Origin of the sequence: Odoribacter laneus YIT 12061, assembly GCF_000243215.1 — a bacterium.
Taxonomy (GTDB): Bacteria; Bacteroidota; Bacteroidia; order Bacteroidales; family Marinifilaceae; genus Culturomica; species Culturomica lanea.
Map to the genome: position 1 here is coordinate 395,872 of NZ_JH594596.1, position 57,671 is coordinate 453,542.

At 41.8% G+C, this 57,671-nt stretch carries 48 protein-coding genes and 1 pseudogene (1 of these 49 running past the window's edge); 34 read left to right on the forward strand and 15 right to left on the reverse strand.

Annotated elements, in window-relative coordinates:
- Together HMPREF9449_RS01645 and HMPREF9449_RS01650 are read left to right on the forward strand one after the other, a co-directional pair.
- Positions 1-831: pseudogene (locus HMPREF9449_RS01645) on the forward strand (hypothetical protein); the annotation flags it as partial.
- A 56-nt stretch (positions 832-887) separates the two neighbouring features.
- Complete coding sequence (locus HMPREF9449_RS01650; protein ID WP_009135486.1) at positions 888-2,819, forward strand: zinc metalloprotease; 1,932 nt, start codon at positions 888-890, stop codon at positions 2,817-2,819.
- Between the two features lie 111 nt (positions 2,820-2,930).
- Here the strand turns inward: HMPREF9449_RS01650 and HMPREF9449_RS01655 are convergent, their stop codons facing one another.
- The gene (locus HMPREF9449_RS01655; protein WP_009135487.1) at positions 2,931-5,750 is read right to left on the reverse strand and encodes a PD-(D/E)XK nuclease family protein; all 2,820 of its coding nucleotides are present in this window, start codon (positions 5,748-5,750) and stop codon (positions 2,931-2,933) included.
- 150 nt (positions 5,751-5,900) lie between these two features.
- Here HMPREF9449_RS01655 and HMPREF9449_RS01660 point away from each other — a divergent pair, with 150 nt between their 5' ends.
- A complete protein-coding gene (locus HMPREF9449_RS01660; protein WP_009135488.1) occupies positions 5,901-6,464 on the forward strand; it encodes a nitroreductase family protein in 564 nt (187 codons plus the stop codon).
- Between the two features lie 15 nt (positions 6,465-6,479).
- Positions 6,480-7,046, forward strand: a complete 567-nt coding sequence (locus HMPREF9449_RS01665) for a hypothetical protein (RefSeq protein WP_009135489.1) — start codon at positions 6,480-6,482, stop codon at positions 7,044-7,046.
- A 153-nt stretch (positions 7,047-7,199) separates the two neighbouring features.
- On the opposite strand, the gene HMPREF9449_RS01670 is transcribed toward HMPREF9449_RS01665, so the two are convergent.
- From HMPREF9449_RS01670 to HMPREF9449_RS01680, 3 genes are all read right to left on the reverse strand, one after another.
- On the reverse strand, positions 7,200-8,882 hold the full coding sequence (locus tag HMPREF9449_RS01670) for an AMP-binding protein (protein WP_009135490.1): 1,683 nt from the start codon (positions 8,880-8,882) through the stop codon (positions 7,200-7,202).
- A 496-nt stretch (positions 8,883-9,378) separates the two neighbouring features.
- The gene (locus tag HMPREF9449_RS01675) at positions 9,379-10,842 is read right to left on the reverse strand and encodes an aminoacyl-histidine dipeptidase (RefSeq protein WP_009135491.1); all 1,464 of its coding nucleotides are present in this window, start codon (positions 10,840-10,842) and stop codon (positions 9,379-9,381) included.
- Positions 10,843-10,912: 70 nt separating this feature from the next.
- Positions 10,913-13,123, reverse strand: a complete 2,211-nt coding sequence (locus HMPREF9449_RS01680; RefSeq protein WP_040611162.1) for a S9 family peptidase — start codon at positions 13,121-13,123, stop codon at positions 10,913-10,915.
- Between the two features lie 213 nt (positions 13,124-13,336).
- Between HMPREF9449_RS01680 and tgt the strand changes: the two genes are divergently transcribed.
- The 10 genes from tgt to HMPREF9449_RS01730 all read left to right on the forward strand — a co-directional run bounded on the left by tgt (position 13,337) and on the right by HMPREF9449_RS01730 (position 27,016).
- Entirely contained in the window at positions 13,337-14,467 is a 1,131-nt protein-coding gene (gene tgt / locus HMPREF9449_RS01685) for a tRNA guanosine(34) transglycosylase Tgt (protein WP_009135493.1), read from the forward strand.
- 237 nt (positions 14,468-14,704) lie between these two features.
- Positions 14,705-15,784: an LptF/LptG family permease gene (locus HMPREF9449_RS01690; RefSeq protein WP_009135494.1), complete on the forward strand. Its 1,080-nt coding sequence runs from the start codon at positions 14,705-14,707 to the stop codon at positions 15,782-15,784.
- A gap of 193 nt (positions 15,785-15,977) precedes the next feature.
- Positions 15,978-17,267, forward strand: coding sequence for a pseudouridine synthase (locus HMPREF9449_RS01695; protein ID WP_009135495.1), 1,290 nt, complete (start codon positions 15,978-15,980; stop codon positions 17,265-17,267).
- Positions 17,268-17,402: 135 nt separating this feature from the next.
- Positions 17,403-18,278 carry a glucose-1-phosphate thymidylyltransferase RfbA gene (rfbA, locus tag HMPREF9449_RS01700; protein ID WP_009135496.1) on the forward strand — a complete coding sequence of 292 codons (876 nt, stop codon included), beginning with the start codon at positions 17,403-17,405 and terminating at the stop codon, positions 18,276-18,278.
- Positions 18,279-18,367: 89 nt separating this feature from the next.
- Entirely contained in the window at positions 18,368-18,913 is a 546-nt protein-coding gene (gene rfbC / locus HMPREF9449_RS01705; RefSeq protein ID WP_009135497.1) for a dTDP-4-dehydrorhamnose 3,5-epimerase, read from the forward strand.
- 73 nt (positions 18,914-18,986) lie between these two features.
- On the forward strand, positions 18,987-20,063 hold the full coding sequence (rfbB, locus tag HMPREF9449_RS01710; protein WP_009135498.1) for a dTDP-glucose 4,6-dehydratase: 1,077 nt from the start codon (positions 18,987-18,989) through the stop codon (positions 20,061-20,063).
- Positions 20,064-20,088: 25 nt separating this feature from the next.
- The gene (gene rfbD / locus HMPREF9449_RS01715) at positions 20,089-20,961 is read left to right on the forward strand and encodes a dTDP-4-dehydrorhamnose reductase (protein WP_009135499.1); all 873 of its coding nucleotides are present in this window, start codon (positions 20,089-20,091) and stop codon (positions 20,959-20,961) included.
- Between the two features lie 119 nt (positions 20,962-21,080).
- Complete coding sequence (locus HMPREF9449_RS01720; RefSeq protein WP_009135500.1) at positions 21,081-22,694, forward strand: ABC-F family ATP-binding cassette domain-containing protein; 1,614 nt, start codon at positions 21,081-21,083, stop codon at positions 22,692-22,694.
- 182 nt (positions 22,695-22,876) lie between these two features.
- Complete coding sequence (locus HMPREF9449_RS01725; protein WP_009135501.1) at positions 22,877-24,352, forward strand: putative Ig domain-containing protein; 1,476 nt, start codon at positions 22,877-22,879, stop codon at positions 24,350-24,352.
- 519 nt (positions 24,353-24,871) lie between these two features.
- The gene (locus tag HMPREF9449_RS01730) at positions 24,872-27,016 is read left to right on the forward strand and encodes an excinuclease ABC subunit UvrA (RefSeq protein WP_232211399.1); all 2,145 of its coding nucleotides are present in this window, start codon (positions 24,872-24,874) and stop codon (positions 27,014-27,016) included.
- Between the two features lie 36 nt (positions 27,017-27,052).
- Here HMPREF9449_RS01730 and HMPREF9449_RS01735 read toward each other — a convergent pair whose 3' ends face one another.
- Positions 27,053-27,622 (reverse strand): Crp/Fnr family transcriptional regulator, encoded by a 570-nt coding sequence (locus HMPREF9449_RS01735; RefSeq protein ID WP_009135504.1) that lies wholly within the window; start codon positions 27,620-27,622, stop codon positions 27,053-27,055.
- Positions 27,623-27,658: 36 nt separating this feature from the next.
- Positions 27,659-29,011, reverse strand: a complete 1,353-nt coding sequence (locus tag HMPREF9449_RS01740) for an MATE family efflux transporter (protein ID WP_009135505.1) — start codon at positions 29,009-29,011, stop codon at positions 27,659-27,661.
- Positions 29,012-29,401: 390 nt separating this feature from the next.
- Between HMPREF9449_RS01740 and HMPREF9449_RS01745 the strand changes: the two genes are divergently transcribed.
- Complete coding sequence (locus HMPREF9449_RS01745) at positions 29,402-29,695, forward strand: nitrous oxide-stimulated promoter family protein (protein ID WP_009135506.1); 294 nt, start codon at positions 29,402-29,404, stop codon at positions 29,693-29,695.
- Positions 29,696-29,828: 133 nt separating this feature from the next.
- Here HMPREF9449_RS01745 and HMPREF9449_RS01750 read toward each other — a convergent pair whose 3' ends face one another.
- Positions 29,829-30,356, reverse strand: a complete 528-nt coding sequence (locus HMPREF9449_RS01750) for a DJ-1/PfpI family protein (RefSeq protein ID WP_009135507.1) — start codon at positions 30,354-30,356, stop codon at positions 29,829-29,831.
- A 168-nt stretch (positions 30,357-30,524) separates the two neighbouring features.
- Between HMPREF9449_RS01750 and HMPREF9449_RS01755 the strand changes: the two genes are divergently transcribed.
- The 3 genes from HMPREF9449_RS01755 (at position 30,525) to HMPREF9449_RS01765 (ending at position 32,431) form a co-directional block, all read left to right on the forward strand.
- A complete protein-coding gene (locus HMPREF9449_RS01755; protein WP_009135508.1) occupies positions 30,525-30,881 on the forward strand; it encodes a winged helix-turn-helix transcriptional regulator in 357 nt (118 codons plus the stop codon).
- Between the two features lie 71 nt (positions 30,882-30,952).
- Positions 30,953-31,411 (forward strand): GNAT family N-acetyltransferase, encoded by a 459-nt coding sequence (locus HMPREF9449_RS01760; protein WP_009135509.1) that lies wholly within the window; start codon positions 30,953-30,955, stop codon positions 31,409-31,411.
- 156 nt (positions 31,412-31,567) lie between these two features.
- On the forward strand, positions 31,568-32,431 hold the full coding sequence (locus HMPREF9449_RS01765) for a nitroreductase family protein (protein ID WP_009135510.1): 864 nt from the start codon (positions 31,568-31,570) through the stop codon (positions 32,429-32,431).
- A gap of 60 nt (positions 32,432-32,491) precedes the next feature.
- Here HMPREF9449_RS01765 and HMPREF9449_RS01770 read toward each other — a convergent pair whose 3' ends face one another.
- The 5 genes from HMPREF9449_RS01770 to HMPREF9449_RS01790 are packed head-to-tail and all read right to left on the reverse strand — an operon-like array spanning position 32,492 to position 37,120.
- The gene (locus tag HMPREF9449_RS01770) at positions 32,492-33,967 is read right to left on the reverse strand and encodes a phytoene desaturase family protein (protein WP_009135511.1); all 1,476 of its coding nucleotides are present in this window, start codon (positions 33,965-33,967) and stop codon (positions 32,492-32,494) included.
- Positions 33,964-35,073 (reverse strand): glycosyltransferase, encoded by a 1,110-nt coding sequence (locus HMPREF9449_RS01775; RefSeq protein WP_009135512.1) that lies wholly within the window; start codon positions 35,071-35,073, stop codon positions 33,964-33,966. The genes HMPREF9449_RS01770 and HMPREF9449_RS01775 overlap by 4 nt, the downstream gene beginning before the upstream one ends.
- Positions 35,074-35,079: 6 nt before the next feature.
- The gene (locus tag HMPREF9449_RS15710; protein ID WP_009135513.1) at positions 35,080-35,739 is read right to left on the reverse strand and encodes a carotenoid biosynthesis protein; all 660 of its coding nucleotides are present in this window, start codon (positions 35,737-35,739) and stop codon (positions 35,080-35,082) included.
- 12 nt (positions 35,740-35,751) lie between these two features.
- Positions 35,752-36,279 (reverse strand): isopentenyl-diphosphate Delta-isomerase, encoded by a 528-nt coding sequence (gene idi, locus HMPREF9449_RS01785; protein WP_009135514.1) that lies wholly within the window; start codon positions 36,277-36,279, stop codon positions 35,752-35,754.
- Between the two features lies 1 nt (position 36,280).
- Positions 36,281-37,120 (reverse strand): phytoene/squalene synthase family protein, encoded by an 840-nt coding sequence (locus HMPREF9449_RS01790; RefSeq protein WP_009135515.1) that lies wholly within the window; start codon positions 37,118-37,120, stop codon positions 36,281-36,283.
- 571 nt (positions 37,121-37,691) lie between these two features.
- Here HMPREF9449_RS01790 and HMPREF9449_RS01795 point away from each other — a divergent pair.
- The 4 genes from HMPREF9449_RS01795 to HMPREF9449_RS01810 all read left to right on the forward strand — a co-directional run bounded on the left by HMPREF9449_RS01795 (position 37,692) and on the right by HMPREF9449_RS01810 (position 41,633).
- Positions 37,692-38,294 (forward strand): GNAT family N-acetyltransferase, encoded by a 603-nt coding sequence (locus HMPREF9449_RS01795; RefSeq protein ID WP_009135516.1) that lies wholly within the window; start codon positions 37,692-37,694, stop codon positions 38,292-38,294.
- 320 nt (positions 38,295-38,614) lie between these two features.
- Positions 38,615-39,679 carry a hypothetical protein gene (locus tag HMPREF9449_RS01800; RefSeq protein WP_009135517.1) on the forward strand — a complete coding sequence of 355 codons (1,065 nt, stop codon included), beginning with the start codon at positions 38,615-38,617 and terminating at the stop codon, positions 39,677-39,679.
- Between the two features lie 278 nt (positions 39,680-39,957).
- Positions 39,958-40,620: a uracil-DNA glycosylase gene (ung, locus tag HMPREF9449_RS01805; protein ID WP_009135518.1), complete on the forward strand. Its 663-nt coding sequence runs from the start codon at positions 39,958-39,960 to the stop codon at positions 40,618-40,620.
- Between the two features lie 404 nt (positions 40,621-41,024).
- Positions 41,025-41,633, forward strand: a complete 609-nt coding sequence (locus HMPREF9449_RS01810) for a flavodoxin family protein (protein WP_009135519.1) — start codon at positions 41,025-41,027, stop codon at positions 41,631-41,633.
- A 40-nt stretch (positions 41,634-41,673) separates the two neighbouring features.
- Here the strand turns inward: HMPREF9449_RS01810 and HMPREF9449_RS01815 are convergent, their stop codons facing one another.
- Positions 41,674-42,543: a helix-turn-helix domain-containing protein gene (locus HMPREF9449_RS01815; RefSeq protein ID WP_009135520.1), complete on the reverse strand. Its 870-nt coding sequence runs from the start codon at positions 42,541-42,543 to the stop codon at positions 41,674-41,676.
- A 302-nt stretch (positions 42,544-42,845) separates the two neighbouring features.
- Between HMPREF9449_RS01815 and HMPREF9449_RS01820 the strand changes: the two genes are divergently transcribed.
- On the forward strand, positions 42,846-43,994 hold the full coding sequence (locus HMPREF9449_RS01820; RefSeq protein WP_009135521.1) for a multidrug effflux MFS transporter: 1,149 nt from the start codon (positions 42,846-42,848) through the stop codon (positions 43,992-43,994).
- A 38-nt stretch (positions 43,995-44,032) separates the two neighbouring features.
- Here HMPREF9449_RS01820 and HMPREF9449_RS01825 read toward each other — a convergent pair whose 3' ends face one another.
- Positions 44,033-44,875, reverse strand: coding sequence for a DNA-formamidopyrimidine glycosylase family protein (locus HMPREF9449_RS01825; RefSeq protein ID WP_009135522.1), 843 nt, complete (start codon positions 44,873-44,875; stop codon positions 44,033-44,035).
- A 229-nt stretch (positions 44,876-45,104) separates the two neighbouring features.
- Here HMPREF9449_RS01825 and purL point away from each other — a divergent pair, with 229 nt between their 5' ends.
- From purL to xpt, 4 genes are all read left to right on the forward strand, one after another.
- Positions 45,105-48,815 carry a phosphoribosylformylglycinamidine synthase gene (purL, locus tag HMPREF9449_RS01830; protein ID WP_009135523.1) on the forward strand — a complete coding sequence of 1,237 codons (3,711 nt, stop codon included), beginning with the start codon at positions 45,105-45,107 and terminating at the stop codon, positions 48,813-48,815.
- 187 nt (positions 48,816-49,002) lie between these two features.
- Positions 49,003-49,530 carry a GNAT family N-acetyltransferase gene (locus HMPREF9449_RS01835; protein WP_009135524.1) on the forward strand — a complete coding sequence of 176 codons (528 nt, stop codon included), beginning with the start codon at positions 49,003-49,005 and terminating at the stop codon, positions 49,528-49,530.
- Positions 49,531-49,748: 218 nt separating this feature from the next.
- Positions 49,749-50,450, forward strand: coding sequence for an SIMPL domain-containing protein (locus tag HMPREF9449_RS01840; RefSeq protein ID WP_009135525.1), 702 nt, complete (start codon positions 49,749-49,751; stop codon positions 50,448-50,450).
- Between the two features lie 50 nt (positions 50,451-50,500).
- Positions 50,501-51,070, forward strand: a complete 570-nt coding sequence (gene xpt / locus HMPREF9449_RS01845) for a xanthine phosphoribosyltransferase (protein ID WP_009135526.1) — start codon at positions 50,501-50,503, stop codon at positions 51,068-51,070.
- Here the strand turns inward: xpt and HMPREF9449_RS01850 are convergent.
- Positions 51,060-52,106, reverse strand: coding sequence for a hypothetical protein (locus HMPREF9449_RS01850; RefSeq protein WP_009135527.1), 1,047 nt, complete (start codon positions 52,104-52,106; stop codon positions 51,060-51,062). The genes xpt and HMPREF9449_RS01850 overlap by 11 nt on opposite strands.
- A 176-nt stretch (positions 52,107-52,282) precedes the next feature.
- On the opposite strand from HMPREF9449_RS01850, the gene HMPREF9449_RS01860 reads away from it, so the two are divergent.
- The 7 genes from HMPREF9449_RS01860 to HMPREF9449_RS01890 all read left to right on the forward strand — a co-directional run.
- Positions 52,283-52,816 carry a DUF302 domain-containing protein gene (locus tag HMPREF9449_RS01860; RefSeq protein ID WP_009135528.1) on the forward strand — a complete coding sequence of 178 codons (534 nt, stop codon included), beginning with the start codon at positions 52,283-52,285 and terminating at the stop codon, positions 52,814-52,816.
- 167 nt (positions 52,817-52,983) lie between these two features.
- Positions 52,984-53,454 carry a thioredoxin gene (gene trxA / locus HMPREF9449_RS01865; protein ID WP_009135529.1) on the forward strand — a complete coding sequence of 157 codons (471 nt, stop codon included), beginning with the start codon at positions 52,984-52,986 and terminating at the stop codon, positions 53,452-53,454.
- Positions 53,455-53,511: 57 nt separating this feature from the next.
- Positions 53,512-54,351, forward strand: a complete 840-nt coding sequence (locus HMPREF9449_RS01870; RefSeq protein ID WP_009135530.1) for a helix-turn-helix domain-containing protein — start codon at positions 53,512-53,514, stop codon at positions 54,349-54,351.
- Between the two features lie 86 nt (positions 54,352-54,437).
- The gene (locus HMPREF9449_RS01875; protein WP_009135531.1) at positions 54,438-55,019 is read left to right on the forward strand and encodes a DUF417 family protein; all 582 of its coding nucleotides are present in this window, start codon (positions 54,438-54,440) and stop codon (positions 55,017-55,019) included.
- Positions 55,020-55,128: 109 nt separating this feature from the next.
- On the forward strand, positions 55,129-56,499 hold the full coding sequence (locus tag HMPREF9449_RS01880) for an FAD-dependent oxidoreductase (protein WP_009135532.1): 1,371 nt from the start codon (positions 55,129-55,131) through the stop codon (positions 56,497-56,499).
- A 225-nt stretch (positions 56,500-56,724) separates the two neighbouring features.
- Complete coding sequence (locus HMPREF9449_RS01885; RefSeq protein WP_009135533.1) at positions 56,725-57,636, forward strand: DnaJ C-terminal domain-containing protein; 912 nt, start codon at positions 56,725-56,727, stop codon at positions 57,634-57,636.
- Between the two features lie 11 nt (positions 57,637-57,647).
- Positions 57,648-57,671: the beginning of a chaperone modulator CbpM gene (locus tag HMPREF9449_RS01890; protein ID WP_009135534.1), read on the forward strand. The gene runs 288 nt beyond the window's last position; only the first 24 of its 312 coding nucleotides appear in the window; the start codon lies at positions 57,648-57,650; its stop codon lies off the right edge, out of view.

The window sequence follows — 57,671 nt, forward strand, 5'->3', positions numbered from 1 at the left end:
TCGTTCTTTTCGATCGAACCGACGAAAACCTACCGTGATTACTTTAACGTCCATATGGTTTATGCCGTTTCGCGTAGAGCTTGTATTGGGGATGACCCGAGCCAGGTAGCTCTTGGAACGGTATTGGATAAAACGAATGGTATCAGCAATCGGTTGAACCTTATACCTGATTATGTGTATACCGCTGTTCCTCGCGGGGTAATACCTTATCCTTCGATAATAATGAATAATAATAACGTAGGTCTAACTTTTTTAAAGGGATCAGGTATTATTGAGCCGAATTACTCTTTTTCCGGTTATTCTATTGGGGGTCGTGGATATCTAAAAAGTACAGTTCTTCATGAATCTGTAGGTCATGGCTTTGGTTTACTTGCTGACGAATATATAAATTATCTAAGTGATGATTGGCAAGAAATCTCTGATAGTAAGAAAAATAGGTTAAAGTTAGATCATGAGAAAGGTCTAAGTTTAAACGTTTCTTTGACAGATGATCCGACATCGGTATATTGGTCTCATTTGATTGGTCACTCTCGTTATCCTTATGTAGGAGTTTATGAAGGGGGATATTATTATGCTAGTGGCGTTTGGAGATCGGAATATGAAAGTGTGATGCGTTCATCGAGAGACTATTTATACTTTAATGCGATCAGTCGTGAATTGTTGGTAAAACGAATCCTTGAACTTTCCGGCGAAGGTTACAGTTTCGAGAAATTCCTTCAGACGGACAGTGACGAAGGACGTCCCGGCAAGGGAACCTCAGTCCGACTTCCGTTTAGTATTAAAAGAAACGGTTGGGTTCATCACCCGCCTGTGATGCTCGATGGACATTAAATGAAGAATGCGTTTGTGCAGATATAAAATCAAATTAACTATTTAAAAACAAGGTTATGAAAAAACTATTATTCTTATCAGTGGTATTATTCGTACTTTGTGGTTGTAGCAATGACGAGATGTTAAAACCGGATCAGCCAGATGACGAAAATACCCTTTTTGTGCCTCATTTTTACGGGGCGGCTTTGTTGGAAAATCCTGCTCCGGGAACGCGTGGTGTGGCGAATACCCTGAAAATTTGGAGTAAACCGATGGCAGAGGAAAATCTTACAGTTAAGTTTCTGAATGGTACGGAACGTTACCGGGAGTTTATTGAGGAAGTCGTAAAAGAATGGGAAAAGGTTGCGGGAGTGCGATTTTATTTTGTTAAAGATAATGAGAATGCCTTGATTCGTATCGGTTTTGATTATGTTCCCGGGATGATGTCGAGTTGGGCTTTAACGGGAACCGACCATTTGCAGGTATATAATCAACAGACGGAGCCGACAGTTCATTTTGCACAGTGGCGTCGTGCTTCCGACGAACTAAAACGCAGCGACGTTCTGAGGGCTTTCGGTCAGGTTTTGGGTTTGGAACTGGAATTTCGTCATCCGAATTTCACTCCGGGCTGGATTACTGATGAAAACGGTAATATAGATGAAACAAGTATACGAGATTACTGGGAAAGTGAGTTAGGCGATTATATAAGTTGGGGAGAGCTAAAGAAAATAGTACTGAATCCGCTTCAGGATCAAACTTTTTTAATATCCAAAACAGACTCTTACGATCCAGAATCGGTAATGACGTGGCCTTTCTATGAAATGATTGCCCAGAATATTCCGCTTATCGAATTTGCAGAAGATTATAAAACTGAATTATCTATTCAAGATAAAGAATTTATTCAAAAATTATACGGATCTACACTGGGAGAATTAGTGCCGGAAGATAGGTATTTGAATTTGATCGAATTCGATTATACGGGGACTACACCAAAATTTACTTTAACGACGACTAAAAATACAGCGGTTATCTGGGATAAAGAGGCTAAAGAGGCTACCAATTTCTATTTGCCTACAGATACGACGACGGTATATAAATTCACTGCAACTCATACTTTTGCAGAAAACAAAAAGCACCGAATCATTATCGCTGAAATTTTGGAACGGGGACAGCAAATTCCGACTGAAAGTACGGCCTTAACCAAATTCGACTTAACTAATGGGGAGGGAGCTGACAATTTTGATATTAAGTTACTGAATAAGGCTTTGTGGTATATTCGGATAATCGGAGGTGAGAATTTTACGAGTCATGATTTTGACTTTACGGGTTACGATAATCTGAAAGAGCTCTATCTTGTAGGCACACTCGATTCCAGAGTAACGGTAGAAAATTGTGATAACCTGGAAGTTTTGGCAACAAGCCGGTTTATTTATAAGCCGGAAGAAGTGAGCGGTCCCTTGCAGACGACAGTTTTAGGTACTTCCGTCGACAATATCTACCTGATAGAGGGTCCCATCGCCGAATGGCCTATGGAAGATATCCCTTTTGCCCAATGGCCTGTTAGTGCCGAACCGGCTTATTCGTTAAGTGATTTAAACGGAACGGGTGTTAGCATTCTTAATTGTGGTAATATCAAAGAGATCAGTTTGGAAAATACCCGGATCAATAATATTGACTTCAGCGACCTTTCCAATTTGGAATATGTATATTTATCGTCGACCAAAGATTATCTTGTAGGCGGTAGTTCTGGATATAATGCCGGAGAATACTTGAATATGGCATTCAGTACTTTAATGGACAGAACGGGTAAAAGTACCGGCATAATCGTATTACGTGGCGTTACGACTTCTACGTCTATCTATCCGCCGGATTATGTGGAAGTTCCCATAGTCATTGATGAACTTGAACAGATCAATGCTCAGCTGGAACTTAAAAACTGGACAGCAATCTGGGATTCGGGATTATGTCCTCAGGACCCGGCTGTTCCTTGGCCAGGAGGTGAGGAGTAAAAAGAACGCAGTCTGATTAATTTAAGATGCAGAATAGCTCGGTGGCGAGTCAAAAGTTTACTTTTGACGGAGGAGCAGTTTTTCCAGCCTGAAGGGCATATACGATCATTTTTATTTTCTACAAATGCCGGAATATTGACAAGTCCGGCATTTTTTTTCACTGGGAGCTTGTGTAAAGGGTTGTTCCGGAGAGAAAAGACGGCTTAGCAAATCAGACAGATGGAGGGAAAATTCCTCTTTGTAAGCGTTGAAATCAGTAATAGAAGTATTATTACATTTTAATTTGTAATCATAATCGTTTCCGAAAAGGAGTTTTATACTGTAAATTCCAGGTATAAGGACAGACGTTTCCGGATGAGAATGTTCAAACATAAGGCAGTAAAGCATCGTTTGGAAGGCTGCTTTATTGCGGAGGGGATTGGAGGAGTCGAATAGGGAACCGATGTTTTTACAATTGGTATTATCGGCTCCGGTTTTATAATCGATTACTCTTACGGTGTTGCCGATCTGGTCTACCCGGTCGATGATGCCGCCGATAAATAGGGGAAAAGTGCCCGAGGGAGTCCGGATAGGGACGGGGATACTGTATTTTTTTTCCATCGAGATGATGCGGAAAGGGCAAAGCGTTTTGTCGTATTGAAACATTCTGCGGATATATTTTTTGATAACTTCCAGAATCAGTTCATTGCTCCCGCTATCAATGAGTTTACTGGTTTGCTGAGTGTAAATACGGAGATAGGAGCGGTATATATGTTCCTCTATAAGCGCAGAGTTGGATAAAAGAGAATCGATAATAGGAGTATTGATTTCCTGTTCTCCTACCGTGGCGTATAGGGATTGTACGGATTCGTGGAAAATATTTCCCAGCAGTCGGTGGTCCAGTTCTTCGGCGATCTCTTCTTTTTCTTTGATGCCGGCTACGTATTTGAAATAAAATTTCAGCGGACAATCGATATAGGCATTCAGTGCAGAAGGTGATAAAGTTGTTTCTTCCGAGAGAGTATACCCTTTCAGCATTTGCAGTATACTTTCATTTTTCGGAATACGAATTTCTTTCTCTTCTTCCAGGGAAATACGATTCTGGAAATTTTGTTCTTTTACAGCTAGTCCGGATTCGTATTTAATCTGATGGAGATATCGGCTCATCTCTCCTCCGTTCAGGTTTTGAATGACCGAGGTATAGAGAATTTTGACATTTTGTGCCCGTTGTAAAAGCCGATAAAAATTATAGGCAAAAAGAGCTTCCCGGTGTTCGGGAGTGGGCAGACGGAAACCGACCCGCAGATTATACGGAATAAAAGAGGAGGGAATATTCGTTTTGGGAAGTGTCCCTTCGTTGGCAGAAAAAATAATCAGATTTTTAAAATCGAGCATACGGGTTTCGAGTAATCCCATGATCTGTAAGCCCTCTAAAGGTTCCCCGGAAAAAGGAATGCTGACGGATCCCAGTAGTTTGTATAAGATCTGCAGATAGAGCTTATTTTCAGGTTCGATTTGTTCTTCCTCGAAAGTATTTTTCAGATTTTGAATACAGAGATAAAGCGTAAAAATAAATTCTTTTTCGATCGCCTGACTTTTTTCGTTTTCCGTATCGAAAGTATGGGCCAATAAGTTCAGGATGCGGAGTAAATAATCCGGTATTTTTTCGTTTTGTTCTTGAAATATAGCTTGGGTAACGGCATTAAAATACAACGATTTGGCAGGGATATAAATAATATTCTTTTGGCGGAAGTCGTCGAGGATTGTATCTATATCTTCGGGACAACTGCTTCGGAGTAATTTGTGATTCAGCAGGGCGATAACCGGTTTATAATAATAATAGGTTTCTTCTCCTTCTGTTTTCGTATAGTTTTTCAGTTCTCCCAGCATATAAATAAGGGCGCCGACAGAGGTATTACGGGCGGGATAACCCATAGTAATATTTATTTTCCGGATGTCTTCCGGGATAGAGTGCATCACCGGTATGAGCAAGCGTTCGTCGCATAAAACCAGGGCAGTACGAATACTGTCTTTTTCGGGCAAATTTTCCAGTAATTGGGGAATCAATTTGGCTTGTCCGATAGCGGAAGGAACAGAAATATATTCAATTTGTTTATTGCTGTATTTAAAATTGTTGAAATGTTCTTTTCCCAGTTCATTGGGAAAAAGTTTCAGGTCTTCCCGGATATACCGGCCGGCTTCGTGGTATTCCTCGGTAGAATAATAGATATCGTAATCCCAGTAGAAACGGGCTTTTTGATTCAGGTGATAAAAAGTGAAAATCTGTTTTTCACAGGGACTCAGTGCATTGAAACCGGCAAAAATAATCGGTTGTTCCTGGGAGTAATCTTCGATATGTTCGTAAAAATGACGTTCACCCATTCCTTCGTAGCATATTCCTTCTGCAGTAAGATGCCTTTTAAAATGAACATAAGTAGCGTACAGGTTATTCCATATTTTTAGGAATTCTTCCTGTTCTTTGCTGTATTTTTCGGGATTAAAATTATTCCAAAAACTTTGGATGACAGCGATTTGCTCGGATGTCAGGTAAGAGAATCCGGATTCCAGTTCTTTGAGGGAAACGATATTGGAAAAGAGTATTTTGGGGTCTACCAGATATTTGTCGATATCGTCGAAATCTTCCAACAACAAATTCCCCCAAAAATAGAAATCCTCAAATTTTTCGTTTGTTCCGGAAGCTTGGAGATAAGCTTTGTAAAGTTTGATCGTAAGGGTGATATTTTCTGCTTTTTTGATTCCGGTCTGGTATTCTATAAATTCATTAAGTGTAAAAATTTCGGGCATCCAGGTGGGCTTATCCACCAATTCCGACAAGGCTTCCGCCAGGAAGAGCCCTGCTCTTTTATTGGGAAAAATGACTGTCAGGTCTTTGAGGTTACACTGATATTTTGTAATAAGGTCCTTAGCAACCAGTTGAATAAATGATGTCATACGAGTTTATACCTGATAGATGATTTGAATTTATGCCTTCCGATCTGATCTTTTCGGATAAAAAACCGTTTCTTGTGAGTAAACTGTTTTTTTTGTTATTAATTTTGCTCAGCAAAGCTACGATTTAAAATTTATAATTGAAATTCATTTATGTTAAAGGATTTATTGCAAAAAAACAGAAGTTATCGCCGTTTTGATCACAGTGTAAGATTATCCCGGGCAGATTTGGCGGAATGGGTGGAACTGACCCGTTATTGTGCTTCTGCCCGGAATGCTCAGGGATTAAAGTACAGGTTGGTGACGGAAGAGGCCGAAGGAGCAAAGGTATTTGAAACGTTGGCCTGGGCTGGTTATTTGAAGGAATGGGCGGGACCGGCAGAGGAGGAAAGACCGGTTGCTTATCTGATTCAGTTGCTGGATACCCGTATCGAAGAGAATTGTCTGTGCGATGACGGTATTCAGGCACAAACCATTTTGCTAGGGGCTGTGGAAAAAGGATTTGGCGGATGTATCATAAAGGCCTTTAAAAATGAAGTCCTACGTACCATTTTGGAATTACCCGATTATATGAAAATTATGTATGTGATTGCTTTGGGGAAACCGGTAGAGAAAATAGTACTGGAAGAGATCGGGGATGGGGATTACAAATACTGGCGGGATGCAGCAGGAACGCATCATGTGCCCAAGCGTACCTTAGAAGAATTGATCTTTTAATTTTTAAGTCGGATTATGAAGCTTCTTTGTGCAGAATATAATTCTGAAGGGAGGATGACGGTAGGAGTCGTCGGAGACAATGCCTTGTTGAGAAATAACAATGATTTTTATTTCCCTGCTTTTACACAGGAACTCAGTTGTGTGCCTCAGCTTGTTTTCCGGGCTTGTAAATTGGGGAAAGGGATTTCGGAGCGTTTCTCCCGTCGGTACTATGATGCGGTAGGAGTGGGACTGAGATTTTATGCAGATACCCTGGAACAGGATTTACAAAAGTTAAAATTGCCTTCCGGCTTATCTGCTTCTTTTGACGATTCGGCTGCGATAAGTGAGTTATCTGAGTATGCAGGTGAAACGACAAGGTATGCATTGCAAATCGATGAACAGTTGGTTTTTGAAGGAAATTCAACGGAATTGCCTGTTTCTGTAGACCGTTTTGTTGCAAAAGCTTCCGAGTATTACATGATCAAAATCGGAGATTTCTTTTTTTGCGGAAATCCGTTTCGTCATAGAGGATTGCAAATAAATACCCGGATCCGGATGTATATGAACGACGTTTGCCGGATGGATTTTTATGTGAGATGAGGAAATAGGTGAGTGCTTCTTTCGGAAGCGATTAACATTTTGCTGATGAACGGCACTCTATACCTGATTAACCTTCCTCTGACCACTCGCTGATGGATAAATCTGCGGTTCGGGTTCGGATCATAAGCGGGTGTACAGCGCCGTTCATCCCTTTTACACCTGAATATTATTGTACAAAAACCGTTTAATTTTTTGAGTAGGCGTTTTTTCAAACGGTTCGCTTTGAATCATCACCAACTGTAATTTCGAGAAATTATTTACCCGGCTGTTTACGTATTCAAAGAGCTCTTTTTTCTGTTCTTCGATCATTTCGTTCAAATGAGCTTTGTAATTTCCGGCCTGGGTTTTTAGTTTTTGGTATTGTTTTTCCAGTTCTTCCATATTGAAATGAACCATAGCGACCAATTTTCCTTTACTTTCTACCACTAAAGACTCGTTTACGAAACGGAAATTATTGATGATCGATTCAATTTCTTCCGGATAAATATTTTCTCCCGAAGCTCCTAAAATCATCGTTTTAATCCTTCCCCGTATAGAAAGGCGGCCTTTGGTGTCGAAAAATCCTAAATCTCCTGTTTTAAACCATCCGTCTGGGGTCATCACTTCCTGGGTTAATTCCGGTTTCTTGTAATATCCCTTCATGACGTGCGGTCCTTTGATCCAGATTTCTCCTTCTCCTTTGTGGTCCGGTTCGTTAATTTTCATACTTACGCCTTCCATCACGGGCCCTACGCCCTGCAGAAAAGTAGCAGAAGGATTACTGCCGGCGCTCATGGGGGCTGTTTCCGTCAGTCCATAACCGATTGCGTAAGGAAATTTCGCTTCGTGCAAAAACCGTTCTACAATAGGGTCCAGTTTAGAGCCTCCGATTCCGAAAAATACCAGTTCTCCTCCGAAGGTTTTCATCAGTTTTTTCCCGGCTAAACGGTTCAGTATTTTCCGGGTCGGTGCGAACTTATGAAGAGTACGCATCATTGCCGAGGAGTTAAAGCGGGGAACGATCTGGGTTTTGTATATTTTTTCAATTACCAGCGGTACGGAAAGAATGACCGTCGGCCGGATTTTTTGCATAGCCGGCACCAGTAATTTGGGAGTCGGTACCCGGTCCAGATAAAAGATTTGTGCTCCGAACAAGAGAGGAAGCAATAAACCTAACGTATTTTCGTAAGTATGGGCCAATGGCAATATACTTAGAAAACGGTCTTTTTCTCCTACAGGCTGTATCGTACTGCATTGGCGTGCATTCCATACCAGATTTTTATGAGTAAGTTCTACCCCTTTTGAAAATCCTGTTGTTCCAGAAGTATAAATAATAGAAGCGGTATCTTCTTCTTCGATCGTTATTTCCGGAAGCGGTGTCTGGTTATTTAAAGCAATTGCGGGTTCCAGCTTTTCGATGGCTTCCGCTTCGTATCCTTCCGGAATAGAAGCGAAGTTATTCATCAGGATTTTATGTTCCAGAAAATCCGTTTTTATCGGAGCAACCAGTTTATAAAGCAGCTTCGAAACGAAAATAACTTTCACTTCTGCATGTTCCAATATATTCTGAATTTCTGTGCTGCTGAAACCGGGGAGTATGGGTACGGATATCGCTCCGATCTGAGCAATGGCGAACTGCGTGATTCCCCAGTTGGGCATATTCGCACTTAAAATAGCTACTTTATCGCCCTTTTGAATCCCTAATGTTAAAAGATGATTGGCTAAAGAAAGGACGTCCTTGTATAAATCCTGGTAAGTTCTGTTTCCTGACTGAACAAAGTTTAAAGATAAATTATTTTTAAACTGGGAACAACTGTTCTTCAGCAGTTCCGGTAAAGTCAATTTTTTCAAGATCATTGTAAAATTATTCACTAATACACCACAAAGATACGATGATTTTTTAATATAGTGGTTAAAGAAGCCTAAAAAGAAAAGAGAAAATGGTTAAATCCTTGAGATAAAGTTAAAAAATTTTTGACATTTGTTTTTTTAACTGTATCCTCCTCAAAAGGCTGGATTCCTTTTCGGAAAGTGTAGATTCAAGCTGCTTTTTATTTTGCCGGGTTCTCCTCCGCCTTATTTTGGGAGAGAGCTGAGAACTCCGTTTGCTATTTTGTAAAGTCGGTCTTCCCTAAACCGCCGATACGGAGGGTTGACCGATTTAAATTTACAGGGTCTCTCTTTTGTAACGTCGCTTTGGCTGGCAAGGTACTGGCCCTATACTTATTGATGAGGGCATTTTGAAAGCAGTACAAAGGCTGATTATCCCTTACTGTTTTGTCGGGGGATTTTAGAGCAGATGACTCCTGAAAACGTATGGTTTTCAGGAGTCATTATTTGTTGTGAAGTTCTTTTATTTTACAGGAACTTCTTTCAGGACTTCTTTCAGATAATCCCAGAATTTCCCGACGGAAGCGATGTTTACTTTTTCGTCAGGAGAATGGGGATGGCAAATGGTCGGTCCAAAGGAGATCATATCCCAGTTGGGGTATTTAGCTCCCAGAATACCGCATTCCAAACCGGCATGTACCGCCATGATTTCCGGTGCTTTGTGATACATTTTCTGGTAAATTTCCTGCATCAATTTCAGAATTGCCGAATGGGGATTCGGTTTCCAGCCCGGATAAGCGCCGTCGAAAATAATCCGGTCGGCTTTTGCCAGCTCGAAAACGGCTTGCAGAGAATCAGCCAGATAATCCTTAGCTGTTTCTACAGAGGAACGCATCAGGGTATTGATGACAATTTTATCTTCTGTCGTTTTTACGATGGCCAGATTGTTGGAGGTTTCCACAGTTCCCGGCATAGAATCGATCATACGCACTGTTCCGTTGGGGCAACCCATAATAGCGTCGATCAGGCGTTCCTGTAAATCTGCATCCATCACCCGAGCCGGAAGTTCTGCTTCTTCTACCAGCAGTTTTACGTCCGGATCTTTTTCTATTAATTCGGCTTTATAAATAGCAGAAGCTTCGGCTACTTTTGCTTGCAGCTGGCCGGCATTTTCGCTGGGAACTGTTACCAGTGCAAAGGATTCTCTCGGGATCGCGTTGCGCAAACTACCTCCATTTACAGCTGCCATTCTCAAGTCTAACGCTTTAGCATTGGCTTTTAAAAAGCGGAATAATAGTTTATTGGAATTTCCGCGTCCCAAATTGATATCCATACCGGAATGTCCGCCTTTGAGGCCTTTTAATGACAGTTTGAAAGCTTTGCTATCGGCAGGTACAGCGGCTTCTTTGTAATCGAATTCTATCGTAGAATCTAATCCACCGGCGCAACCTACATACAATTCTCCTTCTGTTTCAGAATCCAGGTTTAATAAAATATCTCCTTTCAGTACTCCGGGTTTTAAGCCGTTAGCACCGTCCATACCGGTTTCTTCCGTAGCGGTGATCAGAACTTCGATCGGTCCGTGGGGAATATCGGTAGCTGTTAATACAGCCATTCCTGCAGATACGCCCATTCCGTTATCGGCTCCCAGGGTTGTGCCTTTAGCCCGTACCCATTCTCCGTCTACATAGGCATCAATGGGATCTTTAGTAAAATCGTGAACCTTATCTTCATTTTTCTGCGGAACCATATCCAGATGTCCCTGAAGAATAATTCCTTTGCGGTTTTCCATACCCGGAGTAGCCGGTTTTCTCATGATGATATTGCCTACTTCATCTATAGTCGCGTCGATTTGGTTTTCTTTGGCCCAGTTCATCATAAATTCCCTGGCTTTTTCTTCGTGATTGGACGGTCTCGGTACTTGGGTCAATTTGTAAAAATTCTCCCAGATTGCTTTTGGTTGAAGATCTCTAATTGTTTCGCTCATATTGTTTGATTTTAATTGAATGTTTAAATGTAAAAACGTGAAAAGGTAAAGACGTTTAAGCGTCTTTACATCATTTCAAATTTTTATTTAAAAAGTTTACGAATTTCGTATACAATTGCAGACTCGTATTGCCTCCGTAGATGCTGTGATTGCGATTGGTGTAAATGCCCATGTCGAATTGCTTGCCGGCTTGTACCAGGCGTTCGGCTAATTCATAGGTGTTTTGCACGTGTACATTGTCGTCGGCTGTCCCGTGGCAGAGCAGAAGGTTACCTTTTAATTGACCGGCCCAGTTGAGGGGGGCATTTTCATTATAACCTTTTTCGTTTTCCTGCGGAGTACGCATATATCTTTCCGTATAAATGGAATCGTAGAATTTGTAATGGGTGACGGGGGCTATTGCAATAGCTGTACTGAAAACGTCATTTCCTTTCATAATGCAGAGAGAAGACATGAATCCTCCGTAACTCCATCCCCAGATACCGACTTTTTTACTGTCGATGTAAGGTTTTTCTGCCAGCCACTTAGCCGCGGCAATCATGTCGTCACTTTCCAGTTTTCCCAATTGCATATACGTACATTTCCGGAATTCTTCCCCTCTGGCGGCTGTCCCCCGGGGATCAATACAGGCTACGATATAACCTTCCTGAGTAAGATAGTGCAACCAGTTGATACCCCCCCAGCTGTTCTTGACCTGTTGGGAATTCGGACCGCTATACTGGGTAATGAGCAAAGGGTAGGCTTTATTCGGATCAAAATTTACCGGTTTCATGATCCAGGCGTTTAACATCGTTTTGCCATCGGCAGCCGGGATTTGTATAAATTCTTTCGGAGAAATCGCATAATTTTGGATGACTTCCTGGAGTTGTTGATTGTCCTCCAATACCCTTACCGGTTTTACTTTGGCATTGTACAACCGAATGACGGGCGGATTTTCTGCATCAGAAACCGTATTGATGTAATAATTGTAATTTTTACTGAAGTTTACTTCATTCCATCCTTTTTCCGGAGTCAGTTTTTTCTTTTTACCTTTACTGTCTATAGCGTAGACGTACTTTTCCAGGGGAGACTCCTCGTAAGAAGAGTAATAGTAGGTTTTCCGGACCGGATCGTAGCCGTAAAAATCAGCAATGTCGTAAGGTCCGGAAGTAATCGCTTTTTTCTCGTGTCCCGTCATGTCGTACAAATACAGGTGCATATACCCGCTTTTTTCACTGGTGATAATAAAATGTTGCCCGTCCGCTGTAAAGAATAAATTGTCGAAATTACTTTCGTCTATATAGTATTTATTTTCTTCCCGGTATAGAACATTGGAAACGCCGGTACGGGCGTTGGTCAGCAACACTTCCATCTTATTTTGCAACCGGTTGAGCCGGATAATCGCCAACTTTTTCGGATCTTGGGTCCAACGGATACGGGGAATATAAAGGTCGGTTTCTTCACCGATATCCATTTTTAAGGTGGTCTTGTCCTGAATGTCGTATACATGAACCGATACGGTCGAATTGGCTTCTCCGGCTTTCGGGTATTTGTAACTGTAAACGGAGGGGTAGACTTCGTTTTCTTTTATAGCCGGTGCTTGTCCTTCGAACATATTCATCGGAAATTCTTTTACCTGACTTTCATCAAACCGGATAAAAGCGATGGCAGAACCGTCGGGAGCCCATTCAAAAGCCCGGTTAAAAGCAAATTCTTCTTCGTATACCCAGTCAGGAGCCCCATTAATGATATGATTGTATTTCCCGTCGAAAGTAATCTGACGTTCGGTTTTAAAACGGATATCGTAGATAAACAGATTATTGTCCCGCATAAAGGCAATTCTCAGTCCATCCGGAGAAAAAGTAGCTAAACGTTGTTTGCCGTTTTCAGAAAGCGGATTTAACTCTTTGTTTTTAAAATCGAATATATAATAATCGGCAGTAAAAGAACGGCGATAAATAGGAGTGATGTTCGTACTGATCAGGAGTCGACTTTCATCAGCATTGAATTGATAATCTGATATATACTTTACTTTGTCGTTTCCTTCAATCGTTTCCAGGTCCAACAAGGTGGCGACCGCTTGTCCGGTTTTGTAACTGTATTTGACTATTTTTTTACCTCTGTTTTCCAGCACGGTATAGTGTTCTCCGTCGTTCATGGAACGTATGCCATATACTCCTTTGCTTCGGAATGTACCGTCTTTAAAAAAATCGTTCAGACTTAATTGTTTGGTTTGGGCCATAGTTTGGTTCCCTGCACTCACCAGCATCAATAAAATTAAAATGTGATATATTCTTTTCATCGTTTAAAATTGTTTGGTAATTCAATCGTGCCTCAAAGGTTTAAAAAAAAACTTTGTTTTCAAAGGATTTTTCCTGTCAAAGTTAACATTCCTTTCTTTTCCTGCTTCTTTTATCTGCTTTTGTTAATCCTTCAAATAATCGGTAATCTCTAAAAAATATATATCTTTGCAGTTCATTAATTAGCAAAATTAAAGTTTGTTCGGTTGCCGGTCATGCAATATACCCTATTAGCAAAAGATAAAAACAGTGAGGCGCGTTGTGGCGTATTGACAACAGCCCATGGGGATATCCATACTCCTATTTTTATGCCGGTGGGGACAGTGGGAACGGTGAAAGCGGTACATGCGCGGGAATTAAAAGAGGATATCCGGGCAGAAATTATTCTGGGGAATACCTATCATTTGTATCTGAGACCCGGTACTGAGGTTTTGCAAGCTGCCGGCGGTTTACATCGGTTTAATGCCTGGGACAGACCGATTCTGACAGATAGTGGAGGATTTCAGGTATTTTCCCTTACAGAAAATCGAAAGATCACGGAAGAGGGAGTAATCTTTCGCTCCCATATCGACGGTTCGAAACATATATTTACTCCGGAGAAAGTGATGGATATTCAGCGGAAGATTGGATCGGATATTATTATGGCTTTCGATGAATGTCCTCCCGGTACGAGTGAATATGGATATGCGAAAAAGTCTTTGGAATTGACCCAGAGATGGTTGGAACGTTGTATAGCCCGTATCGATGCTACCGAGCCTTTGTATGGTTATGAACAAAATTTGTTCCCGATCGTACAGGGATGCGTATACAAAGATTTGAGGGAGAAATCGGCGGAACATGCCGTTGCTTTAAACCGGGCCGGTTATGCTATCGGCGGATTGGCTGTGGGAGAGCCTGCAGAGGATATGTATGCCATGATTGAGGTGGTCAACCGGATTTTGCCTCAGGATAAACCCCGTTATCTGATGGGAGTCGGGACGCCTGAGAATATCCTGGAAGCCATTGCTTTGGGCGTAGATATGTTTGATTGTGTGATGCCGACACGGAACGGGCGGAATGGAATGTTGTTTACCACGGAGGGGATTATCAATATAAAAAACCAGAAATGGGAAAGGGATTTTTCTCCGCTCGACCCGGCAGAAATATGTTATGTAGATGCGGATTATTCGAAAGCTTATCTGCGTCATCTCATTAAAGCGAATGAGATTTTAGGATTGCAGATCTGCTCTATCCATAATCTGGCTTTTTATTTGTGGCTCGTACGGGAAGCCCGTAAACATATAATGGAAGGCGATTTTCTGGAGTGGAAAAACCGGATGATCAGAAAAGTAACGACACGCTTGTAAAGAGATGGAAAGGGGGTTGGATGTTTAGAGGCGTATGGAGAATTAATGCTTCACTCGTTAACGGAACTTTCGTTCCGGATTAACCTTTAGTAGAATCCGAAGGTTTAGGAATGAGACATGAAAATCCTTCCGCTTTTGAACTCTTGAACTTAAACGAATAGTATTCTAGATAAGAACAGAAAGATAAAAGGCAGCAACCAGAGGGTTCGATATGGATAAACTGCTGTGAGAGGTATTATGAAAAGACTCGATTTATATATTATCCGGAAATTTTTAGGGACATTCTTTTTTTCCCTGGCGCTGATTCTGTGCATTGTGGTCGTGTTCGATGTATCGGAACGTCTGGAAAAATTTATCGAATACGAAGCTCCTTTGCGGGCTATTATATTTGATTATTATATGAATTTCATTCCTTATTTTGCGAATGTTTTTTCTGCATTGTTCACTTTTATCTCTGTCATTTTCTTTACTTCCAAAATGGCTTATGACAGTGAAATTATTGCGATTTTAAGTACGGGCATCAGCTTCAATCGTTTTTTGGTACCCTATTTGATTTCAGCGACGATTATCGCTATTTTATCGTTTTTCCTGAGCGCTTTTGTCATTCCGAATGCCAACCAGACCCGTATCCAGTTTCAGAAAGAGTATATGGGTAAAAAATACGCTAACCGGGAAGCCAATATTCACCGGCAGATAGCTCCCGGAGTGTATATTTATATGTCCAATTATTCTGTGGCTTCCAATATAGGATATGACTTTTCTTTGGAGAACTTTCAGGGGGATACCTTGGTGAGTAAACTGACCTCCACCCGCATCAACTGGGATGAAAAAAAGGGAAAATGGGTAATTAATAACTGGAAATTGAGAGAATTGGAAGGGGATAAAGAAATATATACTACGGGTCGCGAATTGGATACTTTATTGAATTTTATGCCTTCTGAATTTTCGGAAGATCCCAGTAAAATTAAGGAGCAATTGACCTTACCGGAGTTGAACGAGTATATCGAACGCATGCGGTTGAGGGGAAGTTCCAATGTTACGGAATTCCAGATCGAGAAATACAAGGTTTGGTCCAGTGCTTTCGCTACCTTTATTCTGACCATTATAGGAGCCTGTATTTCTTCCCGTAAGATCAGAGGAGGGATGGGGCTGCATTTGGGATTGGGGTTATTACTCAGTTTTTCCTATATCTTATTTATGCAATTTTCAACTGTTTTTGCAACAAATGGAAATATGAATCCGTTATTATCTGTGTGGCTGCCGAATATATTGTTTACGGTAATTGCTTTGTTTGTATACAGGACGGCTCCTAAATGATAGACAGAAAAATAAGTGAATTATTCGGAGATTTGGGAATAAAAATGTGTGATAAAAGGAGGAGTGAACAGATTTTTGTTCTTTATGCGTTTCCGGAGCTATACCTTCAAAATAAGAAATGACAAAAATATAAAGATAAAATACCGTGGGGATGGGAATGGTGCATATATCGGAGCGTGATTAAAATTGAATTATGGAAAGAAATTATAATAGAAAAGAAAACGGTGGAAGTCGAAAACCGGTTGGTCGTAATTTTCGTAAGGAGAGCTACGACAGAAACTTCAATAATGAAAGGAGAGAACGTCAGGACGGTGAAAGGAGGGAAAGGAGGAGTTTTGGAAAAGAACGTTTTAACAGTGAAAGGCGTGATTCTGCTGAAAATAGAGAGGCATTCCGGGAAACTGCTCCGAGATTCCGGAAAAGAGAGAGAATCGGGGAAAATACGCACCGTGAGAGCCGTGAGTATATAAGAAAGGATTATTATAATCCGGAGGCCCGCAGAGAGACGCACACAGGACCTGAAAAGCGCGACGATAGAAGGGAGAGGAAGGAATTCCGGAGAACAGAATCCCCGCGTCCTTTCCGGAAAAATACGTATAGACAGGAAAACCGGACGGATTTTTCTGAAAGGCGGCGTTCGGGTTCCTTTGACAATAATCCCCGCTTTGAACAGCGGGAAGAGATCAGCGCAGCTAAAAAAGAGGAGCTTCGGAAAAAGCATTATAGTAAAAAGAAACAACTGGCTCATTTACAAAAGAAAGCGGATGAAAATGTATTTATCCGCCTGAATCGTTATATTTCGATGGGAGGGATATGTTCTCGCCGGGATGCCGATGCCCTGATTGTGGCCGGGAGAGTGAAAGTGAATGGGGAAGTGGTGGAAGCAGTAGGAATAAAGGTGAAGAGAACGGATAAAGTGGAAGTGGATGATTCTATTATTACTCCGGAGAAAAAAGTATATTTGGTTTTAAATAAGCCGAAAGATTATGTGACTACAGTGGAGGATCCTCTGGAACGTAAAACGGTAATGGATTTGGTCGAGAACGCTTGTAAAGAACGAATATATCCGATTGGCCGGTTGGATAGGCAAACCACAGGAGTGCTTCTTTTTACAAACGACGGGGAGTTGGCTAAAAAGTTAACTCATCCTAAATATGAGCACAAAAAGATCTATCATGTATTTTTAGACCGGCCTCTGGAAGAGAAGGATTTGGAGAAAATTGCGGCGGGGATTGAATTGGAAGATGGCTTGATAAAAGCAGATGAAATTAATTATACCTCTCCCGACGGGACGCAGGTCGGGATAGAGATTCATTCGGGCCGGAACCGGATTGTAAGACGTATATTTGAGAATCTGAATTACCAGATTGTCAAGTTGGACCGGGTATATTTTGCTGGGATTACTAAGAAAAATTTACCTCGCGGAAAATGGAGATTCCTGACTCCTCAAGAAGTGAAAATTCTCAAAGTGTATAATGTATAAAAGTGTAGGTTTACTCGAAAAGAAAGCCGTGTAATCATTTGAGCTTGTATTTTTGCGTATTGAATCGTTATTTTCACCTGCTGTCGTGTCGGCAAACATTGGTCTGGAAAGAATGAAAGACAAGAAAATAAAATTATGAAGGGAATTGTTTTAGCCGGAGGATCCGGCACCCGTTTATATCCCATTACGAAGGGGGTATCGAAACAATTATTGCCGATTTACGATAAGCCCATGATTTATTACCCGATTTCGGTTTTAATGTTGGCGGGAATACGGGAAATATTGATTATTTCTACCCCTCAGGATTTGCCTGGTTTTCGTCGGTTATTAGGAGATGGGTCGGAGTATGGAGTCCGGTTTGACTATGCGGAGCAGGCTCGGCCGGAGGGATTGGCGCAGGCGTTTCTGATTGGAGAAAAATTTATCGGGGAAGATTCCGTATGCCTGGTATTGGGAGATAATATATTTTATGGACAATCGTTTACCCGAATGCTGAAGAACGCAGTAGAAACTGCCGAAAAAGAGAAAAAAGCTACTGTATTCGGATATTATGTGAACGATCCGGAACGCTATGGAGTAGCTGAATTCGATTTGTCGGGAAATGTTTTGAGTATTGAAGAAAAACCGACGGTCCCGAAATCCAATTATGCCGTAGTCGGATTATATTTTTATCCCAATAAAGTTCTTTCTGTTGCCAAAAATGTTCGGCCTTCTGCTCGGGGAGAGTTGGAAATAACGACTGTCAATCAAACGTTTTTGAAAAGCGGAGAACTAAAGGTTCAGGTGTTGGGACGTGGATTTGCCTGGCTGGATACGGGTACTCACGATTCCTTATCGGAGGCTTCTACCTTTATTGAGGTAATTGAAAAGCGGCAGGGGTTGAAAATAGCTTGCCTGGAGGAAATTGCTTATAAGCAGGGGTGGATTGATGCCGATCAATTGAGAAAAGCGGCAGTTGCTATGACTAAAAACGAATATGGGCAGTATTTGTTGAAACTGTTAGGGTGCTAAGAAATATCGGGGAATGTCCGGATCTTGTCCGGGGAAACTGAAAAGAGTGGCTAATCGTCTGTAATACTAAAACATAAGGATTAGAGAGAATGAATGTAATTGAAACAGCTATAGAGGGGGTTGTCATTTTGGAACCTCATTTATTTGAAGATACAAGGGGATATTTCTTCGAGAGTTTTTCTCAGCGGGATTTTGAAGAAAAGGTTGGAAGGGTAAATTTTGTCCAGGATAACGAATCCAAATCTTTTTACGGGGTGCTTCGGGGATTGCATTATCAGTTGGCTCCTTATGAACAGGCTAAATTAGTACGGGTTGTAAAAGGATGTGTCTGGGATGTAAATGTGGATTTACGGAAAGATTCTCCGACCTTCGGGAAGCATGTTGCAGTGGAACTGAGTGAAAAAAATAAACGGCAATTATTTATTCCCAAGGGGTTTGCCCATGGATTTGCCGTATTGAGCGAGGAAGTTATTTTCCAATATAAATGCGATAATTATTATACACCCGGTCAGGAAGGAGGAATCCGCTTTGATGATCCTGAGCTGGGGATTGATTGGCGTATTCCGCAGAAAGATATACTTTGTTCGGAAAAAGATAAGCAGCTGAAATCTTTTCGGGAGAGTTTCGTGTTTTAGATTTTGACGATCGGAAAGATATCCAACAGGGAGGAAGTTTAAGAGCATTTTGCTGTCGGTATAAAAAAAGCTTATGAAAACTATTTTAATAACAGGAGGGGCCGGTTTTATCGGTTCCCATTTGGTAAGGCATATGTTGGATAAATATCCGGCTTATCGGATTGTGAATGTGGATAAACTGACCTATGCGGGAAACCTGGAAAATTTGCGGGACATCGAAGAAAAACCAAATTATGAATTTGTACGAGCGGATATTTGCGATTACCCCCGTATGCAATCCCTGTTTGCACATTATCGGATAGAGGGAGTGATACATTTGGCTGCGGAAAGTCATGTGGACCGTTCCATCCGGGATCCTTTTGCTTTTGCCCAGACTAATATTATGGGAACACTGAGTTTGTTACAGGCGGCTAAAACCGCCTGGGAAGGAGCTTGGGAGGATAAATTATTTTATCATGTTTCGACCGACGAGGTGTACGGATCTTTGTCGGAAGGAAAAGGCTTGTTTACCGAGACGACCCGTTATGAGCCGCATTCCCCTTATTCGGCTTCTAAAGCTTCTTCCGATCATTTTGTCAGGGCTTATCACGATACTTACGGTTTGCCCGTAAAAATTTCGAATTGTTCGAACAATTACGGGGCTTATCAGTTTCCGGAAAAATTGATTCCTTTGTTTATCAACAATATCCGTTATAACAGACCTTTGCCGGTGTATGGAAAAGGTGAAAATGTACGGGATTGGTTGTTTGTGGAGGATCATGTACGCGCGATCGATTTAATTTTTCATCAAGGAAAACTGGGAGAGACATACAATATCGGAGGATTTAACGAATGGAAAAATATTGATTTGGTCCGGTTGTTGGTGAGCATTACGGATCGGTTGCTGGACCGCCCGAGGGGAGCTTCTGAGAAATTGATTACCTATGTGGAGGACCGGGCCGGACATGATGTACGTTATGCCATTGATTCTACTAAATTGAAGAAAGAATTGGGCTGGGAGCCTTCTTTGCAATTTGAAGAAGGACTGGAGAAAACCGTACGTTGGTATTTGGAAAACGAAGAATGGCTGGATCGTGTGACGAGCGGGGAGTATCAATTGTATTACGAAAAAATGTACGGTACCCGGAAAGTAAGGTCATCCGGACTCTAAAAAAAGTAAGAAAGAGAATAAGATTATGGCAAATATATTAGTGACTGGTTCAAAAGGACAATTGGGGACAGAACTCCGGAAAACAGGATTTACTCTTTTAGACGAGGTTTTTTATACGGATCTGCCGGAACTGGATATTACAGACGAGCAAGCGGTATGGAATTTTGTAAGGGAAAAAGAAATCGATACGATTGTTAATTGTGCGGCTTATACGGCTGTAGAGCAAGCGGAAGAGGAAAAGGAGAGGGCGGCTTTTATCAATACCACGGCCGTGGCCAATTTAGCTAAAGTTGCGGCAGCCGAAGACTGTTTATTGATTCACATCTCTACCGATTATGTTTTTGACGGAACAGCAACAGTTCCTTATACGGAAAAAGATCGGCCTTGTCCCCAGAATGTGTACGGCATGACGAAATGGGAAGGAGAGCGGGCGATTCAAAAATCAGGCTGTTTGGCCGTTATCCTCCGGACAGCTTGGTTGTATTCTGCCAACGGGAATAATTTTGTAAAAACGATTCTTCGTCTGGCTTCTGAGAAGGGAGAGGTCAGTGTGGTGGCCGATCAGATCGGTACTCCTACTTATGCGGCAGATTTGGCAAAAGTAATTGTCGAAATAGTAGCTGAAAACGAGCTGGAGAATACGGTGGAAATTTATCATTATACCAATGAAGGAGCCTGCAGTTGGTATGAGTTTGCCCGGGAAATTGTAGCTCAGAGTGGAATAGAATGTAAAGTACATCCTTTGACGACAGCTCAATATCCGACGAAAGCCAAGCGTCCTGCTTATGCTATCCTGGATAAAACGAAGATAAAACGAAGATATAGAATCGAAATCCCGCTGTGGCAGGAAGCTTTGGGAAGATGTCTTACGGCCCTGTCTGAAACAGATAAGGGATAATTTATTTTTCCCTTGTCGGGAAGCAGGGGAACGATTGCAGGAACCAAAATAATATTGTAAATTTGCGCTCGTTTTGAAGAAAGTAAAATATTGAATATCAGTAAAAAGTATATTGAGTAATGATTACAGTTTCGAATTTAGAGATTCAGTTTGGAAAACGTATTTTATTTCAAGATGTAAATTTAAAGTTTACTCCGGGAAATTGTTATGGTGTAATTGGAGCGAATGGTGCCGGTAAATCCACTTTGTTGCGGATTTTAAGCGGTGAGTTGGAACCGACACGCGGAACTGTAATGTTTGGGCCGGGAGAACGTTTGTCGGTATTGAAACAGGACCACTTTGCTTATAATGAATGCACGGTACTGGATACGGTATTGCAGGGCCATATGGATTTATGGAACGTCATGAAGGAGAAGGATGCTTTATATGCAAAGCCTGATTTTTCGGATGAAGACGGCGTTCGGGCAGCAGAGTTGGAGGAAAAATTTGCTGAAATGGACGGGTGGAATGCAGAAAGTGATGCTGCTTCTTTATTAAGCGGTTTGGGAATAAAGGAAGAACTGCATTATTCCTTGATGAAAGATTTGAGCGGTAAGCAAAAAGTACGCGTATTGTTGGCTCAGGCTTTGTTTGGAAAGCCGGACAATCTGCTGCTGGATGAGCCGACCAATGACTTGGATATAGAGACGGTTATGTGGTTGGAAAATTACCTGTCTAATTATGAGAATACGGTATTGGTTGTTTCGCACGACCGTCATTTTCTGGATGCTGTGAGTACGCATACGGTAGATATCGACTTCGGTAAAATCCAGCTGTTTGCAGGTAATTATAGTTTCTGGTATGAGTCCAGCCAATTAGCTTTGCGTCAGGCACAAGCCAAGAATAAGAAAGCGGAGGAGAAGAAAAAGGAATTGATGGAGTTCATTCAGCGGTTTAGTGCGAATGTGGCGAAATCGAAACAGACCACCAGTCGTAAAAAGATGCTGGAAAAATTAAATGTAGAAGAGATTATGCCTTCTACCCGTAAGTATCCGGGGATTATTTTTACCCCGGAACGGGAAGTCGGAGATAAGATTTTGGAAGTAACGGGTTTGTCTAAGCAAGTAGAAGGGAAATGGTTGTTCCGGGAAGTGGAGTTCACAGTGGAGAAAGGGGATAAAATTGTTTTCTGGTCGAAGGATCCGAGAGCCATGACGGCATTGCTGGAAATTATAACCGATAATTTGAAAGCCGATAGCGGAAGTTATAGCTGGGGAGTGACGGTGACAACAGCTTATTTACCGATTGATAATTCGGCTTATTTCGATACGGATATGAAACTGATCGATTGGCTGGGACAATTTTCGGATGATACGAGCGAAACATTTCTCCGGGGATTTTTGGGAAAGATGTTGTTTTCAGGAGAAGACATTTATAAAAATGTGAAAGTGTTGTCGGGAGGAGAAAAAATGCGTTGTATGATTGCCCGCATGATGCTGAAGAATGCCAATGTTTTGGTTTTGGACTCTCCCGCCAATCACCTGGACTTGGAATCGATACAAGCCTTTAATAATATGTTGGTGTCCTTTAAAGGGATTGTGTTGATGAATTCGCACGACCATGAATTTATTCAGACGGTTTGTAACCGGATTATCGAGTTGACCCCTGAGGGGACAATTGATAAACGGATGGATTTTGACGATTATATAACCAGTGAAACGATACGGGAGCAGTCGGCGAAAATGTATAAATGAGAGACGGAGATCGATAAACTTTCTGGAATAAGTTGGTAATTGCTGAAAAGAAGGCCCCTCTGGGGGAAGGTGAAATTTTGTTTGGGGAGGTTGCTTTTCCGGAGGAAGTGTTGATTTTATTCCGAGCACGGATTCGCTGAGAGCCGTTTGTATATAAGCAGTTTAATTAAAACCTTATAGATATGAAAGGTGTGTTGTATTTATTTTGGATATTGTCGGTTTGGGGATGTACTCAAACAGAAAAGAAGTATGAACATGTATTTGAGGGAGCTCCCCGAATAAATGCTCCTTATGTGACGGGGAATTATCCTCATACGGAGTTTGTTTTTGCCGTACCGACGTCCGGGGAACGCCCGATGACCTGGAGAGCTGAAAATTTACCGGAAGGTTTGTTACTGGATTCGGGGACCGGTATTATTCGGGGAGTGGTAAATGAAGCGGGGGATTATAAAGTGAAAATTACAGCGGAAAATGCAAAGGGGAAAAGTGTGAGTGAGCTGAATATCCAGATAGGCGATGAGTTGGCGCTTACACCTGTTATGGGGTGGAATAGCTGGAATACCTTCGGACCTGAACTGACAGAGGCTTTGGTGCTGGAGACAGCAGATGCTATGATTGCTAATGGAATGCGGGATTTGGGTTACCAATATATCAATATTGACGACTACTGGCAGTTGAAAGACCGGGGAGCAGACGGACGGATACAGATCAATAAGGAAAAATTTCCCCGGGGTATAAAATATGTGGCAGATTATTTACACGAAAGAGGATTCCGTTTGGGCATTTATTCCGATGCTTCCCGTTATACTTGTGGAGGTGTATGTGGAAGTTATGGGTATGAAGATATCGATGCCCGGGATTTCGCTTCCTGGGGAGTGGATCTGTTAAAGTATGATTATTGCGGGGCTCCTGAAGAACGGGATACTGCAATAGTAAGGTATCGGAAAATGGGAGAAGCTTTACGGGCTACCGATCGTTCTATCGTATTTAGCGTATGCGAATGGGGAGGGCGTGAACCCTGGACCTGGGCTAAGGAGGTCGGAGGACATTATTGGCGTACTACCGGGGATATCCGGGATAAATGGAGTACAGACAATAAAAATTTTTTAGGAATAGTCAATATCCTGGACCGGAATAAAAATCTGGCTGATTATGCAGGTCCGGGGGCATGGAACGATCCGGATATGTTGACTGTGGGAATATTCGGGAAAAGTTTCAGTATTAACGACGGCCGGAAGGATTTTGGATGTACTTTGGAAGAATACAGGAGTCATATGAGTTTGTGGTGTATGATGGCAGCCCCTTTATTAAGCGGAAATGATGTCCGCTCGATGGCCGATTCGGTAAAAGATATTCTTTTAAATGAAGAAATAATAGCCATCAATCAGGATGCATTGGGAAAACAGGCTGTGGTCGTGAAAACGGAAGGAAATTGTGAAATATGGCAAAAAAACTTAGAGGATGGAGTCGCAGTGGCTGTGTTGAACCGGGGAGAACAACCGGAAACCGTCACCCTTCATTTTAAAGAAATGGGCATGAAGGGAAAAGTAAAGGTCAGGGATATCTGGAAACATGTAAATTTGGGGACGATGGAAACATTGACCGTGTCCCCTAAGGCTCACGGTACGGAAGTGTATAAGTTGACTTTAAAAAAGTAGGTGTAATGGGGGAATAGTCGGAAGCTTCCCTCGCTTTTCTGTCAACTCAAGCTCTGTTAAAACACCAAAACTTCCTCCTCTTAGCACACGACATGTGACTAACAGGAGGAAGTTTCTCTTCGGGTTCGACGGGCAGGATTTCGTTGCGGATATTACTTGAATCGTGAAAAACAATGGCAAATTTTGTCCGAACCGGAGTTTCGCCAATCCAGGAAGTGCTTACGAGGGGCGAAAGGAAAGCTTATCTTTTTCCAACAAGGTCGGAAAAACTGCGTAGAAATAGTATCGATAGAGAAAAAGGAGAATTTCTTTTTGTCGACAAAGAAAGAAAAGGATAGAGAAAGAATCGGAAGGCTTGGTCTCCGATCGTTAAAAATGGAATATGGATCAATCAGCAGCGGAATATATTGTTGTAGAAGGGGCCAATGAAAATAACCTGAAACACCTCTCCCTGAAATTCCTAAAAAACAGATTACTGTATTTACGGGAGTGTCGGGTTCCGGAAAATCTTCTTTGGTCTTGGATACGATTGCTGCAAAATCCCGACGGGAATTGAACGAAACTTTTCCGAGTTTCGTTCAGCAATATTTACCCAAATACGGTCGTCCTCGCGTGGAGCGGATTGAAAATTTACCTGTAGCTATTGTTATCGATCAGCGTAAACCTGCTCCGAATGCCCGTTCGACTGTCGGTACCTATACGGATATTTATGCTTTATTGCGTTTATTATTTTCACGTGTCGGTAAACCCTTTGTCGGCTATTCCGATACGTTTTCTTTTAACCATCCTCAGGGACGTTGTACGCGTTGCGACGGACTGGGAGAGGTTACCGAATTGGATGTACACAAGTTAGTGGATTTTGACAAGTCTCTGAATGAGGAAGGAGTTATTCATTATGTGGCCTTTAGGCCGGGAGAATGGCGTTGGATTCGTTATGCTTGTAGCGGATTGTTCGATTTGGATAAAAAAATACGCGATTATTCCCCTGATGAGTTGGAATTGTTTTTGTATTCCCCTCAGATACGGTTGAAAAATCCCCCGGCAGAGTGGCCAAAGACCGCTAAGTATGAAGGTCTGATGACGAGGATGTACCGGAGCATTATTCATTCCGAAGAAGGAAAGTTACACCGGAAATTGCTCGACCCTATGACGACCCGGGGAATATGTCCGGATTGTAAAGGGAGCCGTTTGAATCCGGCTGTGTTGTCCTGTCGCATCGAAGGAAAGAATATTGCAGAGGTGACAGCTCTGGCTGTTCCGGAAATGATCAAATGGCTGGAACATATCACCGATCCTTTGGCAGAAGATCTGAAATCCGCCCTTCGGGGACGTTTGGAAGCCTTGGAGGAAATCGGACTGGGTTATCTGACACTCGACCGGGGAATGGGCACTCTTTCCGGAGGAGAAGCCCAACGATGCAAGATCGCTAAATATATCAATTCTGCCTTATCAGATATTTTATATGTACTGGATGAACCCAGCGTGGGCTTGCATAGTCTGGATATTCACCTGTTGAAAAATTCGGTCCGTAAACTGCGGGATCATGGGAATACGGTTTTATTGGTAGAACATCACAAAGAGATGATTAAGATTGCCGATCATGTGGTCGATATGGGACCCGGTTCCGGAATGGCGGGAGGATCGATTTTGTATGAAGGGGATTATGAAGGTTTGCTCCGAAGCGGAACGGAAACCGGGAATCGGATTACAGAAAAATTACCTTTTAAATCCAAGGTTCGTAATCCCCGGGAGTGGTTTTACATAGAACATGCCTGCCTGCATAATTTAAAGGATGTCAGTGTAAATTTACCGATGGGGATCTTGGTGGTTATTGCAGGGGTAGCCGGTTCGGGTAAAAGCTCTCTGATGGAATGTTTCAGACAAAATTTTTCAGAGCAGAGGCCTGGTAAGGAAATCCTCTATATCAGTCAGAAAAATATAGGGGTTAGTTTGCGTTCTACTCCGGCTACTTATTTAGGGGTAGCAGACGATATCCGTAAGATTTTCGGCCAACGGAGCGGGGTGGGGATGAGTATGTTCGCCTTTAATGGAAAAGGAGGATGCCCGGTATGCGGAGGCAAAGGTGTTGTTGTTTCGGATATGGCTTTTATGGAGGCTATCGAGACGGTCTGTGAGGCCTGCGGGGGACTGCGTTATTCGACGGAAGCTTTGCAATATAAGGTAGACGGATATACCATTGCTGAAGTGATGGATATGACTGTCAGGAGGGCTGCAAAGCAATTTGCCGGAACGAACATCGAAAAAAAACTGCAACCTTTGCTGGAAGTGGGATTGGGGTATTTACATTTAAATCAGGCTCTTTCTACTTTGTCGGGAGGAGAACTGCAACGTATGAAGCTCGCTTCTTATCTGGGCTGTGAAGGAGAGGTGTTTGTGGTGGATGAACCTACCGACGGCTTGCATGTCAAGGATATTCACCAGTTGATAGCCTTGTTTGAGTCGATGGTTGAGCGGGGAAATTCCATATTTTTAGTGGAACATCAGCTGGAAGTACTGAAGGCAGCAGACTATGTGATTGAGCTAGGGCCTGGCGGAGGACGAATGGGAGGCCAAGTCCTTTTTGCCGGAACTCCCGCTGAAATGTTGTCCTGCCCTTCTTCCGTTACCGCTTCTTTTCTGGCGGCAGAATTGCCCGGCAATTGAAAAAGAAAATTTCTTTAAAGCAGAGCTCCAGAGGGATCAGCATTTTATTTTTGCCCGGATCCGGCTCAGGGATTGGGGGGTAATCCACAAATAGGAGGCGATATGCTTTTGGGGTACGTATTTCAGTAATTCCGGCGTATCCCGGATCAGGGTCAGGTAACGTTCTTGGGCCCGTGGACTTCCACTGCTAATTAACCAGTTTTCGGTAGAAAGCAATTGCTGTTCCATCAGTTTTCGCCCTAAGTTGGCTAATTCAATGGAGGAAGAGTAGAGCGTATTTAAGTCTTGTCCGGAAATACAGTAAGCGAGGCTGTCACAACATACTTCTATGGAAATAGGCGAAGCGGAATTATCTGCATAACCCCAGACCGAAAAAGCAGCCTCCCCTGCGGAAGCAAACCAGATTGTAGTATCTACTCCGTCTTTCAGATAATGTCCCCGCCAAATACCCTGTTTGATAAGGTAGAGGTTTGTATTTTTTTCTCCTTCGCCGACAATGATTTCCTTCTTTTTAAAATGTATTTCCTGCATACAGTCGATTAACAGCTGTAGGTCGGTGGCGGGTATGCGATATTTTTTCCGGAATTTTTCTATAAATGCCTCCATAATGCCCATCTTTCAGATTGAAGATACAAATATATATCATCGGCGTGTTCGCCAATGCTCTTTGGCATAAATTCCTCCGATAAAAAGCAAGGTTAATAATTCGGCTGAGGGAACAGCCAGCCAAATACCTTTTATACCCCATAACAGAGGAAGTAAAAAGAACCCGACCGACATAAATACAATGCCGCGTAACAAAGTCACTATCGTTGCCCGATGAGCTTTTTCGATGCTCTGGTAGTAGCCGATGCCGACCATATTCAGGGCGAAGAAGATAAATCCGAAGGCAAAATAGGGTAAACCTTTTACGGCAATGTGGTAGGCGGCATAACTTTCGTCAATGAATAAGGCGACGATTTGCCGGCTAAAAAGGGCGGTAAATATAAAAAAGCAGATTCCACAAGTTAAAGCCGTCTTTATCATAAGTCTTACGGTGCGGGAAATACGATCCTGATTCCGGATACCGAAATTGTAACTGATAATAGGCTGTCCTGATTGTGCAATAGCATTGTATATCATAAAGATAATAGGGAAAAAATAACAAGCGATGCTGAAAGCTGCTACTCCTTCTTCTCCCAGATACCGGATAAATACATAATTCCCCAAAAACATCATACAGGCAATGGAGGCTTCGCTGATGAAAGCCGAAGATCCCAGTTTTATCATGTGGCCGATATTTCGACAAGTGAGTTGCAGGCTTTTGCAACTGATTTTAATCCGGCGAAGCCGTAGATTATGAGAAAAATACATCAGATAAAGTAGTGTCATCACTCCTCCCACTGAAGTGCCTAGGCTCGTTGCGAAAGCTGCTCCCATTAATCCCCAGCCGAAACGAAATATGAAGATGTAATCCAGAATGACATTCGTGACTGCTGCTACGGCGTTACATAACATCGCATAATTGGGAGAACCATCCAAACGGATAAAAAACATACCGGCAGTGAGTAATAAATAAAAAACCAGGAAAGGTACGTACCATTTCATATACTCCATTACATCAGGAAGTAATCGTTCTGAGCTCCCTAATAACCTGCCGATAGGTTCCAGAGAGGTAAGACATACGGCCGACATAACCAATATCAGGAGTGTGGAAATTCCCAGTGCTTGCGTGATGTTGATATTGGCTGCCTTGATTTTACCTTGTGAGAGCAGAATAGAAGCCGTAACAGAAGCACCAACTCCGAACATTAAGCCTATACCCGTCGTAATCATAAACAAAGGCGCTGTAATGTTGACAGCAGCTAGTGCATCGCTCCCTATTCCTTTTCCGACAAAAATTCCGTCTGTAATGACAAAAACCGCAGAAAATACCATTCCTAATACTGTGGGAATTAATAATTTCCGGAATAATCTGGAAATATTCATATGCCCGAAATCAATACTCTCCCTCATTGCGCTTCGTTTTTATGGGTGCAAAAGTAAAGTATTCGCAAGGAATAAAAATTACCAATTGGTAATTTCTTTAAGTTTGGAAAGAGGATTTTCGCCTTTTAGTAAAGGTATCAAAAATAAAATCAAGGGGATTTATGCTTTATTATTCGGGTAATTTTGCCAAATTGCGAAAAAATTTAAAGATATCGTTTAAAAGGAGAGCGAAATTCAGAGTCTGTTTCCCTGGGATAAAGAGTGGTAACTCCTGCCTCTTAACCGAAAGAATACAGAAAAATGAAATGGAAAGGCTATGCGATCGGAATCTGTGTCGCTTGTCATCCATTCGTAGAGCCGGATTTTGATCGTCCGGGGAATTTTGAGCTAAAATGAATTTGATTGTTGGGAAAAAGAATGACACGTATTGAAAGGGAGAAGAATGTCGTAAGCATTATGGTTCGGCTGTATTGCCGTCAAAAGGAAGGGAACGAAGACTGTTGTGAAAATTGCAGGCGGTTGTTGGAGTATGCTTATGCAAGACTGGATCGTTGCCCCTTTGGAGAAAAGAAAACAGTTTGTAAACGTTGCGCTGTACATTGCTATAAGCCGGAATTAAGAGAACAAATGCGGAAGGTCATGCGTTTTGCCGGTCCGCGGATGCTCGTTTATCATCCCTTGATCGCTTTGAAGCATTTGCTGGATAGATAAAAGACAATATGCGGGTAGAGAAAAAACGTTCAAGTGTCCGAATAGAGAAGGATTCCTACACTTCAAAAGAGCCTAAGGCCCTAAAGCATGTCTGAATCTTCTGAAGTTTTCGAACACTGGAACGTTCTGGTATTTATTGTAAGGCTTTCACCAATTCAGGCATCAGGTTGGGGAGAGTATGTTCACACTGGGCCGTATAGAAATGATCGTCTATCATAACTACTTCATCTGTAGCTATACCTTTTTGAATAGCCGGCTTCGCTAAAGGATGAACGGCTAATTTTTTCCCTTCTGTAATCCCTGCCATCTCGAATATCAAACCGGCGGCACAGTGACCTGCCATTATTTTATGCTTTCCGGCGAATTCCTGGATCACTGTTAATAGGTCCAAATTGAAAGATTTTGTGGCATTGTTTTGGAAAACGGGAACGGCATCGCCGCAGGAGAAGACCAAAGCATCGTAATGATCCGACTGACCTTTTAAAGAAGCGATTATATCATCTGCCTGTAAAACAATACCTGAATTGGTGGAAATCGTTTTACTGTCGGAAACTGCAAATACCCGATAAGAAATCCCCTTTTCAAAAAAGGTTTCCAGGTACTGGAATAAACCCAATCCGTTTACCGGATTTACTGCTAATACTGCTACTTGTTTTGCCATGATTGTAAATTTATAATTGAAACAATAGTTCTTTTTGGTAAGTTTATTACTTTTGTGATGTAAAAGTAGGGGCTATTTTCGGCATAAACAAGAACGGATCTGAAGATAAGCAACTTACATTTGTGTAACGAATGCTGAAAGACAATTGAATAGGAGATTGTTAAAAAAATGCAAAATTTTCATCACAATGCGGTATGTCCCGTCCGGGATATTTTAAGCCATTTGAGTAGTAAATGGGCTATGTTGATTTTAATAACATTGGATGCTAATCAGACAATGCGTTTCAGCGATATTCAGAAAAGTATAGGGGATATTTCCCAACGCATGCTTACTGTTTCTTTGCGGGCGCTGGAGGCCGACGGGTTAGTCAATCGTAAGGTGTATCCGGAAGTACCTCCTCGGGTAGAATATTGTTTGACGGAAAGAGGAGATAGTTTGATTCCTTGTATTCAGGGATTGGTGAATTGGGCGTTGACTCATATGCCGCAAATTCTGGAGGAACGTAAAGGAAGGGAATTTTTATAAAAGAAGGCAGAAAATAATGGCAGGGGTAAAGATTCCCCTGTGAGAAAAGGTTCGTATTAGAGAAGAAAAGAATGATTTCAGAGAAAGATATAATTCCGGTTGTTTCTGATCAGCAAGATGAATTAGTTGGCTTGTGGGAGTTGTCTGTAAGGGCTACTCATCATTTTTTGACAGATGCTGATATAAAAATGTTAAAACCCCTTGTGAAAGAATACTTGGGAAAAGTGGAAAAGCTTCTGTGTATTTGCAATGAGCAGGGGGGAGCAGAGGCTTTCATGGGGGTTCATGGAAATAAACTGGAGATGTTGTTTGTTCATCCCCGTAGCCGGGGAAAAGGACTGGGGAAGACATTGGTTAACTATGCTATACGGGTACTGGGGATAAATGAAGTGGATGTAAATGAGCAGAATCCCCTGGCGATTGGCTTTTATGAGCATTTGGGATTTCAGGTATATGATCGTTCTGCTAGGGACGGACAAGGAAATCCTTTTCCGCTTTTACATCTGAGGTTGAAAAGAATGGACAACTGATGCGGGAAGATTGTTTTGTCGGTTAAGAGAAGACCAGTGAATCATAAAATGATTATCTTTATAGAATAAAAACGAGTATCGAGCAAACGGTATTGTCGTTTGCAAAGACAGGGGGAAATGGAGGGAAGAGGTAGGAGATAAACTTATACTAAAAAAATGGAATTGACTTTAGATATTAATCCGGAAAAATGTATCCGCTGTGGAGAATGTGTGAAAATATGTCCTTCAATGATATTGAGGCAGGAAGAAAAAAAAGGAAAGGTGAAGGTCAGGGAATTACAGAATTGTATTGTCTGTGGGCATTGCGTGGCTGTATGCCCGACAGAAGCCGTCAGACATTCGGAGTTTCCGGCAGAGAAGGTACATGCTTTCCGTTATGAAGATTATCCTGCTCCGGACCAGATGATGTTGTTATTGAAAGCAAGACGGTCGAACCGGGCTTTTTCGGATAAACCAGTTCCCCCGGAAATGTTGATGCAAATAGTGGAAGCCGCTCACCGGGCACCCACAGCCAGCAATGCGCAGGAGTTGGGGTATACTATCGTGACTGATCCGGCCAAGTTACGCCTCATCACAGCATTTACACTGGACGTTTTCCGCTCAGCTTTGAAAAAAATGCAGAATCCCTTGCTGACGCCCCTGGTTAAATGGCTGATGCCGGATGCTTTCCGTTATATACCGGTATTTGAGCGTTTGTTACAGGAGGATGCCGTAGGGAATGATCTTATTTTGCGTAAAGCTAAGGCTGTACTTTTTATCCATGCTCCTCGAGAAAGCCGGTTTGGATGTCAGGATGCTAATCTGGCTTATCAAAACGGTTCGCTGATGGCTGAATGTTTGGGGATCAGTCAGTTCTATACCGGATTTGTCTGTTCTGCTATTGAACAGGAGAAAAAAGGCGGTTTGGAAAAAGCTTTAGAAATAGAAGGAAAAATTTATGCCGGAATGGCCTTAGGTATGCCGGCCTTCCGGTACAGAAATTATATCGACCGCAAAGAGGTGGAGGTAAGGAGGTGGTAAAAAACCGTTTCGGTATAGAGAGAAACCGATACGGTCGTTTTACCTGAATCGGACATATTCCTATAAGTGTTTCTTTTCAATTCTTTCTGTGGTCAGCTTGGAACTGATTATTGTCATGGGTAAACCTGTACCCGGCACAGTAGAAGCTCCTACATAAAATACATTGGGAAAGACTTCGTCGTAATTGCGAGGGCGGAAGGCTCCTACCTGCAGCATATCGTGCGCCAGTCCGAGACCACTGCCCCGGTATAGATTGAAACGGCTTTCCCAATCGAGAGGGGTGTAAATAGTGCTACTGACAATATGCGGACGGATGTCTTGGCCGATACGGGTGGAAAAATCAGCAAGAATGTTATCGGCTATCCGGTCACGGTCGTCCCAACAAGGTTTAAACCGTAAATCAGGTACCGGAACGACGAAAAAAAGAGCTTCTGCATTTTCTGGAGCGCAGTTGGGATTATGCCGGGAGATGACGTTTACGTAGTAATAGGGCGTTTCTGAAGTCTGGGGCCGGCGAAATACTTTGCCGGCATATTCGCGGAAGTTATTACCGAGGTAGTAATTGTGAAGATGTACCTGCGGTAGTTTGCAATTGATACCGATATATAAGGTCATAACCCCCATGGTCCAGCCCATTCGGTCCAGATGCCGTTCATTGAAAGCCCGGCGTTTAAATATTTTACCCCTGAAAGCTGCAGCGTCTGCATTGATGACGAAGAGGTCGGCGCTATGCGAAACACCGTTTTGATCCGTTAAGGTTAGGAGCCGATTGCCTTTTTGGGTAGCGTGTATAATTTCCGTGTTGTAAGTAATTTTTACGCCAGCTTCCCGTAGTTCGTTTACGAAGCCTTCGACGATTTTGTACATGCCGCCTTCGACATTGAAATAGCCATCGTGTCGGAATTCTGTGTAGGAAAGCAGGGAATAAACGGCACTGGTATTAAAAGGAGTACGTCCGAGGAAAAAAGATACCAGAGAGATAATTTGCCGGGCTTCCTCCGACGAAAAATAACGGCTGATGTGATTCCAAAAGTTCGTGAATAATACGGGGAGTAAAGCCGGATTGACTTTCATCAGTTTGGAAAAATAGTCCCTCAGGGAATCAAAATTCTGCCGGACTACGATGTCGATTGTAGAATCGAAGATTTCGCGGCTTTTGTCGAGATAACGTTCCATTTTTGCAGCAAAGTCCGGTTCTATTCCTTCAAATTGTGCTGCTAGCTTGGTTATATCCCGGTAAAGCTGGTAGGTTTGGGGGTGATTGCGGAAATTTACGGTGTAAAGAGGGTCGACAGCATGATAACGGAAAGGTAGCTGAATGCCACAGTCGCGGGCAAATTTTTCGAATTCATAGGACATGCTGAAAAAACTGGGACCAGTATCAAATGTAAAGCCGTCTTTGCAGATCCGGTTTACACGTCCTCCGGCTTGGGAGTTCTTTTCTACGATTTCAACATTGTAATTTTTCTTAGCCAGTCGCAAGGCCGTGGCCAATCCTCCGATGCCTGCTCCGACAATCAGTACATTTTGTTTCATGTTTGTTTTTGATTTAAGATGTTTCTTCCTTTCCATATCTGGTAGCCCTTTTTACGGTTGAGCCAGGCGCAAAGTAATATGCTGCCCAGGTTTGCTTGTTGGGGGATGGATCCTATCAGGTTTACATGGATCGATTGACAACAGGTCCGGGCAACGAGAATACGGATTATTCCCCGGATTCCAAAATAAAAGAGCAGTCCCGGCCAGGAAAATGCCAAACCTACGAAAAGCCAGCCCCAACCCGTTAATAACCAAAATAATGTAGCTAAAATAAGACTGCCACCGAAAAATCCGGCTATATTACGGGTAAATCCGGAGAGAGCTTCCTGTCGGGATGTGTACATGCGGCAGGATATGTCCGGAATACCGGTCAGACAAGCAACACTCAGGGCAGCCTTTTTATAGAGACGGGAGATGGCAACGTCTTCTACAGCCTCACTGCGTACTTTCCAATGGGGCTGGAGGCGATGATAACTATCGGCTTCAAATAACATAAACTGACCGTTGGCAGCGGCTAAAGCACTTTGATCAGCAACTTTATAGACAAGGGATAGAGGTAGTAAAGTCAGTAAAATATACGTCATCAGAGGTACGGTCGCTTTTTCGCCGGCACTCAACATAATCTGGCGCGGAAAGACGGATAACAATCCTGTTTGTAATTTATGAGCCAGAGTGATGACGCGACCTATTCCCACTTCTCCGATCCGTACGTCTGCATCCAAAAATAGCAGATAACGTCCCTGTGCTTGACGGGCCAACTGGTGACAGGCAAAGTTTTTCCCTAGCCAGCCAGCCGGTAAATCTTCGCTGCGAAATATACGGAGATACGGGCAGACGGCCGCCAGTTTATTGACGATAGCGTAAGTACGGTCGTCCGAATGGTCGTCGCAGACGATAATCTCCAAGGGAAGGTGAGATTGTCTGAGCAGATCATTCAGTAGCAGAGGCAGTGTTTTCTCTTCATTGCGTGCGGGTATCAGTATGGAAGTCTGACGGATGATTTGTTCGTCTGAAGGAGGTAAGGTGTATGGATGCCTTAAGTTGTACAGAGCTATTCCCATTTGTAGGAGCATAAATCCGATGACGATACCTGCAATTATTTCCATTATTAATTAGATATAGAGAATGACACTTATATAGAGAACAATTTGGAGCACTAACAGGGGTAAAGCCATATTATTCTGAGTAACGATCCGGTTATGACGAATAAGCCATTGAAAAAATAGAGCCAGTACAAACCAGGCGATATAATTGCTGAAAGGAATATTTCCCTTTTCCCAGTACCATAACTGCATCCGCGGAGCGGCTTGTTCCAGCAGTAAGTCGTAGGCTAACATCCCCAAAGCTGCATATACAATCCGGTGTACGGGAGCAGAGGCGGTATTTTGCAGAACCGCTGCCCAGGCATAGCTGAGAAAAAGCCAGTTAATACCGATCAGAGGAGGAGTGCCCCACCAACGTACACCGAAATTTGAAGTGTAACGATAATGTCCGAAAATCCAACCCGTTTGGACACCTACTAACTCTACGAGAAAACCGATAAGGGCGATAGCTATAAAAACGAGTATCATCCGGCGGGTGTAAACCGTGCGTGCAAAAAATAAAAGCACAGCAGTGGTGAGCAGCAGGGCTATAGGAGTCATCGGCAAAGCAGCTTCCCGGGTGGCAGGAGTCAATATACTGACTATACCCATCCCATATACAAAAAAAGCGATGAGTATCCAGGTGATGAACAGAATTGCTTTGCGGGAGATAAATTCTAATCGTTGCATTAGTCAGGAAAATTATTGACGTTTGAGAATTTCGGGAAAGGTTTTTCGAAACCATACGGTGTAATATTCCGGATGGGCTTTTACATCTTTGATAAGAAGGGCAGGACTGAAATACCCCCATTCCTGGACTTCGGTCAGGTTAATTTCTGGAAGATCGGTGGCATATCCTGTAAATATATGGTCGTATTCATATTCTGTTAACCCGTGATCCAAGGCTGTTTTATAGAGAAAACAAAATTGTTTTTCGAGCGGACACGATAGTCCCAGTTCTTCTTTTATTCGTCTTTGGGCTGCTCTTTCGGGCGATTCGCCGGGATAGGGATGAGTACAACAGGCATTTGACCATAAACCTGCAGAGTGATATTTGGTAAAAGACCGTCTTTGTAATAACCATTGTCCTTCCGTATTGAAAAGAAAAACGGATATGGCCCGGTGAAGTAGGCCTTGCCGATGAGCTTCCTGTTTTTCCATATATCCTGTGGGACGATCGTTAAGATCTACAAGTACAACTTGGGAGGTATCCACAATAGATTTTTCCATTTTAAATGAGATTTATTTTATTTAACAGGAGCGTATGTGAAAGCAATAGGGCTTTGCTTACGTCCGGTATACGAATACGGTGGGTAATCAACTTGTGTGCGGGTGTCTTTTTGATTTTTTGCAACAATTTGGTATAATAGCGGTAAGCGATGAATACCCCCAGCCGTGAGTTTGAAGGGAGTTGCCGGATCCCTTGATAAGCTTCGGCAAACTCCGATTCGATTTCCGTTATGATTTGTTGTTTGTGTACTTCGTTAAAATTCTGACGGTTGAGTTCGGGAAAATAAACGCGGTCCAGAACTTCCAGATCGGTACGTAAATCCCGTAAAAAATTTACTTTTTGAAAAGCTGATCCTAATTTCATGGCCGGTTGTTGCAGTTTTTCGTAAAGAACGTCATCCGTTCCGGTAAACACCCGAAGGCACATCAGGCCTACTGCTGAGGCCGAACCATAGATATATTCTTCTATATCGCTTTTCCGGGAATATCCCGGGTGGGACAAGTCTGCCCGCATACTTTTGAGGAAAGCTTCTATGAGGTGTCGGTCAATCCGGTATTTTCTGACGGTGAGCTCGAAAGCGTTGATTACCGGATTGGTACTGATTCCCTGCTGAATGGCTTCAGCATAATCTTGCTCAAAACGGTTTAACAGGTATTGGCGGTCGTAGTCCGTAAAACTATCTACAATTTCGTCAGCCAGCCGGACGAAACCGTAGATTCCGAAAATAGCTTCGCGTATATCTTTGGCTAATAGATTAACGGCTGAAAAAAAAGACGTACTGTAGTTGCGGGTAATGGTACGCGATATATCAAATCCGGTACGTGCGTATAAACTGTCCATAGAATGATTACTTTTCGTTAATTTACGTAAGCTAAGAGGGAAAGTTTTGGAAAATATTCAAATAGGAGGATCTGATCCGGTTATTGCTTGTTGACGGTAAGAAATTGTTCCGGGAGGATACCGGAGAACGGGAAAAAGGAATTTTTTAATAGAGAAGAGGAAGGAATATCAGGAAATGTTGTTTATATTAAACCCGCCGATACCGTGTTTTTTTCGGGCAGATAGTAAGATAACGATGGATAGGTGGAAGGCATAAATTTCAGGAATATTGTTGTAAATTGCTTAGGTCATTTTATTTTTTCGCTATGGCGAAACAGACTGTGAGTGAATCTATATAACACGTTTATATTATTGGTTTGTGATTTGAAATGGCTAAAACCGGAAGAAATAGTGAATACAACTGTTTGTGAAGTCGAAATATTCCTTTAACGGGTCGCGGACTTCCTGTTTTTAGATCGGAAGTTATGGGATAATATATAGTGGGTAGGGGAATCCTCTGTTGTGAGATCGGAAGACATTCGATAACAGATTTTATAACTCAAAGATATTCAAAATTATTCAATTGAAGTGTATGGAAAAACAGACAAAAAATACAGAAAAAGTAAAACAAACTTTGCATGGACATTTTGCTTGGATTGAAGCTGATTTTTTTATTCGGGAAGCCGTTCTGGAAGATGCATCGGTTATCTGGCAGACCATCTATGATAATCGTGATTACTTGCGTACGTGGTTACCTTTTGTGGACAATTTGAGAGAGGTAGCGGATGAAGAAGAATTTTTGAAAACGCAGCTTTCTGTCCCTTATAAGGAGCGGAATATTGTATTTGTCATTATGTGTGGAAACGAGTTATGTGGGTTAATCGGTTTTGTTACTACCGATAACATTAACCACCGTACAGAGATCGGGTATTGGCTTATTCCCAAATATCAGGGACGGGGGATAATGAGCCGTTGCGTTCGTCACCTATGTAAATGGGTGGTCAGTGAACGGGGCATAAATCGTATTCAAATCCGTTGTGCTACAGGCAACCGTCCCAGTAATGCTATACCTCAGCGTCTTGGCTTTACTTTAGAAGGTATAGAACGGGAAGGTGAATTACTGCTGGAAGGCAAATATACGGACCTAAACGTTTACAGTATTTTGAAAAATGAAGTCGAAAATTGGATAAACTAACTTTCCCCCCCACGGGGACGGACCTTTTTGGTGGATGCTTTTTTTATTTGGTTATAAATCTATTGTATTGTATACTATTAAGATAAGAAAAGGATTTTCTATCAGGTAAGGGAAAAATTTTGTTTTATTTACTGGATAAATATAAGTTCTTTATTCCTATGTTGTCAGTAAAATACCAAAAAGGTCCGTCCCCGTGGGGGGGGAGAAGAAAAAATTAAAGTTACTTTGATATTTTATATTTATTTACTTACGGATGTCTTTTGCCGGACTGTATTGGTAAAATCATTATCTTTGCTTGTATCGTAAAGGTTGTAAGGAAAATGGGTATAAGGTTAAGTACAATTGATCGCCGAAAATTTGAGCGTTTGGCAGAGATTATGGAGATGAATAATGAGGTTGTGGGATTGTTGAGTACTTATCTTACGGATTGTCCGAATTTTGTTACGGAGGAACTCATACATAATTTTTGTGAGGAGTGTGGTGTTCCGGAAGAGGAGGCATTTCGTCATCTGTTGATAGTAGCCTGTGGTTTAAATATTGAAAACAATGTCCGGGATCGCCAATTGGCAGTAAATTACCTTATGCCGGCGGTTCGTAAGCTCGACTCACAGGAGTACAAAACAAACCCTTATTATATGCACCTTCGTATTCCTCAGGTTCGTTTCGGTGATTGGGAGTTAAAATACGAAAAGTATATACCTTATGAGGCTTTTGTATGTAATGAAATTGTACTTGATGAGGATTTTAAAGAAATTCCACAAATTGGCTTTTTCGATACGGAATTTTCTTTCCCGGCAGTAATGCAAAATAATAATGAATGGATGGCTATTAAACCTAATGAAGTGGAAACGATGCAGCGAGCTATTGAATTGGCTACAGGATGTGTCGTTACATTTGGGTTAGGGCTTGGTTATTATGCTTATATGGTTTCCGAGAAATCAGCGGTTGAAAGTGTTACTATTATAGAAAAAGATAGTGTCGTAATTTCTTTATTTAAAACATATATTTTACCACAATTTCCTGGTAAACAAAAAGTGACTATTATTCAGGCAGATGCTTTTGAGTATGCCATTCATCAAATGCCTGTTCGGAAATACAATTATGCATTTGTAGATCTGTGGCATGATGTTTTGGACGGCTATCCACTTTATTTGGAAATGAAAAAATTGGAATCTTTAAGTCCGGAAACTACTTTTTTGTATTGGATTGAGGACTCCTTGCTTTCACATATGCGTTGGCGTTTGTTTCATCAAATGCAGGAAGCCCTGTCAACCGATAATAAAAATATTCGAATTCCTGAAGCCTATTTACATTTTACTTATGATCAACTTATTCAAAAACTTAAAAATCCTTTTCTGCGAAAATTGGCTCAAAAAGGCAAATAAAATCTTCCAGAAGATGCCCCCACGGGGACGGACCTTTTGGATGTCTTGCTAATAGTATGTAAATAAATAACTTATATTTTGTCTCGTATTTATTAAATAAAAGAAAATTCTCTTCTTTTTTGATAAAAAATCCTTTTTTCTCTTGTCTTATTAGTATACAATAGTTTTTTAATCAGATAACAAAAAGAAGTATCCACCAAAAAGGTCCGTCCCCATGGGGGAAAAGTTTTTATATTTGTGTTTATTTTAGGAAATAAAATTTATTAAAAGATAATTCCATGAATGTACAAATCGAGGAGAGTTGGCGGCAACGTCTACAAGAGGAGTTTGATAAACCTTATTTTGAGCAATTGGTACAGTTTGTTAAGGAAGAGTATGCTCGGTATACGGTATTTCCTCCAGGAAAACGGATTTTTCATGCTTACAATACCTGTCCTTTCGAGCAGGTTAAAGTGGTAATTCTGGGACAGGATCCTTATCACGAACCAGGACAATATTATGGGCTATGCTTTTCTGTGATGGATGGAATGCCTTTTCCGCCTTCATTGGTCAATATTTTTAAAGAGATCGAGAATGATTTGGGAAAGCCGATACCGAGGTCGGGACGCTTGGAGAGGTGGGCAGAACAGGGCGTGTTACTGATTAATGCAATCCTGACGGTAAGGGCGCATCAGGCCGGTTCACATAAAGGAAAAGGATGGGAAGAGTTTACAGATGCGGTGATCCGGCATTTGAATGAAGAACGGGAGAATATTGTATTTATGTTGTGGGGAGCTTATGCACAAAAGAAGGGAGCTTTAATCGACCGTAGCCGGCATTATGTACTGACAGCTCCGCATCCTTCACCTTTATCGGCTGACCGGGGATTTTTCGGATGTAAACACTTCAGTAGAGCGAATGCCTATTTTCGAAGTAAAGGACTTTGTGAGATAAAATGGTAGAGAGCTAAAGAGTAAGAAGTATAAAGTCTGGATTCAAATAGATTCGCCTCTAGGATCAGCGCACAACTGATTGGCAATTCTCCGGGTTTGATGAACAGAACTTTATTCAGGATAAAACTTTACGATCAGAAATCAACAGCAAATTTCATCCGAACCGAATGTTCCTGTATCCGTCTCTTAGGTGAGCTAACCAACGAAGTGCTTATCAGGGAACGAAGGGAATGCATACCGTTTTCTGATAAAGCCGGAAAAATCTGGAAATAATGGGAAATATTCAGGTATTATTTCACATGGGGCAAGCCGAAAATAGATTTGAAATAAAGGAAAAACAGAAGCTCAATTTGATTTTGGAATAATGATCTGAAATTTCTGATTAATCCGTATTTTTGTAAAAAACAAAATCTATGGAAGTATTGTTAATAAATGGGAGTCCTCATTCCCAGGGAAATACGTTTATCGCACTTTCGGAAGTAGCGAAAACATTAGAAAGAGAGGGAATACAAACCCGGTTGATGTCTATTGGAATGAAAGCTGTCCAGGGATGTATAGCCTGTAACAAATGTAGCGAATTGGGACGTTGTGTGTTTAATGATATACTTTATAAAGAGGTGCGGGAGGCCCTGAAATCAGCGGATGCTTTGGTTGTGGGCTCACCGGTCTACTATGCCGGGCCGAATGGTTCCTTGTGTGCTTTGCTCGATCGGGTATTTTATTCTTGTTCGGAATTGTTGGCCTATAAACCGGCGGCTTCGGTAGCGGTTTGCCGTCGGGGAGGAAGCAGTGCAACTTTTGACCGCTTGAACAAGTATTTTACGATTTTAAATATGCCTGTTGTGTCTTCCCAATATTGGAATAGCGTTCATGGAATGCGGGAGGGAGAAGCTTTGCAGGATGCTGAAGGACTTCAGACAATGCGTACTTTAGGACGGAATATGGCTTGGATATTGAGAAGTCTTCACGAAAATAAATTCCCGGAATCAGAAAAACCGATTATGACTAATTTTATCCGGTGAAATTGTAAGTAGCCTAATTAAAAATAACAGGCAGAAAATACTATAGGGAATTGCGATGTGTCATTTTTTTCCGAAATTCGACGGGAGAAAGACCGGCATGTTTTTTAAAAAATTTTCCGAATGCGGATTGATCAGAAAATTGTAATAGTTCTGAAATTTCTTTGATAGATAAATTGGGATGACAGAGTAAGGTACGGGCTTCGCAATAGAGTCTTTCGAAAATAAACTGGCTCGGAGTACGTCCCGTAAGGCTTTTGACAATGAGAGAGAGGTATTGGGGCGTGATATTCAGTTGTCCGGCATAAAACGGCACCAAATGTTCTTTTCTGTAATTCTGCATCAATACTTCTATAAACCTTTTTAAAACGTATTCATACCTTACCTGGTTGTATTCTTCCCATAAATCCCAATGATTTTCAATCCAAATGTTGCTGATTTCCAATAAAAATGCCACTAATGAATTTTGTACGATCTCCCGGTACAAATGATGTTGGAGGAGTCTGAGCTTTTTCTGAATCTGTCGAATACTTTCAGATAAAACCAGTTGCTGCGATTTGTTTAACGGATTTACTTGTCGTTGTTGCAGCATAACTTTGGCAATATGCTTATACATACTGTCGGAAGCGGGTAATGTATCCAGAAAGGATTTCGTGACAATCAGCATTTCACTCCGGAAATCGGAACTGGCATAGAGAAGTTGCCCGGAATATTCGGGAGCGAAAATCACCAAAGTAGCGGGGGTAATGGAATATTTATTTTCATTGATAGCGAAAAGGGCGGTACCGGATTCTACCAGCATATAGAAAAAAACCTTGGAATAAGATTTTCCCACTGTTTGGATTTCGTTAGCTGAAAGGGAAAACGATTCGATACCTTTTTCCGGAAAATTTATAATTGTATTGTATTTCATGCTGTAAAGATACGATTAAAATAGTTTATACATTTAAAAAAGTGAGTATGCATAGAGAGAAAATTCAAATATTAAAAAATAGAAAGTCTTGAATATTTCTTTCTTCCCTTTTTCCGATTGCGAAAATAAGAAGAGGGAAAATTTGTGTGGACAGGTTTAGAAATTTATTTTCAAATAAAACCAATTGCATAGAAAATAAAACTTTTGGAAACGGAGAAATCGACAGAACTTTGCGGCGTGATTTATTTTAAAAGTCTGTCTTTCATTTTTCGATCTGACATTAGGGACATTTTTTAGAAAATATGCAAAATTCAAAGACATTTTTACTTGTAGTGCTGGGTATTTTGGCCGCTTTCGGGCCTTTTGTTACAGATATGTATCTGCCTGGCCTTCCGGCGATGACTGCTTATTTTGGTACCACCGCTTCTATGGTGCAATTGGGAATTACGACGGCTATGTTGGGCTTGGCTTTCGGACAAATTATTGTTGGACCGCTCAGTGATAAATATGGGCGCCGTAAACCTCTTCTCCTTTCGTTAGGGGTATTTTTCTTTTCGACGATTGGTTGTATTTTTTCCTGGAATGTAGAAGTTTTTATTTTTTTCCGGTTTTTGCAGGGAATGGCGGGAGCTGGCGGTATTGTCATATCCCGTTCGGTGGCAACGGATTGTTATTCCGGGAAAGAGTTGGCAAAAGCTTTTGCCATGATTTCGGCTGTCAATGGTTTAGCTCCTATTATAGCTCCTATTGTAGGAGGAGTCCTGTTGAAATTTACCAACTGGCAGGGGATTTTTTTCGCTTTATTGGTATTAGGAATTTTGTTGCTATTGCTGTGTGGGCGATTAAAGGAATCTTTACCCCGGGAAAAGAGAATTACTATTTCTGCTTTTTCCTCATTCCAGACTTTCCTTCCGCTTTTAGTCAAACGTAAATTTATGAGTTATGTGTGGGTACAGGCTTTGATCTTAGGGGTGATTTTTGCTTATATTTCTTCTTCTCCTTTTATTTTACAGCAGCATTATGAGTTATCTCCACTGATGTACAGTTTTTGTTTTGCCGGGAATGCTATTGCTTTAATTATAGGAACTACCTGGGCGAGTTATTTCCGTTCTATGCGAAAAGGAGTGTTGTTAGGGGTAGGTGGTTCGTTTCTGCTTTCTATCCTGACAGCTTTGACCCTTTGGTTTGAGTTGCCGATCTTGTATTTTGAGGGAGCTCTTTTTTTTACTTTACTTTTCAGCGGACTTGTAATGCCTACTACTACCACTTTAGCTTTGGATGCGGAGCGTCAGAAAGCAGGTACGGCTTCTGCTATTTTAGGAGCTGTCGGATTTTTAATCGGAGGAATCGTTTCCCCTTTGGTTGGATTGGGAAACATTCTGCATGCTACTGCCATTGTTATGGTCGCTTGCTCCTTGATAGCCTTAGGACTGATGTGTAGAAATAAATAAGGAGAAAGATCGAATGTAAAATTATTTCTTCTTATTCTTCAGACTGACAGGGGGGAGGAAAGGGGCTGACATTGCGGGCAATAATAGACAGTACCTCCCAGATAGGCTTCTCGCATAATTTTATGTCCGCAACGGGGACAGGGTTTTGTATAAGTATTTTTAGACAACACGACTCGATAACCGCCCCAATTTCCCCAGAAGTCTTTTTCGGTATCCCGTCCCCCTTGTTCGATCATGCGGGATAAAGTTCCTTTTATACTGTATAATAAATCTGATTTTTCCAGTTCGTTGAGGGTAGAAATTTTACGTTTGGGATGAATACTGGCGTTGAAAAGAATATCCTGGACGACACCGTTTCCCAGGCCCGGAATACGTTGTTCGGTCGCCAATAAAGCTTTTGCGGAAAGTGTCTTTTTGGAATTTCTGATCATCTTTTCAAAATACACTTCATCGAAATGGAGGTCCAAAGGACTCAACTTGTGAATGCTGCCTTGGTAATAGGGATTATCGTATTCGCCTTGAAAAGCGAAAATTCCGCCGTACATAGCTACAGTAAAAACCAAAAAACTACCGTCATCCAGTACGAGTAGTTGCTGGTATTTGGCCGGGCGTTCTTCTTTGGGAGGATAATATCGCATAATAGTCCCGTCGCCGATCAGCAAATGAGTGTTTTGATCCGTAATCAAATCTACAAAAGCTCCGTATCCTTTTACCGTTTCGATCTTTCGTCCTGTCAAAAGAGAAGGATAAGCAAGCGGATCTCCGTTGTAAAAAGTGAATTTATGCGGATGGGTGGCGGGAATTACTTCTGCGATTGTTCTACCGGTCAGCATACTGCTTGCCTGACGACTGATAGTGGTGGATTCTGGTAATTCGAGCATAGTATTCGAAGGATAATGAGAAATCCAAATGTAGCTATAATTTTTAAAGAAGGGAAAGTCTGAAAATTTTTTCTGTAAAATCCGGAAAATAATTTATCAGGTGAATACCTTAAAAGAGGGGGAGAAAAGTTAAATTTATCGAGCGTGAATTTTAAGCTTTTGTGTGGGAAATAGGGGTAAAATGATTATCTTTGTGTACTTAAATACATGAAATAAATTCATATAGAGCATGAGTATAGTTTTCTATCAGAAGGGCGTAACGGTGTTTGCCGTACACTATCATACGTCCGAAAATCCTCTTGACATTAGTAAGTTAGAATGGTTGTTCAGCGGTGCGAAACGGGTGAAGGACGATGCTTTAGAGGGCTATTATATCGGTCCTCGTCGGGAGATGATTACTCCCTGGAGTACAAATGCCGTTGAGATCACACAGAATATGGGAGTCAGCGGCATTTTGCGTATCGAAGAGTTTGTAAGGACAGAAAATGAACAGACGCCTTTCGATCCGATGCTAAAGGCTTTTTATAAGGGATTAGACCAGCAGATTTTTACCATTGATAAAAAACCGGATCCGGTTGTATATATTGAGAACATAAGGGAATATAATAAGCAAGAAGGACTTGCTCTGAGTGAAGATGAAATTATTTATCTCGAACGTTTGGCAGAAAAGCTAGGACGTTCGCTGACCGATTCAGAAGTGTTTGGTTTTTCTCAGGTAAATTCGGAGCATTGCCGGCATAAAATTTTCAATGGGACTTTTATTATTGATGGAGAGGAAAAGGAGAGTTCTCTTTTCAAATTGATAAAGAAGACATCTCAGGAAAATCCGAATCAGATTGTTTCTGCCTATAAAGACAATTGTGCTTTTGTCGAAGGACCGAGTACGTTACAATTTGCGCCGTATACGCAGGACAAACCTGATTTTTATACAACAAGGGAAATCGACACGGTAATTTCTTTAAAGGCGGAAACTCATAATTTCCCTACTACAGTGGAACCTTTTAACGGGGCTGCAACGGGCACGGGGGGAGAAATCCGCGACCGGATTGCCGGAGGACAGGCTGCAATACCCTTAGCAGGGACGGCTGTCTATATGACTTCTTATCCGCGTTTGGATGCCGGACGGTTGTGGGAGGAAAATATCGACCCGCGGAAATGGTTGTATCAGACACCGGAAGATATTTTGATCAAAGCTTCGAATGGGGCCTCAGATTTCGGTAATAAGTTCGGACAACCTCTGATATGTGGTTCTTTGTTGACCTTTGAGCACGAAGAGGGGGGGCGGATCTACGGTTACGACAAAGTCATCATGCAGGCGGGGGGGATAGGTTTTGGTAACCGGGAACAAGCGATGAAACATACTCCTGAAGTGGGGGACAAGGTGGTATTGTTGGGCGGGGATAATTATCGGATTGGTATGGGAGGAGGAGCGGTGTCGTCGGTAGATACGGGAGTATATGCCGGAGCGATAGAGTTGAATGCTGTGCAGCGTTCCAATCCGGAAATGCAGAAGAGGGTAAACAATGCTATTCGGGCTATGGCTGAAAGTGAAGTGAATCCGATTATTTCCATTCATGATCACGGGGCCGGCGGACATTTGAATTGTTTGTCGGAATTGGTAGAAGAGACAGGTGGTAAGATTCATATGGAGAAGTTGCCGGTAGGAGATCCGACGTTGTCGGCTAAAGAAATTGTCGGAAATGAATCACAGGAACGTATGGGATTGGTGATGAAGGAAAGGGATGTGATGACCTTGCAGAAAATTGCCGATCGGGAGCGGGCCCCGATGTATATAATCGGAGAGACGACCGGGGATATGAAATTTACTTTTGAAAATGCCGAAACCGGGGAAAAACCGATCGATTTGGAATTAAAAGATATGTTCGGGAACCCGCCCAAGACAATTATGGAAGATAAGACGCTAAAGGAGGTATATACGGACTTGGAGTATACGGCGGATAAGCTGGAGGAATATATTGAACAGGTATTGCAGATAGAAGCTGTGGCCTCAAAGGATTGGTTGACGAATAAGGTGGACCGTTCCGTTTCGGGGCGTGTTGCCCGTCAGCAATGTGTAGGGCCTCTACAACTGCCTTTGAGTGATGTAGCTGCGGTGATGATGGATTATGAGGGACATAAAGGAATTGCTACCTCGATTGGGCATGCTCCTGTAGCGGCAATGGCGGATGCTCCTGCCGGTTCTCGTCTGGCAATAGCCGAGGCTTTGACCAACTTGGTTTGGGCACCTATTGAAAAGGGACTGAAAGGCGTGTCGTTGTCGGCAAACTGGATGTGGCCTTGCCGTAATCCCGGGGAAGATGCCCGTTTGTATCAGGCAGTACAGGCTGCCAGTGATTTTGCGATAGCCTTGGGAATAAATATCCCGACCGGAAAGGATTCCTTATCCATGACCCAAAAATACGGGGATAAAAAAGTGTATGCACCCGGTACCGTCATTATATCGACGGTAGGGGAAGTAAAGGATGTTCGTCAGATTATAACGCCTGTATTGAAGGCGGATCCGGCTACAGAGATTGTTTATGTAGATTTTTCTTTCGATAAGTTGAAATTGGGAGGATCCAGTTTTGCGCAGGTATTGAATAAAGTAGGAAAAGAAACTCCCGATGTAAAGGATAGCGGTTATTTTGTGAATGCATTTACTGCCATACAAAAATTGGTAGAAGCGGGTTTGGTTTTGGCCGGTCACGATATTTCTGCTGGGGGTATGATTACGGCATTGTTGGAAATGTGTTTTGCTGATAATCGTTTGGGACTGGATATAGATTTGTCATTTTTAGCAGAAAAAGATATTGTAAAGCTTTTGTTTGCGGAAAATCCCGGAGTATTGATGCAGATCCGGGACAGGGATGCCAAGAACGTGGCAGGTATACTGGATAAGGCAGGAGTAGCTTACGGATTTATCGGGAAACCGGCTTTAGCCGGGAAGCTGGCTCTCAAAAAGGATGTCGCTCGATGGACATTGGATATTCCCTCGCTGCGGGATCTTTGGTATAAGACGTCTTATTTGCTTGACCGGCGACAGAGCGGAGAAGAAAAGGCCTTAGAGCGTTATAAGAGCTATAAGCACAATGAACTGAAATTTAAATTTCCGAAAGGATTTACGGGAAAACTGGCGGATTTAGGGTTAGAATTACATCGTACGAAACCCTCTGGCCTGAGGGCGGCGATTATCCGGGAGAAAGGCTGTCAGTGTGAGCGGGAAACGGCTTGGTTTTTGCATTTGGCTGGTTTTGATGTAAAAGATGTACACATGACAGATCTGGTATCCGGACGGGAGACTTTGGAAGATGTAAATATGATTGCTTTTGTTGGGGGATTTTCCAATTCCGACGTATTGGGATCTGCGAAGGGTTGGGCCGGAGCTTTTAAATATAATGAAAAAGCCCGGCAAGCTTTGGAAAATTTCTACAAACGGGAGGATACCTTAAGCATTGGAATTTGTAATGGTTGCCAGTTAATGGTAGAATTGGGATTAATTTATCCGGAACAGGCAGAAATGCCGAAAATGCTGCATAACGATTCGCATAAGTTTGAGTCGGGCTTTATAAATGTAACCATACAGCCGAATGATTCGGTTATGCTGAAGTCGCTGGCTGGAGCTCGTTTGGGAGTATGGATTGCCCATGGAGAAGGAAAGTTCTATTTCCCTTATGCGGAAAGTGAATATGCTATTCCGGTTAAATACAGTTATGATGTTTATCCGGCTAATCCGAACGGTTCTCCTTTTGCAGCTGCTGCGATTTGTAGTAAGGACGGGCGGCATTTAGCCATAATGCCTCATACGGAGCGGGCTATATTCCCATGGAATTGGCCTTATTATGCAGAGGGACGGGAGACAGATGAAGTGAGTCCGTGGATAGAAGCTTTTGTAAACGCCCGCAAATGGGTGGAAGCGCATACAACAGGAAAAGACAGATAATTTTTAAATAAGGCTGAATTTGCAGGAAACTGAGAATTCAGCCTTATTTTTTGTTTAAATGTTTATGTCTTTCTTTTCAATCTGATTTTATATAAATTTAAATAAGATTCGTCCGGGGAAATAAAAGTTTGGTTATCGGTAGGTAACACGTGGGAAGATTTATTTATTTAAACTTGATTGAAAGAAAATGGGTCCATTAAAAGTCGAAGAGAAAATTATTTTCCGGAAAGCTGTGAAAACGGATATCGGGGAAATATGGCAAATTATCCTTCAGGCGAAAGAACAGATGCGTTTGAGGAATAGCCGGCAATGGCAGAACGGGTATCCTGCTTATAAAGATATTCTCGGAGACATTCAAGAAGAATATGGTTATGTGTTGTGTTATGAGGAGCGGGTAGTGGCCTATGCTGCGGTTATTTTTGGAGAAGAACCGGCTTACCGGGCGATTCGGGGAAAATGGAATACGGGAGAACCCTATGTCGTTGTACATCGGTTGGCCGTGTCTGTGGACATGAAACAATGTGGTTTGGCGACCCGCTTTATGCAGGAGGTCGAAGGATTGAGTTACCGGAACGGGATTTACAACTTCAGGGTGGACACAAATTTTGATAATTCGTATATGCTTAAAATACTGGACAAATTGCAATTTGTTTATTGTGGGGAGATTGAGTATGAGGGAGATGCCCGAAAGGCGTATGATAAAAAACTGGGATAAGGAAAGGATTAAAACTGAAAATTCGTAAGGGAGTAGACTGGTGCGGATAGAAGGTAAAGGCTGCTCTATCGTTTATGCCTCTGAACGTTTTTATGTATTCACATTTCTGTTTTTGAAAAAGTGTTCTGTTTTTCTTCAGGATTTACGGTTGTCTTTCACTATAGGAAAAAAAGATTATTTTTTATAGCTTGCCTCTCGTTAATAAAATTGGAAGAAATATGAAAATCGTATGTATTGTTTTGAGTTTGCTTCTGGGGAGTTTTGTGACTATGGCTCAGTCAGGAGAAAAAAATTTTATCGATCAGAATTATATTGAAGTAAGCGGTACGGCTGAAATGGAAATTGTGCCGGATCAGATTTATCTGAAAATTGTGATCAGTGAGAAAGACAAGGGCAAGAAAACGGTGGAACAACAGGAAAAAGCGATGATTGCGATATTACAAAAGTTGGGTATAGACGTCCGTAAGGATTTATTAATGAAAGATATGTCGAGTAATTTTAAATCTTATTTTCTGAAAAAAACGGTCGTCCAAACGGAGAAAGAATACCAGCTTTGTTTACACGGAGCAGATAAAATCGGACCTCTACTTTCTGCTTTGGAAGCGGCAGATATTTCAAATATTTCCATCGATCGGGTCGATCATTCGCAAATGGATAAGTTTCGGCAGGAAGTGAAGATTGAGGCCGTAAAAGTTGCGAAGACAAAAGCCGAAGCTTTTGCGGAAGCGATTGGACAGCAGGCTGGCCGGGCGCTTTATATAGGGGAATCGGGCAATACTTATCTGCCGCGCCAGAATCCCATGAGTTCAAACATCCGGGTAAGAGGTATGGGTATAACGGCGGATGCAGCGGCTCCCGTCATCGATTTTGAAAAAATTCCGTTAAAATATTCAGTAGTGGTGCGCTTTGAACTGAAATGAAAGGCTGAAAGAAAGGAAAAACAAGGGCAGATAAAAACGTAAATACGGTTATGGAATTGTTGAAAAGACGAATTCTCCAGGATGGAAGATGTTTTCCGGGAGGGATATTAAAAGTCGATAGTTTTATCAATCATCAGATGGATCCGATTTTGATGAAGTCGATAGCTGTTGAGTTTGTAAGACGGTTTGCGGGACAGGATTTCAATAAAGTGATGACGATAGAGGCCAGTGGAATTGCTCCCGCCATCATGGTAGGGTATTTGTTGGAACTACCGGTTGTTTTTGCCAAGAAGAAACAACCGAAGACGATGGAAAATATGCTTTCGACGACTGTACATTCTTTTACAAAAGACCGGGAGTATTCGGTTTGTATCAGTCATGATTTCTTGAATCCGGGAGACCGCATCCTGTTTATTGACGATTTTCTGGCTAATGGGAATGCAGCTCAGGGGTGTATGGATTTAATCGTTCAGGCCGGGGCCGAATTGGTGGGGATGGGATTTATTATAGAAAAATCTTTCCAACCGGGGGGAAAAAGATTGAGGGAAAAGGGTGTAAAGGTAGAGTCGCTGGCCATTATTGAGAGCTTGGATAATTGTAAAATACAGATCAGGGACTGATTTGTTTGTCCGACTGATGGGTAGGTCTTCGGGAGGAGTTTCTTAAAAAATCCGGTACGAGACAGACAATGAGATGGGACTTCGGCCATTTGTAGCATTTAAGGAAAAGCAACATCGCTATTGTGATCAGAAGGGCAGCTCCGATACATACCTGCAGCGGGAATATCCAAAGATCATTTTGAGGAATAATCAAGGGAAGCAAAGCGATAGCGCTGGCAGGTGCGAATAATTTATTTATCCCTATAAACAAACAAAATAGACCGGAGACGATAGTGAGTGCTACCAGACTTTCCGGTAAACCGAGGTAATGATGTAAAATCCCTTGTAGTACGGTTCCCCAGAGGGCTGCTATTCCCAACACCAGGAATACCTGGACAGGCCGGTTCCGGAATCCCGCTTTCGAGTTTGCAAATTCTACGTAAGTGACGATAAGGGGCGGGGCAATAATATAGAGATGGGAACTATATACGAATCCGCTTAGAAAGAGAAGAAGACTTCCTCCGATCCTGCCCCATTGTTTTAATTCCTGTTTTCCTATCCTTGTTGTGGGGGTATACACTATTTTCTGGCGGAGATTCGTCTTTTCCATGAGAAATTGCCCGCTTAGGATGATAAACGACATCAGACAAACGGCCAGGGGGTATATCCAGCTTTCGGTTTTTAGTAAAACCGGTAACATACAAGCTGAAATAAGCGGAATTAAAGTTGTACGGGAAATGACCAGACAGAAAGCAGCAAAAACAAAAGCCAGAAAGAGATTTATAACTAACGGAAAAGGGGAATAACGAACGAGGCAAATTCCGGCAATCGCTCCTAGGGTCATCAGGGGGATGAATTGAAACTTACTTATTTGCCATACCCGTTTATCGACTATCCACATCCCGGTCGTGAGAGCAGCCATTTCCGGAAAAATAATTTCTTTCTCTCCTGTTGCTTCCGAGAGGCCGACCATGGCCGAGATCATGAGTAAAGCGTATAAATACCTTTTCCCTTTGGCCGGGTCTACAGACCGTTTTATTTTTTTTAAGTTGTGCATGTGGAAAGCCGAGGATTTCGAATCCTTCTCATTGGGGGACAAAGATAGTTTTTTTACTTCAACCGGGAGAGGAAAAAATAAAAAAGGGAAAAATTGCCAACTTATCCGGAAAAATTGTCATTTTTTTTCTTTTAAAAGAAACGAACTTTGTACTATTCTAGTAAAACAAAAAAGACATGAGATTTTATTATTTTGTCATACTACTATTCGTTTTTACCGGTGAATTATTTGCACAGGAAAAGGAGGTAATAATGGAAAAAACGGGAAATAATTCTTCTGCTTGGGAAAAGGATACATTGCCTTTATCGTCGGACGAAAAAGAACGGTATAAAGAGTTTACCATTACTCTCAGTCGGTTTGACGTAGAAACCACTGTCAATCGGATAAAGCAAAATTTGAAGGAGATGGAAATTCCGGTTTTTGCATTATTTGACCACGGCAAAAATGCCCGGGAGGTTGATTTGGATTTACGACCCACACAGGTCATTGTATTTGGTTCTCCTCGGGTAGGTACCCTGTTGATGCAGGAAAATCAGCTTATTTCTTTAGAGTTACCTTTGAAAATTGCTGTTTGGGAAGATGCGGAAGGGAAGATATGGGTAGGTTTCCTGCAAATAAAAAACAGGGTTCGGAACTACGGTCTTGAACAAAGTCCCATAATTGATAAAATGCAGCTTTTGTTGGAAGATATTGTCAAAAAATCCGTTTGATACGGTAGCAGGGAAAAACGAACAGCGGAGGGAACAGAAATGTAACAACATCCATTTTAGGTGTCTCTTCAAGTAGAAAGTGAGGTGTAAAATAGATTTTTAATTTTAAAACGCTTGGAAATCAGATCCAAAGGCGGAATATAAACTTTTTTAAAATACAAATAAACATGAACGTATTGAAAATGATGGTATTGGGAGTAATGGTATTCCCTGTATTCGGAGTTTATGCTTCGGAGAAAGAAAATGAAAAGATAAACAAACAGGTGGAAGTGAAGGAATTGACGAAAGCGGAATTTCTGGAATTGGTTTACGATTACGAAGCTAATCCGCAAGAATGGAAATATAAAGGAGACAAACCTTGTATCGTCGACTTTTATGCTAGCTGGTGTGGTCCTTGCCGGATGCTTTCTCCGATACTGAAAGAAATCGCTAAGGAGTACGAGGGGAAGATAAAGGTGTATAAAATAGATGTCGATAAAGAGAAGGCTTTGGCTGCGGATTTTCATATTCAAAGTATTCCAGCCTTATTGTGGTGTGCTCCGGATCGGAAACCGATGATGACCAATGGGGTATTATCCAAAGGAGAATTAAAAAAAATCGTAGAAGAAAAATTACTCACTGGGGAGAAAAAGAACTGAAAAGGGAATTCCGGATTTAATAATGTTTATATTTACAAAAATTTAAATCCCTTTTGTATGGAATATTATTTTAAGACGCGTTTAAAAGGGAGTATTGTACTGACTCCCTCTTTTCATCAAAATACGATGCTTCAGAAAGATAAGACCCTTTATAAGTTTATTTGGGTACAAAAGGGAAAACTTGCCTTAGAAGTGGATCATATTCCTTTGGTGCTGGAAGAAAACGAGATTTTACCGTTGACGCCTTTACACCATATTTCCATGCGTAAAATAGAAGGGAACTATTTGACTTTATTGTTTAACAGTAACTTTTACTGTATTTATGGGCATGACAATGAAGTGTCGTGCAACGGTTTTTTGTTTAACGGAACTTCGAATGTCATGCGATTGCAATTATCCGGACAGCAATCGGTGCTGTTACACGAAATTACTGATAAATTTGCCGGAGAATATAACATAAAAGACAATCTGCAGGAAGAAATGCTACGTATACTGCTGAAGCGTTTTATCATTACCTGTACCCGTATTGCCCGGGAGAAATTTTCTATCAATACGGAAAAAGAGAAGAGTTTCGATATGATCCGTCAATTTTATGTATTGGTGGACAACCATTTCCGGGAAAAAAAGAGGGTGCAGGATTATGCCGATATGTTACATCGGTCTCCGAAAACGCTTACCAATCTTTTTTCGGCATATCAATTACCTTCTCCTTTACGTATTATTCACCAGCGTTTGGAAGCAGAGGCGAAGCGACTCTTACTTTATACCTCCAAAAATGCTAAGGAAATAGCCGATATTTTGGGATTTGAAGACCTTTCGGCTTTCAGTCGTTTTTTCAAAAATATGACGGGGGAAAGTATATCAACATACCGGAAAAGAGAAAACGGGAGGAATTGACAACTTATCCGGTAAAATAGCCATTTATTTTCGTTTTAAAAACTTCGATCTTTGTAGTATAAGTTTAACCATTAAAACGAAATAAAATGATGACCCGATTAAACACTTTATTCAACCGATTTTTGAACCTTGCAGCTTCTGCGCAAAAACTTGGAATCAATCTGATCCGTATAGCTATTTTAATTATTTTTATCTGGATAGGAGGCTTGAAGTTTTGGAATTACGAAGCAGAGGGAATTGTTCCTTTCGTTGCCAATAGCCCTTTCATGAGTTTTTTTTATACGAAAACTGCTCCAGAATATAAAGAGTACAAATTGAAAGAAGGGGAAAAAAATGACGTAAAACAGATGTGGCATAAGGAAAATAACACCTATGGATTTTCACGCGGGCTGGGAATACTTATTATGAGTATCGGTATGCTTGTATTTTTGGGGATTTTTTTCCCGAAAGTGGGATTGGTTGGAGCTCTGTTAGCGATTGTGATGACCTTGGGAACTCTTTCTTTTCTGGTGACGACTCCGGAGGTATGGGTACCTGATTTAGGAAGTGGGGAACATGGTTTTCCTCTGTTGACCGGAGCCGGTAGGCTGGTTATTAAGGATACTGCTATTTTGGCCGGAGCCCTTGTCTTGCTTTCTGAATCCGCTCAACGGATTTTGAAAAAGTGATTTTAGCCTGTAAAACGTTCGCAGGATCTGCTGGAAAGAAGAATAAATATATTTGAATATAGAATTCGTGAATGAAAAGAGGGGAAAACAAACTGTAAAATTGAAAAACATGAAACGAGTAGATGCTATTATAATAGGATTTGGAAAAGGCGGAAAAATATTGGCTGCCGATTTGGCAAAAAGAAACTGGGAAGTGGCTATGGTGGAACGTTCCGATAAGATGTATGGAGGTAGCTGTATCAATATCGGATGTATACCGACCAAAACTTTAGTCCACGATGCCCAATTGGCAGCGAACCGGAGCAATTTGTCTTTCGAAGAAAAAAGGGAGTACTACCGTCAGGCTATTTTGCGGAAAGATGAGGTGACTTCTTTTTTGAGGGAAAAGAACTATAAAAATCTGGCGGATTTGGAAAATGTAACCGTGTATACGGGAGAAGGTTCTTTTATCGATTCTGATACAGTTCGGGTACATACGGAGGAAGAAGATATTTTATTACAATCGGCTCACATCTTTATCAATACAGGGGCCGAAACAGTAATTCCTCCTTTGGAGGGAATTCAGGAAAATCCCTATGTATACACCAGTACTTCTTTGATGGAACTGGCAGATTTACCCCGTCGTTTGGTGATTGTGGGGGGAGGATATGTGGGGTTGGAATTTGCGTCTATGTATGCTTCGTTCGGTTCGGAGGTATTTGTTTTGGAAGGTTATTCTGAGCTAATTCCCCGGGAGGACCGGGATATTGCTGCACAGGTAAAAGAAGTATTGGAGAAAAAAGGAATTTCTTTCCACCTGAATGCTAAGGTAACCCATGTAAAACAAAGGGAAAAAGGGGTGAAAGTAACGTATGAGGATGTGCTGACAAAACAAAAGAAAGAGCTAGAAGCGGAAGCTGTATTATTGGCTACCGGCAGACGTCCGAATACAACGGAATTGCATTTGGATAAAGCGGGAGTGGAAGTGGATGAGAGGGGAGCTATTCGGGTAGATGAGCATTTAAAGACTACTAATCCCCACATTTGGGCTCTCGGTGATGTAAAAGGCGGATTACAGTTTACCTATATATCTCAGGACGATTACCGGATTATTCGGGAAAATTTATTTGGAAAAAAAGAGCGGAATCTGAACGACCGGGAACCTGTCAGTTATTCGGTATTTATAGATCCTCCTTTAGCCCGTATCGGGATGAGTGAAGAGGATGCCCGGAAGCAACAATTGGATATCAGGGTAAATAAATTGGCTGTGGCTGCTATACCCCGGGCCAGGACCTTAGGGCAGACAGAGGGGATTTTCAAGGCTATCATCGATAGACGTACGGATAAAATACTGGGATGTACATTATTTGGTCCGGAAGCCAGTGAAGTTATAAATATGGTTGCTTTAGCAATGAAGTCAAGGCAAAGTGCTGCTTTCCTCCGGGATTTTATATTTACGCATCCCAGTATGAGTGAGGCTTTAAATGAATTGTTCGGATAGGGAAAAAGAGAATACGGAACTGTCAAAATGACCAATAAGTAAGCACTTTGACAGAAAAGACAATAAAAGAAAGGGGGGGTGGAAGGCGGAGAGAAAGAAATTTGAGAATTATTGTTATTTTTGAAAATCTTTTTAAAGTTTTGGCCGTAAAATTGATAGTACAGAAGGAGAAGAAGCTTGGGAATGAACGAAATGTTCCTGGGGTGATATAAACGTAATAAAAATATGGCGTACATAGACTATTACAAAATTTTAGGTGTTAATAAGGATGCTTCTCAGGAGGCTATTAAAAAGGCTTATAAGAAATTGGCCCGTAAACATCATCCTGATTTGAATCCGAATGATCCGGATGCTCAGCGGAGGTTTCAGGAGATCAATGAAGCTAACGAGGTATTGAGTGATCCGGAAAAGCGTAAAAAGTATGACCAGTATGGAGAAAACTGGAAACATGCGGAAGAATTTGAAAAACAGCGGCAGCAATATGGCCAATATCAAGGACAGGCTGGAGCGGGAAGCGGAGGTGGATTTTGGTCGTCGGGCGGTGGATTTTCAGGAGATGGGGAATTTTCTGACTTTTTTGAGTCTCTTTTTGGGGCGCAAGGAAGGAGGCGTACGAGAAGTACCGGTTTACGAGGGCAAGATTATAATGCCGAGTTACAACTATCTTTACGGGATGCTGCGGAGACCCATAAACAAGTACTGACAGTAAACAATAAAAAAATCCGGATAACCATTCCGGCAGGGGTGGAGGATGGCCAGACGATTAAATTAAGTGGTCAGGGGGGACCGGGTGCGAATGGTGGTCCCGCAGGTGATCTGTATATTACTTTTGTCATTCCGGAAGATCCGGTGTATAAACGGGAAGGGAATAATTTGTATAGGACGGCGCCTTTGGATTTATATACGGCCGTATTAGGTGGAGAACAGGTTGTAGAAACATTGGGTGGAAAGGTAAAATTAAAAGTAAAACCGGAAACGCAGAACAATACAAAAGTCCGTTTAAGAGGGAAAGGATTTCCGGTTTATAAACAAGAGGGGCAATATGGGGATTTGATCGTTACGTGGTCTGTGAAAATCCCTACAGACTTATCCGATAAGCAGAAAGAGTTGTTCCGGGAATTACAACGTTCACATTAAAAGGAAGGACCATGGAAACAGATTTAATTATTGTC

Bases quoted from the DNA above. Each gene is read 5' to 3' on its own strand.
- trxA (WP_009135529.1), top strand. From the start codon at position 52,984: ATGAACGTATTGAAAATGATGGTATTGGGAGTAATGGTATTCCCTGTA.
- rfbB (WP_009135498.1), top strand. From the start codon at position 18,987: ATGAAAACTATTTTAATAACAGGAGGGGCCGGTTTTATCGGTTCCCAT.
- HMPREF9449_RS01825 (WP_009135522.1), bottom strand. From the start codon at position 44,875: ATGCTCGAATTACCAGAATCCACCACTATCAGTCGTCAGGCAAGCAGT.
- HMPREF9449_RS01770 (WP_009135511.1), bottom strand. From the start codon at position 33,967: ATGAAACAAAATGTACTGATTGTCGGAGCAGGCATCGGAGGATTGGCC.
- HMPREF9449_RS01875 (WP_009135531.1), top strand. From the start codon at position 54,438: ATGATGACCCGATTAAACACTTTATTCAACCGATTTTTGAACCTTGCA.
- HMPREF9449_RS01725 (WP_009135501.1), top strand. From the start codon at position 22,877: ATGAAAGGTGTGTTGTATTTATTTTGGATATTGTCGGTTTGGGGATGT.
- HMPREF9449_RS01885 (WP_009135533.1), top strand. From the start codon at position 56,725: ATGGCGTACATAGACTATTACAAAATTTTAGGTGTTAATAAGGATGCT.
- HMPREF9449_RS01840 (WP_009135525.1), top strand. From the start codon at position 49,749: ATGAAAATCGTATGTATTGTTTTGAGTTTGCTTCTGGGGAGTTTTGTG.
- HMPREF9449_RS01860 (WP_009135528.1), top strand. From the start codon at position 52,283: ATGAGATTTTATTATTTTGTCATACTACTATTCGTTTTTACCGGTGAA.
- rfbA (WP_009135496.1), top strand. From the start codon at position 17,403: ATGAAGGGAATTGTTTTAGCCGGAGGATCCGGCACCCGTTTATATCCC.
- HMPREF9449_RS01760 (WP_009135509.1), top strand. From the start codon at position 30,953: ATGATTTCAGAGAAAGATATAATTCCGGTTGTTTCTGATCAGCAAGAT.
- HMPREF9449_RS01665 (WP_009135489.1), top strand. From the start codon at position 6,480: ATGAAGCTTCTTTGTGCAGAATATAATTCTGAAGGGAGGATGACGGTA.
- rfbD (WP_009135499.1), top strand. From the start codon at position 20,089: ATGGCAAATATATTAGTGACTGGTTCAAAAGGACAATTGGGGACAGAA.
- HMPREF9449_RS01750 (WP_009135507.1), bottom strand. From the start codon at position 30,356: ATGGCAAAACAAGTAGCAGTATTAGCAGTAAATCCGGTAAACGGATTG.
- HMPREF9449_RS01690 (WP_009135494.1), top strand. From the start codon at position 14,705: ATGAAAAGACTCGATTTATATATTATCCGGAAATTTTTAGGGACATTC.
- HMPREF9449_RS01650 (WP_009135486.1), top strand. From the start codon at position 888: ATGAAAAAACTATTATTCTTATCAGTGGTATTATTCGTACTTTGTGGT.
- HMPREF9449_RS01790 (WP_009135515.1), bottom strand. From the start codon at position 37,120: ATGGACAGTTTATACGCACGTACCGGATTTGATATATCGCGTACCATT.
- HMPREF9449_RS01745 (WP_009135506.1), top strand. From the start codon at position 29,402: ATGACACGTATTGAAAGGGAGAAGAATGTCGTAAGCATTATGGTTCGG.
- HMPREF9449_RS01755 (WP_009135508.1), top strand. From the start codon at position 30,525: ATGCAAAATTTTCATCACAATGCGGTATGTCCCGTCCGGGATATTTTA.
- HMPREF9449_RS01740 (WP_009135505.1), bottom strand. From the start codon at position 29,011: ATGAGGGAGAGTATTGATTTCGGGCATATGAATATTTCCAGATTATTC.
- HMPREF9449_RS01720 (WP_009135500.1), top strand. From the start codon at position 21,081: ATGATTACAGTTTCGAATTTAGAGATTCAGTTTGGAAAACGTATTTTA.
- HMPREF9449_RS01880 (WP_009135532.1), top strand. From the start codon at position 55,129: ATGAAACGAGTAGATGCTATTATAATAGGATTTGGAAAAGGCGGAAAA.
- HMPREF9449_RS01660 (WP_009135488.1), top strand. From the start codon at position 5,901: ATGTTAAAGGATTTATTGCAAAAAAACAGAAGTTATCGCCGTTTTGAT.
- HMPREF9449_RS01735 (WP_009135504.1), bottom strand. From the start codon at position 27,622: ATGGAGGCATTTATAGAAAAATTCCGGAAAAAATATCGCATACCCGCC.
- HMPREF9449_RS01810 (WP_009135519.1), top strand. From the start codon at position 41,025: ATGGAAGTATTGTTAATAAATGGGAGTCCTCATTCCCAGGGAAATACG.
- HMPREF9449_RS01775 (WP_009135512.1), bottom strand. From the start codon at position 35,073: ATGGAAATAATTGCAGGTATCGTCATCGGATTTATGCTCCTACAAATG.
- HMPREF9449_RS01870 (WP_009135530.1), top strand. From the start codon at position 53,512: ATGGAATATTATTTTAAGACGCGTTTAAAAGGGAGTATTGTACTGACT.
- HMPREF9449_RS01695 (WP_009135495.1), top strand. From the start codon at position 15,978: ATGGAAAGAAATTATAATAGAAAAGAAAACGGTGGAAGTCGAAAACCG.
- xpt (WP_009135526.1), top strand. From the start codon at position 50,501: ATGGAATTGTTGAAAAGACGAATTCTCCAGGATGGAAGATGTTTTCCG.
- HMPREF9449_RS01655 (WP_009135487.1), bottom strand. From the start codon at position 5,750: ATGACATCATTTATTCAACTGGTTGCTAAGGACCTTATTACAAAATAT.
- HMPREF9449_RS01675 (WP_009135491.1), bottom strand. From the start codon at position 10,842: ATGAGCGAAACAATTAGAGATCTTCAACCAAAAGCAATCTGGGAGAAT.
- rfbC (WP_009135497.1), top strand. From the start codon at position 18,368: ATGAATGTAATTGAAACAGCTATAGAGGGGGTTGTCATTTTGGAACCT.
- HMPREF9449_RS01815 (WP_009135520.1), bottom strand. From the start codon at position 42,543: ATGAAATACAATACAATTATAAATTTTCCGGAAAAAGGTATCGAATCG.
- HMPREF9449_RS01670 (WP_009135490.1), bottom strand. From the start codon at position 8,882: ATGATCTTGAAAAAATTGACTTTACCGGAACTGCTGAAGAACAGTTGT.
- purL (WP_009135523.1), top strand. From the start codon at position 45,105: ATGAGTATAGTTTTCTATCAGAAGGGCGTAACGGTGTTTGCCGTACAC.
- HMPREF9449_RS01800 (WP_009135517.1), top strand. From the start codon at position 38,615: ATGGGTATAAGGTTAAGTACAATTGATCGCCGAAAATTTGAGCGTTTG.
- HMPREF9449_RS01680 (WP_040611162.1), bottom strand. From the start codon at position 13,123: ATGAAAAGAATATATCACATTTTAATTTTATTGATGCTGGTGAGTGCA.
- HMPREF9449_RS01820 (WP_009135521.1), top strand. From the start codon at position 42,846: ATGCAAAATTCAAAGACATTTTTACTTGTAGTGCTGGGTATTTTGGCC.
- HMPREF9449_RS15710 (WP_009135513.1), bottom strand. From the start codon at position 35,739: ATGCAACGATTAGAATTTATCTCCCGCAAAGCAATTCTGTTCATCACC.
- HMPREF9449_RS01765 (WP_009135510.1), top strand. From the start codon at position 31,568: ATGGAATTGACTTTAGATATTAATCCGGAAAAATGTATCCGCTGTGGA.
- idi (WP_009135514.1), bottom strand. From the start codon at position 36,279: ATGGAAAAATCTATTGTGGATACCTCCCAAGTTGTACTTGTAGATCTT.
- ung (WP_009135518.1), top strand. From the start codon at position 39,958: ATGAATGTACAAATCGAGGAGAGTTGGCGGCAACGTCTACAAGAGGAG.
- HMPREF9449_RS01850 (WP_009135527.1), bottom strand. From the start codon at position 52,106: ATGCACAACTTAAAAAAAATAAAACGGTCTGTAGACCCGGCCAAAGGG.
- HMPREF9449_RS01795 (WP_009135516.1), top strand. From the start codon at position 37,692: ATGGAAAAACAGACAAAAAATACAGAAAAAGTAAAACAAACTTTGCAT.
- tgt (WP_009135493.1), top strand. From the start codon at position 13,337: ATGCAATATACCCTATTAGCAAAAGATAAAAACAGTGAGGCGCGTTGT.
- HMPREF9449_RS01835 (WP_009135524.1), top strand. From the start codon at position 49,003: ATGGGTCCATTAAAAGTCGAAGAGAAAATTATTTTCCGGAAAGCTGTG.